Below are 52,319 nucleotides of genomic sequence, written 5' to 3'. Positions count from 1 at the left end.
AATATTTGCCAAAATGGAATTACCGTGCTGTTCCGACAATTGAGTAAATAGTGAAGTTATTAAATTTTCATTCCTAAAAACAGTTCAATTTGAAACGGTGACAGTGAATTCAACGGGAGAAATCACCAAGCGCAGCCAAAGTCAAGCACAGGTTTTTACAGAAACTATCGCCAATGGCATTACTTTAGAGATGATGGCAATTCCTGGGGGCAGTTTCGTCATGGGTTCCCTCAATACCCAAGCAGGACGAAGTAACGACGAAGAGCCGCAGCATACTGTTAATGTCACCAGTTTTTTTATGGGAAAATATGAAGTCACTCAAGAACAATGGGAAGCAGTGATGGGAAATAACCCTTCTTACTTCAAAGGTGCGAAACTTCCTGTAGAACAAGTAAGCTGGAATGACGCTGTGCAATTCTGTCAGAAACTTTCTCAAAAAACAGGGAAGAATTATCGCTTACCTTCCGAAGCAGAATGGGAATATGCTTGTCGCGCCGGAACTACAACACCGTTCTATTTTGGTGAAACCATTACCCCAGATTTAGTTAATTATAACGGCAATTATCCCTACGGTGCTGCATCCAAGGGACTTGACCGCGCCAAAACAACGGATGTAGGGAGTTTTCCGCCGAATGCCTTTGGTTTATACGATATGCACGGAAATGTTTGGGAATGGTGCAGCGATCGCTATCATTCTAACTACAATGGCGCACCAACAGACGGAACTTCTTGGGAAACAGGTACAGATGATAGCCGAGTGCAGCGTGATGGTTCCTGGAACTACTTTGCAGTCGATTGCCGTAGTGCCGTTCGTTTCTACGGCTCGGCGGACTCCAGGTGGAGGCTCGGGGGTTTTCGCGTGGCGGTAGCGTCGGTTTCTTCCTCGTCCTAGTTTTCCCGGCGAGGACTCTTCTTTGCTCTTTTGCTCTTTTTCCCTTTACTCTTCTTCTTTTTCCCTCTCGCGCGTAGCGCTAAAAATATTTTTTTTCAGATTCACCGCACAACAGATTATAATTAGAAATATTGATTTTTCTCACGAATAGTCGCATAGGAAATTTACAAAATGAATAACCTATTAGCAGAAACTTTTGCCACCGTCTCTCAACTACCCGAAGCAGAACAAAATGCCATAGCATCCTTAATTTTAGACAAGATATCAGCACCAAGAGTCGCGCCTTTCCTCATTTCCCAATCAGACATCGAAACCCTAGAAAAATCCTACATTTTCCGAGACAAGACAGAAGTCATTGACTTTATTAACAAAAATCCATTTTTACTTCCCGTTGTGCTAGAAGCACCCGTTCAAATTAGCAATTATTTCCCCGAACAAAAACTATTACTTCAAGTCATCAATGACCCGGAAATTCCTAACTATGTTCATCTGGTTCTCTCAATCATCTTGACAGACCTCGATCCCGATGAAGCAATGGATAGAGAAGATGAATTGCGTAAAAATTGGTCTCGGGGATTATTCCATGAAATTCGGGAGCATTTTTATACGATTTTGGAATATACTGATGAGTTTTGATTGGTCGCAATACCTAAATTTAGCAAAAGAACTTGCTGGTCAAGCAACTATTCCTGCTGAACAGGAGGCGCGATTGAGGGATGCTATCAGTCGTTCCTATTATGCTGCTTTTATCTTAGCGCGGAACTATTTGCGAGATAAACAAGGTCATTCCCTGCCAAAAACTAGCGATATTCACCGCTATGTTTGGCAAGAATTTGATATTAATCCTGACTCAAGATATCAATTAATCGCCGATAATTTAGCAGTGTTGCGCCGATATCGAAATCAAGCAGACTATGACGATAATTTTCCCTTATTATCTGCGATTGCTACTATTGCGATAAAGCGTTCTCAAGAAATAATTTATAACCTAAATAATCTCTAAATATCAATTTAATCTGATAATGCCTTTGCTAAAACAGCAGTAGTTGTAGGGTGTGTCGCCTGCGATAAATTCCTAACTAAATACCAACAATCTCATAGCGACGCACCTGATGGATATATTACAAACCTTTGGAATGTTCGGACATTTTTCGCATTCCCAAAGCCAATACACTCAAAAACAACAGCCCGATCGCCCCAGCTAGCGGATTGCCGTTAACTCCTGTAACCCAGTTGGGTACAGAACCCGAATATCGCACTAACTGCCCGATGTTAATGATGTAATATCCCCAGATTAAACCTGCATGAAGCCCGATCGACAAACCGAGGCGATTTTGGCGCGATCTTTTTCCCCAAACCAATATCAAACCCAGCAGCAACAACCCCGGAAACTGCGGCCAACTCCGCAGCATTGCGGCAACAGGTTTGAGAAAATGAGATAGGGCAAACACCAGGCTATTCGCCCACAGAGATATTTTATAATTGTAATCGCGCTGCAACTCGTCCAGCAACCAACCACGGAATACCAACTCCTCGGCAAAACCGACTCCAAGGGCGCTTAACAGCCCTTCTGCGATGATTCTCGGCAAATTATCTGAATTTTGCCACGCGACTAAGCCGAACAGCCCTTGCACCGCAAATAAGCTGAAAGTGAGCAAAAGCCCGATCGCCAATCCGATTAAAAGCTCAAAACCGTTTTTTCGCGTATTGATTAAACCGTAACTTTTGAGTAATTGGGTTTGTCCGTAAACCTGTTTTCCCCAGCGCGGCACTAGGAACAGAAACTCACTAAACAACAATCCCATTGTCAGAATAGTTGCTAGGTTACTATCTTTAACTAAGAGATAAATTGGTGCTGCTAGCGGTAGCCAAATTGCTAGCAAGATTAATAGGAAAATTATTACACGTAAAGGAAATGGATAACTGGCTATTATTTGGAGGCGGTTAATCATTGTTGTAAATTAAACAGGTTTTACATGATATCTGTAGGGACACAGCAATGCTGTGTCCTTACCAGGATTAGGACACAGCATTGCTGTGTCCCTACCCGGATTCTAAACACACCATTGCCGTACCCCTAATGTACAAAGCAGACGGAAAAAGCTAGAATGGCATGGTATCGGTTGAAACTTTAAGTGAAGCAAAGCTATAACATCAGGTAACAATGACTGAAGCCTCGGATTTTTCAAATGTCGATCGAGAATTAGATGACACAATTTTAAGCTTCGCAGACATTCAGGCAGAACTCAACCTGCGCCACGCTAAAGATGCTCTGCGAGATATAGTAGAAAATCTCGACTTGACAGTTCAAGAGCGAACTGGACTGGAACCGGAAATTGGCGGGTTGGAGAAAATGCTCGACAAGCTAGAGCGCGCTTGCGTGCAAATAGCTGTGTTTGGGATGGTGGGAAGGGGAAAATCTTCGGTTTTGAACGCGCTTTTGGGTCAAAATGTGTTTGAAACAGGCCCGACTCACGGGGTGACTCGCACGACGACTATTGGCCAGTGGGATGTCGGAGAGGGAATTGATGAGAATTTGCCCGATGGCTTACGCCCCGCTACGCTACGACTTTCGCCAGTTATTTACCGTTTGTCGCAAGTTGAATTAGTCGATACTCCGGGAATAGATGAAGTTGACGGCGAAACTCGCGAACTTTTAGCCCGCCGCGTTGCTCAACAAGCAGATTTGATTTTGTTTGTGGTGGCTGGCGACATTACGAAGGTGGAATACGCAGCACTTTCGCAGTTGCGGGAAGCCGGAAAACCGATGTTATTAGTGTTTAATAAAATTGACCAGTATCCTGATGCAGACAGGCTAGCAATTTATCATAAAATTCGAGACGACCGGGTGAGAGAATTGTTGTCTCCCGATGAAATTGTGATGGCGGCGGCTTCGCCTTTGACGGCGAGGGCGGTGCGCCGTCCCGACGGAAGTATGGGCGTGCAAATGACTCGGAGTTTGCCACAAGTGCAAGATTTAAAATTAAAGATTTTGGAAATTTTAGACCGAGAAGGCAAATCTTTGGTCGCGCTGAATACGATGCTCTGTGCGGGGGATATTAACGAGCAGTTGGTGCAGCGAAAAATGGAGATTCGAGATAACGCGGCTAATCGAATTATCTGGAATGCGGTAATGACTAAAGCTGTGGCGATCGCACTTAATCCAATTACTGTAGTTGATATTCTTAGCGGTGCGGTAATTGATGTGGTGATGATATTAACTTTATCTAAAGTTTACGGCATTGCGATGACGGAAGCGGGGGCGGTGGAATTGCTGCAAAAGATTGCGATTAGTATGGGGGGAATTACTGCGGGTGAATTGTTGGCTAATTTTGGTTTGAGCTCGTTGAAAGGATTGTTGGGTTTGGCGACGCCGGCGACGGGGGGTTTGGCTTTAGGGCCTTATTTGTCTGTGGCGGTGACGCAAGCTGCGATCGCGGGGGTTTCTTCCTACGGTATCGGTCAAGTTACTAAGGCTTATTTGGCTAATGGTGCTTCTTGGGGAGATGATGGGCCAAAGGCTGTGGTGAGCAAGATTTTGTCTTCTTTGGATGAGGATTCTATTTTAAATCGGATTAAGGAGGAGTTGCGGGCTAAGTTGGATTTGGGAAGTGTGGAAAAACAGAAATTTCAGTGAAAAGAAGGAAGGCACCACACGGATTTTGACACGGATATACGGATTAATTATCGACCGTGAGTAGTTATTTGTTATGTGTAAGTAACTACCAATGCCCGATGCCCGATGCCCGATGCCCGATGCCCAATTCCTAATATTATGTTATTAACCATATCTACAACTCGCGTCCCTGCTACAGATTTAGGTTATTTGCTGCACAAACATCCCGATCGCCATCAATCCTTTCCTATGACTTTCGGGCAAGCCAGCGTGTTTTATCCAGAGGCAAATGCAGAAAGGTGCACGGCAGCTTTACTGTTAGATGTCGATCCGGTTGCTTTGGTGCGGGGCAAGTCGAAATCGGGCGATCGCCCCCTCGAACAATACGTGAACGATCGCCCCTACGTTGCCTCTTCTTTTCTGTCTGTCGCCCTCGCCAAAGTCTTTGGTACAGCTCTATCCGGTCGCTGCAAATACCGCCCAGAACTAGCAGAAACAGCTATTCCTTTGACAGTTAATCTGTCGGTTTTGCCCTGTCGCGGTGGCGAGAAGTTCCTGCGGCAAATGTTTGAGCCGCTTGGCTATCAAGTCGCAGCAAAACCCCTGATTCTTGACGAGCAATTTCCCGAGTGGGGCGCGAGTCCTTACTTTTCTGTGGAACTGCAAAATACACTTCGTTTGGCGGATTTGTTAAGCCATCTTTACGTGCTAATTCCGGTGTTGGATGACGACAAACATTATTGGGTGGGCGATGATGAAATCGAGAAGTTATTGCATCACGGCGAAGGTTGGTTGAACGCGCATCCCGCCCGCGAACAAATTGCCAACCGCTATCTGAAACGCCAGCGCCGTCTGACGCGAATTGCTGTGGCACAGTTAGCAGAAGAAGATCATATCGACCCTGAGGAGCTCGAAGTTTCTCATCAGCAAGAAGAGGAAGTTTTAGAACAGCGAATTAGCTTGAATCAAGAGCGTTTGGAAGCTGTGACGGAGGTTTTAAAGCAAAGCGGTGCTAAGCGAGTGGTAGATTTGGGCTGCGGTGAGGGAAAACTGCTGAAATTGCTTTTGAAAGAAACCTCGATCGAACAAATTACAGGCGTCGATGTGTCCTATCGGGCTTTGGAAATTGCCAGGGAACGATTGCAAATCGCTCGATTGTCTCCCGCAAAACAATCTCGCATTCAACTAATTCAAAGTTCGCTGATTTATCGGGACAGTCGCTTGACTGGTTTTGATGCGGCGGCGGTAATTGAAGTGATCGAACATTTGGATTTAGAACGCTTAGCTGCTTTTGAGCGGGTTTTGTTTGAATTTATCCGACCCAAAAGTGCGATCGTCACAACTCCAAATATTGAATATAATGTTCGGTTTGAAAACTTGCCGGCGGGTAAATTTCGCCACCGGGATCACCGCTTTGAATGGACAAGGGCAGAATTTCAAACTTGGGCGAATGGGGTTGCGGAACGGTTTGGCTGTGGGGTAGAGTTTCGTTGTGTGGGAACTGAAGATTTAGAAGTAGGTTCGCCTACGCAAATGGCAATATTCGCCAATTGAAAATAATATCGGCAGTCTGTTGCTGCTTACAATGTTGTTAAACTGGGAAAAATGCAGGCTTCAGCTATGAGTAAATCTACTCAAACCCAGATCGTTAAAATTGACAATTCTCAGGGCATTCGCATTCCCAAATCTTTGTTAGAGCAAATTGGTATTAGCGAAGCAGTAGAAATAGAAGTTCAGGGCGATCGGATTGTCATTCGTGCAGCCCTAAAACCGCGTCTCGGCTGGGAGGAAGCGTTCGCAAAAATGGCAGAGCAACATGATGATGTCCTTCTTGATGATGTCACCACTACGGAGTGGGAGGAGCTTGAGTGGCAATAAAATCAGCGCTGACGAACAAAAAGCAGTTTTAGATAGTTTGGTACAGATGTTTGCTGAATAATATTATTAAATGAAAATTACTTTTCCAGAACTATCCCTAGTCGTTCTCATCGGTGCATCCGGTTCCGGCAAATCCACCTTGGCGCGGCAGCATTTCCTACCTACAGAAATCATTTCATCGGATTACTGCCGCGGTCTGGTTTCCGACGACGAAAACAATCAAGCGGCCACCGCTGATGCTTTTGAAGTATTGCATTTAATCGCTGCTAAACGTCTGGCTGCAGGTAAGCTAACTGTGATTGATGCCACCAACGTTCAGCCGGAAAGTCGCAAATCATTGTTGGAATTAGCCCGAAAATATCATTGCTTTTTGGTTGCTATTGTGCTAGATTTACCAGAAAAATTGTGTGCAGATCGCAACCAACAGCGTCCCGATCGCAATTTCGGAAATCATGTAATTCGCCGCCACATTCAGAATTTAAAGCGATCGCTCAAATCTCTAGATAGGGAAGGATTTCGGTACGTTTACGTCCTCCGTTCCCCAGAGGAAATCGACGCGGTGGAAGTCGAGAGACAACCTTTGTGGAACAATCGCAAAGGCGACAGCGGCCCTTTTGACATCATCGGCGACGTTCACGGCTGCTGCGACGAATTGGAACAATTGCTGCAACAGTTGGGCTATCAAATTATCGAAAAATCCAGCGAATCCGATTTGGGGAATTTTCCCACCTACGCGCACCCGGAAGGCCGTAAAGCCGTGTTTTTGGGCGATTTGGTCGATCGGGGCCCGCGCATTCTCGACACCCTCAAACTCGTGCGAAACATGGTACTCGCAGAAACAGCTTTGTGCGTACCTGGAAACCACGACATCAAACTGCTGCGAAAACTCAACGGCAAAAATGTCAAAATCAACCACGGACTCGAACAAACCTTAGCAGAAATTGCCGCTTTACCGGATGAATTGCGCGAATCAGCAGTACGAGAAATTCGCCAATTTTTAGATAGTTTGATCGGGCATTACGTCCTCGATGGCGGAAAATTAGTCGTCGCCCACGCCGGGATGAAAGCTGAATTTCTGGGACGCGCATCGCGCCGCATTCGAGATTTCGCCTTGTACGGAGAAACAACTGGCGAAATCGATGAATTCGGCTTGCCAGTCCGCTACAATTGGGCCGCCGAATATCGAGGTCAGGCAGCGGTTGTTTACGGACACACCCCCGTTCCAGAAACAGAATGGTTGAACAATACTGTTGATATTGACACGGGCTGCGTTTTCGGAGGCAAACTAACAGCTTTGCGGTATCCCGAAAGAGAATTTGTCAGCGTTCCTGCTGCTAGAATTTACTGCGAACCTGCTAAACCGATAGCCTTTCAAGACAGCCCAACTCCACTTAACAGTAGAGACATGAATTCACCCGTTATCAATAGCGGTTTGGCGGCAGTGAATATAACCGCCCAACAGCAGTTTGATGACGTACTGGACATTAGCGACGTACTCGGAAAACGCATTATTTCAACTCGCCTGCAAAATAACATTACGATTAAAGAAGAAAATGCGATCGCAGCCCTAGAAGTAATGAGTCGATTTGCCGCCAATCCCAAATGGCTGATTTATTTACCGCCCACAATGTCTCCCGCTGCTACCTCCAACGAACCAGGACTTTTAGAACATCCAGCCGAAGCATTTAGCTACTACCAACAGCAGGGCATATCGACAGTTGTGTGCGAAGAAAAGCACATGGGTTCCCGTGCAGTTGCGATTGTTTGCCGCGACGCACCGGCAGCTTTACGCCGCTTTGGCATTCTCAGCGAGAGTATGGGCATTTGCTACACCCGCACGGGACGGCATTTTTTCGATAATTCTACCTTAGAAACAGAATTTTTAGCGCGGGTAAATGTCGCTCTCACTGCGAGCAATTTTTGGGAGAACTTTCAAACCGATTGGGTGTGTTTGGACTGCGAATTAATGCCTTGGTCAGCCAAAGCTCAAGGTTTATTGAAAGAGCAATACGCCGCCGTGGGAACAGCATCTCGTCACGGGTTTGCGGAGGCGATTAAGAACTTAGAACAGGCAAACCAGCGGGGAGTTGAAATTAATTCTTTGCTAACCAGCTATCAAGAGCGAGCCGAACTAGCCGATCGCTATGTTAAGGCCTATCAGCGCTACTGCTGGCCAGTGAAATCGCTCTTGGATCTCAAATTAGCACCTTTCCACATCTTGGCAACCGAGGGAACTGTTCACACTGACAAAAATCACTGTTGGCACATGGAACAGATTTCACAAATTTGTAAAGCTGACCCTGAATTGCTGTTAGCTACTGAATACAAAATAGTTGAAATTGCCGATTTTGACAGCAAATTGGCAGGTATTCAATGGTGGGAAAAACTGACGGCGGCGGGAGGCGAAGGAATGGTTGTTAAACCAATGGATTTTATTGTGAAAAATAGCAAAGGACTCGTACAGCCTGCGGTGAAATGTCGCGGTAAAGAGTATTTGCGGATTATTTACGGTCTGGAATATTCTTTGCCGGAACATTTAGAAAAATTGCGATCGCGCGGACTTTCGGGCAAGCGTTCTTTGGCGTTGCGAGAGTTTGCTCTCGGTATAGAAGCATTGGAGCGATTTGTTGCGGGTGCTCCATTGAGACAAGTTCACGAGTGCGTTTTCGGAGTGTTAGCGATGGAGAGCGAACCTGTCGATCCGAGGCTGTAAATTTATTCCATAGGACTTACGCTCCCTATCACACTTCTTCGGGGATGAGATGCCTGACGGTAATGAAATTAAGCATAAAAAAAAGGCGTTTGTACTTGACAAACGCCTTTTTATAGAGTTACAAACGCGGCGTTTTATCTTGTTTAAACGACGCTAACCATTCGCGAATTTGGTCGGCCGCAATCTCGCGCCCGCCCAAACCAAAAGCTAGAGCAATGCCAACTGCGATCGCCCCGAGCAGCAGCCCGAAAGCCAAATTCACAATATCACTGCCAATGCCCATCTGTTGCAGCGCCAAGGCCGCAACAAAAGCAATAATCGCGATCCGAGCCGTTTGGCCCAAAAGCCGCGCTTGGCGAGTTCCAGAACTGGCAATCAAACTAAACGCCAGATTCGCCAAATACAAGCCGATCGCAAATACCACCAAACCGGCTAGCACCCGGCCTGCAACCAGCACAATACCGCTAACAATCGCCGTCAGCGCTGGAATTTGTAGTACGTCGGTAGCAGCCACCACAGCAAAAAGCATGATGCCCACCTGCACCACAATGCCGACAAATTCCGAAGGCGTGCGGGCCGGAAGTTCCGGTTCCTGAAGAATCGTTGCCTCCGGATCGATCGAATTTGGCGGTAGCCGCAGCCGCTGTTTCGGCGGCGGCTGCACTCCCAACCAAGAAAAGACATTGTTAAAGCCAATTCCGGTCAGGATATTAGTAACCAAATCGCCTACCCAGCGCCCCAAAATGTAAGCAACCGCCAGAATCAGCGCTGCGGTGAAGATTTTAGGAACCGCGCCCAAAATGTCGTTGAGCATCGCGACTGCAGGCTGCGAAATCGCCTGAATGTCCAAAGCGTTGAGAGCTGCGATCGCCGTTGGAATCAAAATCAAAACATAGACTATCGTCCCGACAATCCACGACAGCGATTGTCCGCCCGCAGTCCGCGAAATTCCAAACCGAGCGCCCAAACCGTCCGTCCCAGCAGCAGCCAACAGATTCGTGACAATCCGCCGCACCACCACAGCCAGCAGCCAGCCCACAAACCCAATCAGCACAGCTTCCAGAATTTTCGGAATTGCCGCCAGAATTTGGTTGAGCAAATTATTAACCGGCAGCAGAGCCTGCTGCAATTGCAGCGCTTCCAGAATCAGCGGCAAAAATAGCAGAAAAATGAACCAGTACAGCGCATTCGCCACAGTATCGCTCAGCAGCAAAGGGCGCTCCCTGGGCGCAGTGCCCACCTCCTGATTCAAGCGCTCGTCCACGCTAAAAGTCCGCATCACCCGCGATACTGCCAATTTGGCGACTGTCGCCAACACCCAAGCAATCCCCAACCAAATTAGCGCGCCGGCTAACTTCGGCAAGAAATTAGCTATTTGATTGAGAAAAGTATTGAGGGGTTGCGAGACAGCCGTTAGATTTAGGCGGTTGAAAAACGCAACTAGGAAAAAGACAAAAATGATCCAGAACACCGCTGCAGAAATCCATTTTTCCACTTGCGGAGATCCTGCTCCTTCCGGGCGACCGGTAATCCAAGCAGCCAGTCGGTTGTCGATCGTAGTCTTCTTGAGCAATCCTCCGACTACAGATGAGACGAGGGCTGATACTATCAAGCCAACTAGCAGGATACCGACGGCCCAGATCAGATTTTCAATGTTTGAGCCCTGAATGAAATTGTTAATTCCGCGTTCGGCATCTGTCAGCGGATTCGGGGGGGGCGGGGCCTGGGCCAAAATGCGATCGGACAAAGCCGCTATTGGCCCCGATATCGGTTGAGTTATTTCTTGCCAAGTTTCATTCATTTTTTTCTCAGGTTAACGTCATATTTGACATGGAAAAGACGAAACTTTAATAATAGTTACACAAAATCTAGACATCGCCTAAATTTAATGTTTGTACGCTTTTAATCGTACTGGGTTAACTACAAAACCCTCTATCGAATTAGGGATAAACCCATCTCCGACTGCTTTTCTGCCAATATTCAAAGAACCGTTGACATCGGCATTTATGAAGCGTCCAGTTTGGGTTCTGAACAATCCTCTTTTTACCCTACTGCCCATGTAGTCGGAATGTTTTTGAATTGGTTCCCAATCCAATGCTGAACATTTGGATGTGTAATTCTCCTCTACTAACACAACTTTTATTCCCGCAAGTTTTCCTTTGTACTGCAACATTTGCACGAACCTGGCATGGGGAATGCAGGCAAAATTTTGATTGTTAACCTTGCCAGTATGAATCCCATCTTTAAAATCATGGTTCCAGCCTATAACCAGCAAGCCAATTTGACGATTGACGAGTTCTTTAATAATTGCGGAACTCGCCGTGTGGAGGTAGTAATCCACTTTACAGTTACGCTTGTGCCACAATTTGGCAAGTTTTTTACTGTTTTTTTGCCCTGCGGGTAGCAATGATTTCAATGCTTCGGAAACTTGATTGCAGTATTGGTTGGTTGACTTAACAGCCCGTCCGTCGTAGATTGTCGGTACTAACCCAGGAACATTGTAGGTTAATGTTGCCAGATTGTTTAATCCTAAATCTATGGCAGCTACTCTCTGATTAACTTGTAAAGGCTGTTCTAACTTTTCATATACCACCTCGACAACATAACAACCTACCTTGGGAACAATCCGGATTTCCAAAATCGAGGTAACTTTTGAGGGCAACCAAATATTAGTCCCAGAGGGACGAGCATATCCTTGTTTTAAGGCTCTTTTGCTGACAGCTTGACAATTAAATACAACTACATAGCGCCCGTCCTCTCTTTTTCGCTCTCTTGAACCTTTATAATGAGGTATTTTAGGTGCGACTTTAAATTTAGTTGGGTCTTCCTGATAGTTTCGCACCGCCAGATAATAGCTAGTCCATGCTTTGAGGACTAAGCCGAGCGTGCTTTGTGCTACTTTTGCGGGCAGTGCTTTGTAGTCAGGACTTGTTTTGAGCGCGTGATAAACAGCCAGAGCGTTTGTTTGTTGGCTGGCGAAAAAGTTTTGACGGTAGATGTAGTTAGCGCTGTTGTAAAGATTTTTGCACAGCCAAGAAAGTCGATCGGCTTCTCGATAAAACCTATGATTTGGTTTAATGACGTGCCTTTCGACTAACTGCATAATCGGTATATATACTTTAATTCAAGATGATACACTGTATTTATGAGTGTGTCAATCTTTTAATTTCTGGAAAAATTGACGTTACAAGTAAATAAAGGACTATTAAAGTAACCAAAGTTTTGTAATACCCTCCTTGTTGCAGGTTCTCATGTCAATTCGTCAAGTTTTCGAGCAATCCATTGAAATTAGCGCTGCTGCTACTGTGGTGGAGCAGTGTATAGTCGATCGCACTTTAATGCACAAGTGGCTTAATCCCCTGCTGCGCTGCGATCCCGAGGGCGAATGGGATACTGCTGTAGGAAGTCGCAGCTTATTTACCATAAAAATTCCCGTTTTGCAACCCACTTTAGAGAGTGTGGTGTTGGAGCGACAACCCGGTTTAATTGTGTGGGGGTTTGACGGATTTTTCAAAGGATGCGATCGCTGGGAATGCCAACCCCAAATCCAAGGAACTCTGTTGATTAACCGCTTTGAATTTCAAATTCCCAATCCTTTAATTAGATTTGGTTTCAATCGCTTTGCAGCCCCTTGGACGCAGAAAGATATGAAAGACCAACTCCGCCGACTCAAACGGGTAGCTGAGCAATTATCTCAAAAAATGGGTAATTGGTAATTGGGAATTGGGAATTGGTAATTGGTAATAGCTGAAAACGAGAGCTAATAGGGAAAAAAAGCAGCAGTTCCCAATTACCAATTACCTGCAACTTCAGTTATTTACTTTGTACTTCCCGAGGGACTGGGCTGACAAATCATTTGTCTGGCGGAATTCACCGCTTGGCCGGCGGTATTTTGCAAAGCCGGGGAATTCTGATACAAAGCTTGCAAATCTTGCACGTCTTTAATCACTCGCTCGTAGATAGCCATAGCTTGATTGCCGTCAACTTCTAAGGCCGCAGGGCTGTAACTTTGCATCACTTCCAGCAGCGATATTTTGCCATCTTTGGAAGCTGCGACTAAAGCATCGCGCAGTGCCGGCGCGCTTTGAAGACGAGTGGCAGGCGTATAAGCAACCTCGCCCAATTGTTTAAAAACAATGTCTCCAAAATAAGTATTTGCCAGCCGCGCTACTAATTGGGAATCTAAAGGCACTTCTCGCGTTAATATTTCGCGCATCGACTCTGGAGTTTGTTTCGCAAGACTCAGAACGCTTTGCAGTTGAGATGATGCTTTCCCAGTTTGTGCCAAGCTTTGCAAGTCGCTTATCGGTAATGTTACGTCAACAGCACCGTATTTTACGGTAACATTGTCTAATGCAAAGGCTTTGTCGCTGCTCAGGAATACTGCACTTGTTCCCAGCAAAAGCGCCAAACCTAATGATAAAGACTTTGACATTCTTTTGGTTAAATGGGCTGACAGCGCTTGCATTCCGTTGAGATAACCTTGTTGAAACTGAAAGTTCATGGGTTTGTGCCTCTTTACGTCAAAATACTTTTTCGATCGATCGTCTGTGCGGGTATCAGTCGGGAAAGTGGACTCGGGAACTCCGTAAATGACCTATGATTTTACAGTCATGTCAAGCAAATTTAACCTATCAAAAGATAGGTGTCAATCGATCGCTTATATGTTAGAGGCATACTGGCGATAATTTTATCTAGCTTTGCAAAACTTATAAAAGCGACATTTTGCCGTCGAGCAGCAGTTTATTGAGTGTCGCTTTCACATCTTATAGTGTGCGACATATAGCGAATTTAAGTTAACATATCCCGGTCGAGCCGATCGAGCAATTGGCGAATTCTAGCAGCATCCTCAGCATTCGGAGCATTTCTCAGGTAGAGTTGCAAATCGTGGCGCGCCTCAGCCAAGCGGCCAACTTGATAGTACAGAATTCCGCGATCGCGCCGTTCCCCCGCCGCATCGGGAAACAGCAGCAAAATCCGTTCGATCGCCAAGAGTACCCTCACAGCATCTCGCTGCTGCAAGTAAATCGCCTTCAAATTTCCCAGCATTCGCCCCAACAAATGCCGGCGACCGATCGGGGCTAGAAAAGCCGGCTGCAACTCCATCGGTTGACCGTAAATTTGAGAAAGTCTGGCTTGACAATCTTCAGGAAATAATATTTCCCCGCCGTTAAACGCATCAACAAAAATACCAGCATCTTCAAAATCCGGTCTAATTAAAAAATGTCCCGGCATCCCAATTCCGACCATCGGAAAATCAATGCGTTTAGCAACTTCCAAATAAACCAAAGATAAAGAGATCGGAATGCCAGTACGCCGATCGATCACTTCATTCAAAAAGCTATTGCGGGGGTCGTAATAATCAGCATCATTGCCCGCAAACTGCAACTCCCCGTATAAATAGGCGTTAATAGTTTGAATTATCCGCAGCGGATAATTCTGTGCCGGCAGGCGATCGCGAACTTCATCTGCGATCGTGTCGAGAGCGTTTAGATACTCTTCGGGTTCCAAATTGGGGTATTCTTCCAAAGCTATGTAAAGGGCAGCTTTCGCCAGGTCAATCGAGCCATCAGGCTGATTTATTTCTCGATAAAATAGTTGTCGGGCGATCGGAAAATCCATATTTATTATTGATTTATTTTTAATTTACTTTTGGGACTAATATCATGAACAGGCAAGATGCCTGTTCCACAACAAAGATTATTCGGGTAAACGGCATTTTTTGTAGTATAATAATTAACCTTTTGTATGGTAAAACAGGTACTTGTTCTTGTGGAACAGGCATCTTGCCTGTTGCAGCTTTTTGTAGTATGATTAAATTTTTTATGGTAATACAGGAATTTCTTCTTGTGGAACAGGCCAGAAAGCCTGTTGCCCAAAAGATATTAAAAACAGTAAATTATTTAAATTTTAATATATTCTAAGTTTTTGTATCTAAATCAGCCACTATTTTTAATAAAGCTTCACGATTTTTTTCAATCGAGCCAGACTGAAGAGAACGCCATCCGATGTCAAAATAACTTTTAAATCCCGTGACTTTTGCCAATCACCCAACTGCGGCGAAAAATCCGAGCCAAAGTCGATTCTTCCAAAGCAAAATAGATAGGGCGGCCGTGAGGACAAGTGCGCGGATTGCGAGTTTGCTGCCATTCATCCAACAAATTCTGCATTTGCAAAAGATTTAAAGGAGTACCGTTTTTCATAGCACTGCGGCAAGCAGTCGCAACTTGAGCCGCTTGCAAATCTGCTACTTTACTGAGTTCAAAAAGCGCATCCGCACAGTCATCTCGCTCGGCTAACAATTCAGGAACTTCGCGGGCGGCCCATAGCTGTTCGCCAAAAGTTTCTACTTCCAAACCCAAGCGGGATAAATTCTCAATTTGCAGCGCCGATAACTGACTGAGAATCACTGGTTTTTCTAGACATTTTAGCTGCCAAGCCGCGCACAATTGCTCGTACAAAACGCGCTCGTGAGCGATGTGCTGTTCTATCAACCACATTCCGCTGGAATGTTCCGCAACAATGTAAGTATTGTGAATTTGAGCGATCGCCCTCAACTCCATCAATCCTATTTTATTAGCTTTTTCCTCTGCGCCGCCGTCATCATTCTGCTTAGCCGAAATCCCGACACTGTAAGCACTTTTTTGTTCCGATGCCTTCAGCAATTTTCCCACTCGTTCGGGAATTGGGGCAGCAGGCAAAACCTCATCATTCAGGTGCAAAGCGCGAGCAATTGCCTCGCTAATTTGTTCTTGCCAAAAACTCGGATCGTGCAGATAAATTTCCACCTTAGCCGGATGGCGGTTCCAGTCGATTTCCGAGGGGGAGATTTGCAGGTGAACAAAACAGACTGGATAGCGATCGCGCGGACAAGTGCGGGCAAAGGCGCTGAGAATAGTTTGCTCTAATTCGGGCGATCGCACCACTCGCCGATTTACCCCAACTTTTACCCAATCCGGTCGCCTGCGGTGACAGCGATCGGGCAAACCAATTACTAACTCCAAACGCTGGGAATTGGGCATTGGGAATTGGGAACTGGCAACGGGTAATTGGTAATTGGGCTTAACTGTAGCTGCAACAAGTTGAGTTTCTACCAATAAATTTGCTGCTTTATTATTTGCAGGACTGGCAGGCAAATCTAACTTTAAATACTGCAAATCGCTCGCTCGCACACCGCGCACGAATTGAGGTAAAAGTTGTTCCGCTGTGCTACCAGGAGTTACGTGCAAACAAGGGATATTTCCTTGACGCAACTGCCAATTAACCTGCGGGTGACAAATAGCAATTTGCTGAATGATTGATTGGATCGATCGCATTTGCTGTGTAGGCGACAAAAAACTGCGGCGCACAGGCCAATTGCCAAACAAATTATCAACAGTCACCACCGTACCCGGAGCGATCGCCGCTGTTGCCACCTCCACAGCAACGCCCGCGTTGTTGTAAACTACCCGCCAGCCCGATCGAGCATTTTCAATTCCCCCCTTGTTAAAGGATGATTTGGCGGGGGTTTGTGCCGACTCTCGATTTTCCGAAAAATCCCCCAATCCCAAATCATTCGATCGGCTCAAAACCTCCAAACAGCCCAACTGAGCCAAACTGTGCAAAGCTTCCCCGCGAAATCCCAAAGTAGCAATTTTGTAAAGGTCTGCTTCAGTGGTAATTTTGCTCGTACTGTGAGGCGAAGCAGCCTGCTGTAAATTTTCCAAATCCATTCCCGTACCATTATCTGCAACTTGCACCCGCCACTGTTCCGGCCAGACAGAAACAACGATGCGAGTTGCGCCAGCATCCAGAGAATTTTCAACTAATTCTCGTACCGCTGCGGCGATCGAATCAATCACTTCGCCTGCGGCAATTAAATCGATAACTTCTGTGGGTAAGGTTTGAATAGTAACTGGCATCAGATTTTTAGCATTTCGTTAATTCCATTCTACTTGATTCTGCAAATCGCTACACAGTATTAGGACTTACGCTCTCAAAGCTGGTTTCTTAGAAAAATATTGTTCTATCGCAAGATATCTACTCATCAACCAAGTCTCTGAGGCTGAGTGAGAATGTCCTAAGTATATATTTGCCTACCTACTTAAACTCGATCTGCTAAAGCCATGATTTTCGGCAAGCGGATGTAAAAAGTTGTTCCTTTTTCCTCCCCAGACTCATAAGTAATTTCCCCTTTGTGAGCATCAACGATTGACTTAACAATCGCCGTTCCCAACCCAGTACCCGTCCGCTTGCCATAAGTCACAAAAGGTTCAAATAAATTTTCCTTAATTGCCTCCGGAATGCCCGGCCCGTTATCGTAAATGCTAATTTCTGCCCACTCCTCACTTTGTGTCACAATAATCTCTACTCGCCCCCCGCGCCCCCCAAAAGCTTCAGCAGCATTCCCAACTAAATTTTGCAAAACACGCAAAATTTTATTTTCGTCTGCTTCCACTATCACTTCTGTCACCCGTAAGACCAAATCTACTTTTGCCGCTTCAAAATAAACTCTGTTCAACCTTTCAAACTGCTGCAACGTCTGGATTAGATTAACTGGTTTTTTATGTAATACAGCATTGCCGCGCGAAAATTCTAATACTTCTTCAGCCATTCCCAACATTCGCTGAACCTGCAATTGAATAAGTTCGCACCACTCCTGAGTTTCCTCATCCGGGTGCATTTCTTTGAGCATTTCGCTGGAAAGTTTAATTCCCGTAAAAGGATTTTTGAAATCGTGAATAATAGTGCTCACCATTTCTCCTACCAATACCATTTTTTGTCGGTGTACGAACTGGCTAACATATTGATCCGTGGTATCACGCAAATTTTTTGTAATGAAACTAAACATTTTCAGTACCGCACTGCCTTTAGCAAACTGGAGAGTTGCTATCAGTTCTTCCCGACCTATTTTTGCCAAAGTCGATCCGCTAACTGCCACAGCTCTAGCACTGCGAGGCTCACCGTCTAAAACTCCGAGTTCGCCAAAATAATCGTCGGGCTTAGCGATAGCAACAGTTTGATATTTTTTGTTTTCAATCCGCTTGCTAAACTCGACTTCACCTTCTAAAACTAGATATAAAAAATCTGCTGTTTCTCCTTCTTCAAAAACCAGTGTTTCCTCAGCAAAACTCTCCACAACAGCTATTTGGCAAAGGTGAGCAGCTTCCTCTGGTTCAAAATAAGACATAAATCGATGAGATGCCAGATCCATGTGAAAATACCTAAGGCTTAATTTAAACAGTTTCTTTCTTCTATTTTCGCAGATCGGGATCGGTGCGTTAATAAAATACAATGCTGCTTTAATCTGCCTCTATTTTCTGACATCCCAGGCTTGGACGCAAGGATCTGGGTCGGGATGCAGAGCCAGACTAGCATAGCAGCACCAGCAATCTCACCAAAATTATCAGTTTATTGACTAAAATACATAAATATTGTACAATTTTTCAGATTTAAATTGGATGTGCGGGCGGGTTCTCCGGACAGCCTCAGAAGATTTTAACTGTAGAGAGATCGTGTAATTTAAATGCCGATCGACCGAGTTTGCAAAAATTAACACTCGCGAGATAAAACGATCGCAGCATTCTGCCCGCCAAAGCCAAAACTCAAACAAACCGCATTTCTGACAATAGCCGATCGCGCACAGCGAACAAAATCTAATTCAAACCCCGGTTTTTTCATTCCAACGCAAGGCGGCAACATCTGATATTTAATACTCATCAAACAAAAAGCTACGCCCAAAGCTCCCGAAGCTCCCAAAGTATGACCCGTAGCCCCCTTAGTCGAACTAACAGCAACTCCTCGGTGAAACAACTTCTCAATTAACAGCGCTTCGTGTCGGTCATTTAACTCAGTTGCAGTACCGTGAGCATGAATAAAATCTATATCAACCGCCGCTAAATTGCTATGTTTCAAACATTGATTTACCGCCGCGATCGCACTTTTCCCACCCAGAGCCGGCGCGGTAGCATTGCAAGCATCATTTGTCAAGCCAAAACCGGAAATTCGACCGTAGATTTTAGCGCCACGACGGCTTGCCAACTCGGCCGATTCTAATACAAATAAAGCCCCGCCTTCACCGAGCACAAACCCTTCCCGATTTTCATCAAAGGGATAGCACCCAGCGTTTGCCAAAGCACCCATCCGGCTAAATCCAGCCACAGTCAGCGGTGTAATTGGCGCTTCCACAGCACCTGCGATCGCCCGCTGACACTCACCAGTGCGGATTAAATCAACAGCGCGGGCGATCGACCAAATACCCGTCGCACAAGCAGCCATCGGCGCCAGTACCGGCCCCGTCGAGCCTATTGCCCTCGCCGCCGCGATCGCCCCCATGTGAGGCAAAAAATTCACGAATTGAGAATCGGTAATCGGTAATTGGTAATCGGTAATCGGTAATTCCCTTCCCTCTTCCTTCTTCCTTCTTCCTTCTTCCTTCTTCCCTCTTCCTTCCCTCGCCAACAGTTCCAAATTCGCCTGGAAACCTCGGCTAGAACCGATCGCAATCCCGCAATCAGGCAAAGGCAAAGTTAAATTAGCATCTTGCAAAGCATCTGCTAAAACCTGCCGAATTAAAGTTATTAAATCGGCAGGTTTTTTGCCCATTAAAGCCAAAGGTCGCCGTTCAAGTTCTAAAAAAGGTTGATGCCGAGCGATTCCAGATTCTCCAGACAGCAGTCTTTTCCAGCCCGTTTCCAGAGTCCCTAAACCCGAAACAAGACCAATTCCAGTAACAACAACATCCATTCACTAATGACTGCTGACTAATGACTAATGACTAATTTCAGCTAACAGCCTTAAAATTTTCCAAGCCCTGAGTAACAGTAGCCTTCTCAATGCGATCGCCCGCTTCAATCTTATCAACAACATCCATCCCTTGCTTCACGTACCCAAAAACCGCATAACTCCCGTCCAAAAACGGCACATCGGTCAAAGTAAAGTAAAACTGAGAAGAAGCCGAATCAGGACTCTGCGATCGAGCCATAGCCACAGCCCCGCGACTGTGCACCAACACCGGTTTCTCCTTAACCCCAGCTTCTTGTAGCGTCGCGCTGTAAGTCGGATTTGCAGCACCTTTAGCTTTAATTTCCAGAGGAATCCTGCGTTCTGCAGAAGTTTTCGGGTCAATAAAACCGCCAGTTCCCAGCCGCGCCGCAGGGAATTTAGGGTCTTTACCCTGGGGGTCGCCGCCCTGAACTACAAAAGGCTGAGGTTCCCGCACGACTCGGTGAAATACCAGCCCGTCGTAGACTCCCTTCTGAACCAAATCGACAAAATTGCCCGCAGTAATTGGAGCATTTTTGCCGTCGAGTTCGATCGTAATTGGAGCACCTTTAACCGTCATTACCACTGTTGCTGTTCCTTCCAATCGCGGCAAATTGCTAAATTGCGAGCTCGCCGCTACCACAGCAGGAGACGGAGACGGAGACAAAGAAATGCTTTCACCCGCAGGAGTCCCTGTCGGAGTTGAGTTCACAGCCGGGGAATTACCGCATCCCCCAACAAACAACGCACCAATTATTAAAAGTGAGAACAACCACCGCTGAATTTTGATTTGCATTTGCATTTGTATTTTCACTTTCACTTTGACTTTCACTTTCACTCAATGATGTAAGGTGCGCATTGCGCACCCTAGATTTCTCGATTTACCAGGGATAATTTGCACCGCTTCGTGCTCACCCAATATTTATCGATTTGGTGCGCAATGCGCACCCTACGAGACATTACCAATCGAAAATGAAAAATCCCTAAAGTCCTTCTAGGGGAACTTGCAAAAATCGAGCCAATTCGGCAGCTTGATTTTCCACTTCAGACAAAGCAATCGGCTGTCCGACTCTAGTCAGGGGAAACTGACGGCGGTCTTTGAGCTTAAGATAAATACTGCGGCGGGGACTGAGACCTTCTTTAATGTCAACCCGCACAGATTGCACGTCCGATGTCTTGCAAGTAAAATCAAGTTTGCGGTTTTTGCCGGGAAATCCCCAGCGAAAAATCCGAATGTTACCAGTTTTTCGATCGAACTCGTTGTAACCGCCGCCGACATCCCAGAGAACAGTCAGCCACAGGTAAAGCGCCAACAGCACGCCGCAGACACCGTAGAAACCCATCGCGATGCCTTGGGGGATGAAAACAAGCTGAGTCGGGTTAGCAAAAGGCAGCAGGTTCACGTGCCAGTAGCTGGAAAGGCCCGACAGCAGGAAACCAGTCCCTCCAATGGTGACAATCGTCCCCCACCAGTAATTGCTGAAGCGGCGGGAACCCACAACTTGGTAGCGCAGGATCGAATCGATCGAGGTCGTTGTTTTTGCAGTCATAAAACTAAACAGCCTTAAAGCCAAATTTTAATTCAATTAGCCCACCTCAGTCACGTTTCACTGACGAGATCGCGACCGAGCGATGGCATTGTGTATCAACTTCTGCTAATTATGTTGAAAGATTATGAACTTCTAATATATAGTTATGTTAACTTTAATTAGAAACCTTAGTCTTTTAACAAGCAAAAGGATTTTACCGCAATGACAATCGCAGTCGGACGCGCCCAGACCGAAAGAGGCATCTTTGATGTACTCGACGACTGGCTCAAACGCGATCGCTTCGTCTTCGTAGGCTGGTCTGGCATCCTGCTATTCCCCTGCGCCTACCTAGCCATCGGTGGCTGGTTAACAGGCACCACCTTCGTTACCTCCTGGTACACGCACGGTTTGGCAAGCTCCTACCTCGAAGGAGCCAACTTCCTCACCGTAGCAGTTTCCACCCCAGCCAACAGCCTCGGACACTCGCTGCTGTTCCTGTGGGGCCCGGAAGCACAGTGGGACTTCACCCGCTGGTTCCAACTCGGCGGGCTGTGGACCTTCATTGCCCTCCACGGCGCTTTCGCACTGATAGGCTTTTGCCTGCGTCAGATCGAAATCTCCCGTTTGGTAGGCATCCGTCCCTACAACGCCCTAGCATTCACCGGTCCGATAGCCGTGTTTGTTTCCGTGTTCCTGCTTTACCCCTTGGGTCAATCAGGCTGGTTCTTCGCCCCCAGTTTCGGCGTCGCAGCAATTTTCCGCTTCCTGCTATTCCTGCAAGGCTTCCACAACTGGACGCTCAACCCCTTCCACATGATGGGCGTTGCAGGCATCTTGGGCGGCGCGCTGCTGTGCGCCATCCACGGTGCCACCGTAGAAAACACCTTGTTTGAAGACGGCGAAGGCTCAAACACCTTCCGCGCCTTCAACCCAACTCAGTCAGAAGAAACCTACTCGATGGTGACAGCCAACCGTTTTTGGTCGCAAATCTTCGGAATTGCCTTCTCCAACAAGCGCTGGTTGCACTTCTTCATGCTGTTCGTACCTGTCACAGGCTTGTGGATGAGCTCCATTGGCATCGTCGGTTTAGCATTAAACCTGCGCGCTTATGACTTCGTATCCCAAGAATTGCGCGCTGCTGAAGATCCTGAGTTTGAAACGTTCTACACTAAGAACATTCTGCTTAACGAAGGCATTCGTGCTTGGATGGCTCCTACCGACCAACCCCACGAAAACTTCATCTTCCCTGAAGAAGTTCTGCCTCGCGGTAACGCACTTTAAAAAAATCTGGATTTGGATTTCAGATTAATTTAATTTTTTTAAACTGAAATTGAAATCCAAATCCCTATTCCCCGGGGCAGGCGCGGTGATACCGTGACCTACTAGGGAACAAAAAAACCCAAAATCCAAAATCTAAAATCGTTGGAGGTTCTACCGGGTGGTAACGCTCTCTAATTCCTACGCAAGCGGTCGCGACCAAGAATCCTCCGGGTTCGCTTGGTGGTCTGGCAACGCTCGTTTAATCAATCTATCTGGCAAACTGCTGGGCGCCCACGTCGCTCACTCTGGTTTGATCGTTTTCTGGGCCGGTGCAATGACTTTGTTTGAAGTCGCTCACTTTATCCCAGAAAAGCCCATGTACGAACAGGGCTTAATTTTGATGCCCCACATCGCTACTTTGGGTTGGGGCGTCGGCCCCGGCGGTGAAGTTACGGATATCTTCCCGTTTTTCGTAGTCGGCGTTCTTCACTTGATTTCATCTGCTGTTCTCGGTTTGGGCGGTATTTATCACGCCGTTCGCGGCCCGGAAGTTCTCGAAGAATACTCTTCGTTCTTCGGCTACGACTGGAAAGATAAGAACCAGATGACCAATATCATCGGCTACCACCTGATTCTGTTGGGATGCGGCGCTCTGCTGCTAGTAGCTAAGGCCATGTTCTTCGGCGGTGTCTATGACACTTGGGCTCCGGGCGGCGGCGACGTGCGTATTATCACGAACCCCACTCTGAACCCGGCTGTGATTTTTGGCTACTTGGTTCGCTCTCCTTTTGGTGGCGAAGGCTGGATTGTCAGCGTCAACAACATGGAAGATATCATCGGCGGTCACATCTGGCTTGGCCTGATTTGTATCGCTGGTGGTGTTTGGCACATTTTGACCAAGCCTTTCGGCTGGGCTCGCCGCGCCTTAATCTGGTCTGGCGAAGCTTACCTGTCTTACAGCTTGGGCGCTTTGTCCCTGATGGGATTCATCGCTTGCTGCTTTGTCTGGTTCAACAACACTGCTTACCCTAGCGAATTCTACGGCCCGACGGGCCCGGAAGCTTCTCAAGCGCAAGCTTTGACCTTCCTGATCCGCGACCAACGCTTGGGTGCTAACGTCGGTTCTGCACAAGGCCCCACCGGTCTGGGTAAATACCTGATGCGCTCTCCTACTGGCGAAATCATTTTCGGCGGTGAAACGATGCGTTTCTGGGATTTCCAAGGCCCTTGGTTGGAACCCTTGCGCGGTACTAACGGTTTGGACTTGAACAAAATCAAGAACGACATTCAGCCTTGGCAAGCTCGCCGCGCTGCTGAGTACATGACTCACGCTCCTTTGGGTTCTCTGAACTCTGTGGGCGGCTTGGCAACTGAAGTTAACGCGTTTAACTTTACGTCACCTCGTTCTTGGCTGGCCTGTTTCCACTTTGTGATGGGTTTCTTCTTCTTGGTCGGCCACTTGTGGCACGCTGGTCGCGCTCGCGCGGCTGTCGCTGGCTTTGAAAGAGGTATCGATCGCGAAAATGAAGCGGTACTTTCTATGCCAGACTTAGACTAATCTATCGAATTTATTTCTGATTTGATTGTCTAATCGCAAAAGGCTCCTGCTTAACGGCAGGAGCTTTTTTACTGCTGATTAGCTCAGATTATAACTATTAAAAATACCAGCTATACTATAATCACTTGGAAACAGTAAATTAAGTTGATGAAGGTAACTTACTATGGAAGTAGCACTGCCTAATGTTTCTCAAAGCTTTCTAAAAACGAAAGGATTTTGGACGGAACAAGTCGGAAAAGCCGTTAATTCTGTTTCAGAAACAACAGCAGAAGCTAAATCTTCTCTCTCCGAATCTGCGGGCAAGGCAAAAGAAGCTCTCACTCAAACTACGAATTCTGCCGTTAATGTTGTTAATCAAGCTACAAACAATGCTTTAGGTACTGTAGCGGAGAAAACAGAAAAAGCCATGATTTCTATATCGGAATTCGCAAATCAAGCGGTTAGTCGCGTTAGTGAAACTACCAACAAAGCTGTTGATGCTGTTTCTCACTCGGCGACAACTGCCAAAGAAACTATTAATCAAACTACTAACTCTGCGGTCAATACTCTGAATCAAAGCACTAGCCAAGCTGTAGAGAGCGTAAATCAAGCTACAGAAAAGGCTAAGGCTTCATTAGAAGATAGCATTAACAATGCTGGAAGTATGAGCGATGTCGCTTCAAATGCCATTCAAAGTGCTATCAATGGTACTGTTAAAGATTGGATTGATTCTCACCCTCTCGTCTTCTGGTTGGTGAGTCACCCGCTGATATCTTTAGCAATTTTGCTGCTATTTATATTGAGTATCTTAGGTTTATTACAGGCTTTAGGTAGCTTGTTTGCACAAGGATGGTTATTTATTCTGCAAAGCCCTGGAAAATTTATGCAAGGGGTTTTGAGTGTCGGCCCTAAAGCTGTAAGTAATGTCGGTGGAGTGGATGTAAACTCATTGGTTTCAAAGAATCCCGAAGACAAAAATAATTCAGCTTTACAATTGAGGGGAGTTGAATCAAACAGTTTTGAGTCTCAGGAACGAATTGCTAATATTTTGACAAGGTTGGAGGCAATTCGACAAGAGCAGAATCAGCTTTTACAAGAAGCGTCGGCTATTTTAGGCAACAAATTTAAGGCGGAGTGAGAAGGTGTGGCCCGATCGCAACTCGTGGTAAATTTAATACATCCAGGCTTTCCATCAAAGCCAGATCAATAAAGGCTTGTAGTCGATCGCTCAATACGCCATGCCCGATTCCGAATTTTCCGACGCTCTCAAATGGACGCCAGAAGCCAAGGCGAAGCTGAAAAATATTCCCTATTTTGTCCGGGGACAAGCTCGCATCCGCATCGAGAACTTGGCCCGCGAAGCCGAAACCGAAGTTGTCACCGTTGACTTAGTGGAGCAAGCTCGCATCGAGTTTGGGCAATAAGGGATCGAAAGGTACGCTAAAGCTTTAGACTATTAATTGCGTTGTAAGGACAAGGACTTAAAGAAATAGTGCGCAACATAGTTATAGCTGGCAACTGGAAAATGTACAAAACTAGGGCAGAATCCCTAGAGTTTCTTCAAGGATTCATGTCCTGCCTGACGGAAACCCCAGAGGAACGGGAAGTCGTGCTTTGCGTTCCCTTCACTTCCTTGGCTGTCCTCTCGAAAAATTTGCACGGCAGCCGGATCAGACTCGGTGCTCAGAACGTTCACTGGCAAGAGTCGGGAGCTTTTACTGGGGAAATTTCCGGGCCAATGCTTAGTGAACTTGGTGTGCGCTATGTCATCGTAGGGCACAGCGAGCGGCGCCAATATTTTGGGGAAACTGACGAAACGGTGAATTTGCGGCTGAAAGCTGCTCAGAAATACGATTTAATTCCGATTCTGTGCGTTGGGGAAACCAAGCAGCAGCGAGATGCAGGGGAAACTGAATCTCACATTTTTTCTCAGTTGGAAAAAGATTTGGTTGGTGTTGACCAGCAGAAATTGGTAATTGCTTACGAGCCTATTTGGGCGATCGGCACTGGCGATACTTGCGAAACTAAGGAAGCTAACCGAGTTATTGGTTTGATTCGCAGTAAATTGACTAATCCTGGCGTGCCAATTCAGTACGGTGGCTCTGTTAAACCGGAGAATATTGATGAAGTTATGGTCATGCCTGAGATTGACGGGGTTCTGGTAGGCGGTGCGAGTTTGGAAGCTGCCAGTTTTGCTCGAATTGTCAATTACAAGTTGTGAAAATTGAAGTAGGGGCTGGTGATAACGCCAAAAATTTGTCCGCAGTTGCTTAAATTTGTGTTCTTACCCGCCCTGACTGGGATAGTTGGGCGATCGACTTTGTACGAAATCTTCGCCTCTGAAACCCCTGGGAAGGGCGGGTTTTGTACAAAAATTATTCAGGGAGAGGCAGAGACTTTTTGCTAAACCAGCCCTTAAAAGTTATCTGTTATATTTTCAAGTAGAGCGATTTAGAATAACTCATGACCGATCGCAAATTAACCATTAGAAATAAAGCTTTCGAGTGGGGAAAACGCACTTATTTAATGGGCGTTTTGAATGTTACCCCTGACAGTTTTAGCGACGGCGGAGATTTCAATACTATAGAATCTGCTTTATTGCAAGCGGAAAATATGGTAAAATCGGGGGTAGATATTATTGATATTGGCGGTCAATCTACTCGACCCGGTGCAGCGGAAATATCTTTAGCAGAGGAGATCGATCGCGTTATACCTCTCGTAGAAATACTGCGGCAAAAAACCTATATTTTTGGCTCAGTTCCTATTTCTGTCGATACTACCAGAGCGCGGGTTGCGAAAGCTGCGGTTGAGGCTGGAGCGGATATAATTAACGATATTTCAGGAGCAACTTTTGACTCGGAAATGCTGTCAACAGTTGCTAAGTTAAAAGTTCCAATAATTTTGATGCACATTCGGGGAACTCCCCAGACGATGCAAAAACTTACTGATTATAGCGATTTAATTGGGGAAATTAGGGATTTTTTAGAGAGTAGAATTGCGGCGGCAGTTGCTGCGGGGATTGACAAATCTCAAATAATTATCGACCCCGGTATTGGCTTTGCTAAGAATTACAGTCAAAACTTGGCAATTCTGCGGGAGTTGCGACAATTCCGTGTTTTAAACTGTCCAATTTTAGTCGGAGTATCGCGCAAAAGCTTCATCGGTCACATTTTGAATCAGCCAGAAGCGAAACAAAGAATTTGGGGGACAGCGGCGGCTTGTACAGGTGCGATCGCAAATTCAGCAGATATATTGCGCGTTCACGATGTCAGAGAAATGCGCGATGTCTCTCAGGTAGCCGACGCCATCTTCCGATATCAGTCTTGAGTAGTTTGAGTATCGATAACTTTCATTTCCCCGCCGCCATCTCCCGGAGGGACATCAGGGATAGACTCCATCAAATTGTTGAGGGCCTCTGACATATTTCTCGGGTCCATAAACAGAATTTTGGCATTGTCGCTTTCACCCAATTTTTGTTGAGCGTCTAAGTATTTTTCGGTTACTAAGTAATTCAAAACTTGCTTACTATTCGGATGGGAATCTAAAGCTTCAACTAAGAGCCTCATGTACTCCTTAGTGCCGATCGCCTTATTGACCATTGCTTGCCACTCGCTCTTAGTAGCGCGCTCCAATTCCATAGCTTCTTGCACCCTTTTCGGAGGTGTAATGCTTTGAATTTCCACCCGAATTACTTTGACACCCCAAGTTTCGGTAGCTTCGTCCAACTTCTTGAGTAACTTTTTATTCATGTCATCTCGGGAACCCAAGATGTCTTGCATTGGCAATCGACCAATTTCAGCGCGAAACGTCGTTAAAACTAAGTTGGCGATCGCATTTTCAATTTGATCGATTCCATAATAAGCTTTCTGTAAATTCACAACCCGCCAATACACAACGGCATCGACTTCTAGAGCCACATTATCTCCCGTGATTGCTGACTGAGGTTTAATGTCTAAAACTCTTTCACGGCTTGTGTCCACGCAGACGACTTTTTCGACCAGGGGACTGATAAAGTGGAATCCTGGCTTGAGGGTGCGCTTGTATTGACCCAAACGTTCCACTAAAGCTTCGTCGCCACCGCTGACTATTTTGACGCTGGAGTTAACAGCGTAGCCGACGATGAGCGCAAAGAGCATGGTAAGAATAGACTGCCCCATTTCTACTTTCCTGCTAAGGTTGATTGAGAATCGATCGAAATTCTACTCTAATTTAACTCAAAATCTGCCTCACAGTGCTAAGATATCACGACTGTTAATAAGTCCTAACAGTTACTCGTATTCCCTCGGACTCTTGCGTTGGAGTCTTGACTCGGACTTAATGTGCCCGATTTGACGGCAGGATATCAACAACACATTTCCACAAAAATGAAAAACGATCGAGAGTTTCGCTTGTTCAAACCTTTGAGGTGGATTGCCCCAAGCATTTTGGTTGGTGCAGGAATCTGCAATGCCGCAGCGGCCCAACCGGCACAAGCTGAGACAATCGCCCTGCAAATCTCGCAAAACTTGCAGTCGCAGAACTTGCAGCCACCGCGCCGAGGCCCTGCTGTTCGGGAAGTTCTATCCTACGAGATGAAGGGAGACGAACTCAGGATTTGCAAGCAGCAAGGCAACTCCGACAAAAAGTGCGAAGTTGTAGGTAAAGGCTACACAGTGGGTTTGAGAACTGCCAACGACCTTTACGGTCAAGGAAATGTGGTCAATGCCGAAGCTTTGTACCGGCAACTAATCGCTCGCTATCCCAAACAAGCGGATGCTTATTACAAGTTGGGAAGTATGCTGTCGGGGCAAGGTAAAATGAGCGATGCGATCGTTCTATTCCAAAAAGCAATTGAAGTCAACCCGGAACACGCCAAAGCTCACAACGATTTAGGCGTGGCGATGGCAAGTCAGGGGCAGTTGCCCGAGGCAATTGTTCAGTGGAGACAAGCAGTTAAAATTAACGATCAATATCCCGATGCTTTAAACAATTTAGGAGTCGGTTTGTACCAGCAAGGAGACAAGGAAAACCAAGCGGAGGCAGTAGCCAGCCTCAAAAAAGCTAAGGAGTTATTTATCAAGCAAGGTAGAACTCAAGCTGCTAACAGAGTAGATAAAATTTTGGAGGAAATGAATTCGGCGTCGAGCGGCTCCTAAACTCAACCGCCGATCGGACATTGAAACAAAAAACACCATAGGCGATCGGCGTTAATCAGCTTTCAACGGCGGTTAAACACCCCCAAAAACGAGAATTTAAAGCATTTCCTTCAAAACTTGTATAATCAAATCCCCATCCACCCGATCGCTCACAGCAGCCTCACCCAAGCGCACCGGCAGCACAAACCGCACCTTGCCATCCTGCACCTTCTTATCCAGTTGCAAAGTATGCAAAATTTCCTCAACATCTAAACCAGCGGGCAATTTGGCAGGTAAACCCGCTTTTTCAATCAAAGCAGACTGGCGGCGATCGCACTCAGCATCCCACATTCCCAACTCCACAGCCAATCGACTTGAGGCAGCCATGCCGATTGCCACTCCTTCCCCGTGATTGATCACCTTGTAATTAGTCAAACTTTCCACAGCATGACCGATGGTGTGCCCGTAATTCAAAATCGCCCGCAAACCCGATTCCTTCTCGTCTTTGCTGACCACCTCAGCCTTAGCTTGGCAAGACCTACTCAAAATTTCTGCCAACAAATCCGCCTTCACATAGCGCATTTGATCCAAACGCTTGCACTTCTCCAACTTCCCGAAAAGTTCGGCATCCCAAATCACCCCGTACTTGATGACTTCCGCCATCGCCGAACGAAACTCTCTCGCCGGCAGAGTTTTGAGTACATCCGGGTCAATTAACACCAAACGCGGCTGGTGAAAAGCCCCGATTAAATTCTTCCCTAAAGGATGATTTACCCCCGTTTTGCCGCCAATAGAAGCATCAACCATCGCCAGCAGCGAAGTCGGAACTTGCACGACATTAATTCCCCGCAGCCAAGTCGCCGCAGCAAAACCCGTCATATCGCCCACCACCCCGCCGCCCAAAGCCACCATTGTCGAGGAACGTTCTAAACGGTTTTCCAAAGCCGCACCGTAAATCTTCTGTACCGAATTTAAAGTTTTGTACTGTTCTCCCGGTGGTAAAATGCAGCTACCGACTTCCAGACCTGCTGATTCGAGGGCTGCTGTTGCTCTTTCGCCGTACTGCCGAAAAATCGACTGATTCGACACCAGCAGCACTTTTTTGCCCAAACTTAGATCCCCCATCAGACTGCCGAGTTCGTCTAAACCGCCCGATCGCACGCAAACATTGTAAGATTGTGGCCCCAAGTCAACTTTAATTATCGATTGCATATTTATCTAATTTAGATATTAGATTTTAGATTATAGTTCTTATAGGTCTTTTTATTGATTGTTTTGGAGAAATTGCAATGACTCTTAGCGGAGCAATAACTTATTTTGGGATTTTTGGCGGCGCGATCGGCTTGGCGACAGTGCTGATGTTTGGTCTGCGGGCTGTCAAACTCATCTAATTTGCTAATTTAGATGTCTGAACCAGAGTATTTAATCTCTGGCAAAAGTATCAGTTCGACAAAGTATTTGCGCCAAAAATCTCTGATTAAATCTCTGGATTGACGGCGCAAATATTTTTTTGTTTCATAGAACTTGATGCTAGAATTTCCTAATTTAATATTAGAGGAAAAGTAATTTGGTTAATTCTTCAATCTAAAATATAAAATCTAAAATGGCTCGATTTTCCAATTATATAGAAGACGAGGATGAAGATTAATTACGCGGAAATTTATCCTTTTTAAGGCTCAATTGATGTCAGCAGAAGGCTGGTAAAATAGAATGTTGGCTCACACTTGGGCAACAACTGATATTCTCTGCGAGTATTACGATTCCTTTGAAGAACCTCTACCTCAACCAGGGAATCTTCCCTACGAGTTTTACCGGATTGAATAGTTCGACGATCCGCAATTCCCCGATAGGGATACTCACTACCGAGTCGGAGATTGGGAAGTTGTCAGGGTTGAACAATACCCAACTGCGGCACTAGGAAGCAACTACGATTTGATTGCTGTCTGTTATTGTCAGGACGCACCTAAACCTAGTCCTAGAAATGCCAGTTCCGAGTGCTCGTATTTCGATCGACTCGTTTGGAGGAGATGAGGCAGCTTATCAGCAATATCTTGAGAATAACGCTAAATCTGAGGTTTATTCGCCTTGAGAATGAAGGAGCGATCGCAGATTATTCTTTACTAAAATTTATAACTCTCTGAAGTCATATCATTTCAGGTTGTATCGGAATAATATATTTAGATGATGTCAGTACGAGCGTCCACAGCAAACTAACCAAATCGCTCTTGGGGACGTTCCCACTACTACATAATTCCAAGACCACCGGATTTGATATCAGTTATACAAATCCATTGAGCCTGATGCGATCGCCCTCATTGTCCCCACGCTCTCGATCGAAATCGCCCAATAGTATCTATAAACACTTTTTTGATATTTCAAGTCGTGTACTGTATACAACCATCGTCGGCAATCTAGCATTTCACCAAACCAAATCTCACAGGCCAGAGTTATTTCAGACTACTTGGTCAAGCTCCCTTGGCAAAGCAGTAGTTTACAGATTGTATCTTTCATGCCCGTTTTAGAAGCTTCTTTGGGTCTATATAGTTAACTATTCAGCTTAACGAGAAATCACCCAAGCTCTTATTGACAAACCAGCAGAGGTTAGTTGGTAAACTCTCGTGAGGCACAGTTCCAACTAGGTTAAAGCATTCAGATATCTTCTTCACTCTCATTCATCAAGTTTCATAACACCCATTTCTTTTCATGCAGGAGCAACCATGCAAATTGACACCGGAAGAAAAACCGTTGGAGTAAATAGAATTATCCCATCTTCTGCCACCGATATCCAACAAGCTTTGGCGCAAGCCGCCGCAGGGGTATCTCTACGCTCTGTCACCAAAAAGTACGGTTCTGTGACAGCCGTTGAAAACATCACCCTCGATATTCCCGCAGGCAAATACTGCTGTCTTCTCGGCCCCAGCGGTTGCGGTAAAACAACCGTTCTGAGAATGATTGCCGGACACGAAGACATCAGCAGCGGAGATGTTCTGATCGGCGACAAGCGCGTCAACGATTTGCCAGCAGCCAAACGCAACACCTCCATGATGTTCCAAAGCTACGCCCTGTTTCCTCACAAAACCATTTGGGAAAACATTGAATTTGGTCTGAAAATGCAGAACGTGCCGGATGCAGAACGTCGTGTCCGGGTAGGAGAGATCCTGGAAATGATTGGTCTGACCCACACCGCCGATCGCAAACCGACCCAACTCAGCGGCGGACAGCAACAGCGGATTGCCCTGGCACGAGCGCTCGTCACCCGCCCCCAAGTGCTAATGCTGGATGAACCCCTCAGCGCACTCGATGAAAACCTGCGGGTGCGGATGCGAACCGAACTCCGCAAAATTCAAAAGCAATTCGGCTTGACCTTTATTCAGGTGACACACCACGTTGAAGAAGCCTTTTCCCTGTCTGACATGGTGGTCGTGATGACCCACGGGCGGCTGGATCAAATTGCCACTCCAGACGAATTGTACGATCGTCCCGGCTCTCAGTTTGTTGCCAAGTTCATGGGCGACAACAATATCTTCAGCGGCAAAGTGAAAAATGCGATCGGTGACGGTGAGTTGGATGTAGTGCAGTTAGAAGTAGAGGGTTTCGGCGTCCTTTACTGCCGAGGATACTCCAGCCCAGTTGGTACAGAAGCCGCTTGTTCGGTTCGTCCTGACTTGCTCCATGTGGAAGCTTACAACCCGGATGTTCCAGTCACATCAACCCTGTCAGGAAACCAGATTGTCGCCCGAATCACCGCCGTAGAAATGACCGGATATGTGACGCGAGTTTCGTTAATGGCGGAAGCAACCGGACAAGAACTGCTCTATAAAGTTCGCACGAATGACTGGAACCGTAATTCCCTGAGCGAAGGGCAGTTAGTTGTCCTCAGTTGGTCAAAAGATGATTGCGTTTTTCTGCCCTATTAGAAGCGCATTCAATAGATGTCTTCTCACACCCGATGAATAATCCTGTAGGACTTACGCACGAGTGTTTAGAAACCGGGTTTGATGGACGAAAAGACGCATTGCAGAACGCAGATTAGGTGAAAAACCCGGTTTCTTGACCCATGCGTCCAGGAAAGTCCTGTTTGCTGCTTCGCAGACTTTTTTTAGTTAGATTTATCGTGTTTTGTGAGGATCAATAGCTATGTCAAAGATCGGTCGCCGTCAAGTTATTAGAACCGGACTAGCTGCAGGAGCAATGGTTGCCGCAGCAAGTTGTAGTCCCAAGAAAGAAGCCACGACCGGGACTGCACCGGGGGTAATTACCAATTCAATTAAAGATGTCACCCTGCGGTTGATTGGTACTGGAGCCGCTCAAAGTAAAGAAATTAAAGCTCAAGCCGAAAAGGATTTAGGCTTCAAAATCCAACTGCGGGCGCTCGGCACAGAAGAAAACAATCAAATTGCGATTACTCAGCCCAAGCAATACGACATTTTTGATGGGGAATATTTCAGTTTGCCATTGGTGTTTCCATCCGGGAATCTGCAAGCACTTGAGGTGAAGAAAATCAAAAATTGGGACAAAATTGTTTCCTATTTCACCACTGGTAAGTTTGCCGAAGGTGCGAAGGTGAACAATTCCCAGGGTACAGCTCCCTTCAAAGTAATGTATGTCAAAAGTAAGGACTCGAAAGAGTTTTCACCCACGCCTACGGATTGGGCAACGTTGATTCCGTTTCAATACAATGCTGATAGTTTGGGCTACCGACCTGACCTGACTGGCAAGAAAATTGAATCCTGGGCGGAACTGCTCGATCCGAAATACAAAGGCAAAACAGCACTGCTGGATATTCCGTCGATCGGGATTATGGATGCGGCAATGGTATTAGAAGCAGCAGGCATCATGAAGTTCGGCGACAAGGGCAACATGACCAAAGAAGAACTCGATCAAGTCACAGCCAAGCTGATCGAACTCAAGAAGGATGGGCAGTTCCGGGCTTTTTGGAAAAATTTTGATGAGTCCGTCAACCTGATGTCATCTGGGGAAGTGGCGCTGCAATCGATGTGGTCGCCTGCGGTGACTGCTGTGAAAGCACGGGGAATTAACTGTGTCTATGCCCCACTCAAGGAAGGGTATCGCGGCTGGGGCGGTGGCATTGGACTCTCTAAAAACCTACAGGGTATTGCTCTGGATGCCGCCTACGAGTATCTCAACTGGATGTTGGATGGTTGGATGGGAGCCTTTTTAGCTCGCCAGGGGTATTACAGTGCCGCACCAGAAACCGCCCGCAAGTTTATGAAGCCGGAGGAGTGGGATTTCTGGTACGAAGGCAAGCCCGCGACAGCAGACATCATCGATCCCTTTGGGAAAAAGATTGAATCGAAGGGCGCAGTGCGAGATGGTGGTTCCTTTCAGGAACGCTTTGCCAATATCGTTTGCTGGAACTCAGTGATGCAAGAGCAAACCTACTTGGTTCAGAAGTGGAACGAGTTTGTCGCATCTTAAACCGCTCGATCGGGATTGGGTGTCAGGTTTCGGGTGCTGGGCTTTGAGGCGATCGCACGGCCGACGATCGGTGGCAGAGTCTTTCACAACGCTCACCTAGAACCTAAAACCCGAGCCTTCGCAGTTAGCTTTGCGCGACTATTTCGTTGAAATGTGTTTCATAGTGGTGAGGAGTTGAAGATGTTGGTGTTATTCAAAAGCGTCCTGGGACGCGGTTCGATTGTCTTTGGATTGCTGCTGCTGTTTGCTCAAGCGGCGAGGGCGACTGAATCGCTGCCAGAATCGCCATCGCTCCATAACGTGGAGTCGATCGCCCCCGACCACCTCCCCCAGTCTGCCGAGTCGCCGATTGTCCCAGAACAAAGCCTGCTGCCTCAAAACAGCGAGGCCCAAACTGCTGAGGTTTCTGCACCCGCGCCATCAGCAGATAACGATACGGCTGCTTCCCCAAAGGTCGCGAGGGCTACTGAATCTTTGCCTGAATCGCCATCGCTCGATAACGTGGAGTCGATCGCCCCCGATCATCTCCCCCAGTCTGCTGAGTCGCCGATCGTCCCAGAACAAAGCCTGCTGCCTCAAAACAGCGAGGCCCAAACTGCTGAGGTTTCTGCACCCGCGCCATCACCGGGTAACGATACGGCTGCTTCCCCACAGGCGGCGAGGGCGACTGAATCGCTGCCTGAAGCGTCATTATTGCGCGATCGTCCCCTTTCGGTAGCAGACAACAACCCCCTGTCTGCCGAGCCGCCGATCGTCCCCCAGCAGGGGCTGCTGGCTCAAAACAGCGAAGCCCAAACCGCTGAGGTTCCTTCACCCGCGCCATCAGCGGGTAACGGTACGGCTGATTCCCAGCAACAGATTCAGGACGATGCGCTGGAAAACAGCCTTAAAGGTCAAGTAACATCGGTTTCCCAGCTTTCAGATGTCAAGCCGACAGATTGGGCCTTTCAGGCATTGCAATCCCTGGTCGAGCGCTACGGTTGCATCGCTGGTTATCCCGATGGAACCTATCGAGGCAACCGCGCCCTGACGCGCTTCGAGTTCGCCGCTGGCTTAAACGCCTGTCTCGACCGGGTGACTGAACTCATTACCACTGGCCCCGCCAACTTGGCGAACAAAGAAGACCTAGCAATTCTGCAAAAACTGCAAGAAGAATTTGCCGCTGAACTAGCAACCCTGCGGGGGCGAGTCGATGCGTTGGAAGCCCGCACTGCAAATCTAGAAAGCAATCAGTTCTCGACTACAACCAAACTGAATGGGTATGTTTTGTTCAACTTGGTAAATGCCTTTGGCGCGGACAAAAAGGCTGATGGTTCGGGGCGAGATGTGGACGATGGCACAACTTTCTCCGATCGGGTGCGTCTGATTCTGACCAGCAGCTTCACCGGCAAAGATAAGCTGATTATCCGACTGCAAGCCGGCAATACGCCGAGTTTTGCCGATGCGACTGGCACAAGAATGGCGAATCTGGCGTTTCAGGATGGCGGCGGTAATTCGCTGAGAGTTAACCAGCTCGAGTATCGCTTTCCGTTGGGCGAGCGGGGCACCTTTTTCTTAGAAGCCATAGGCTTTCTGGATTTATTTGTCCCGACATTGCACCCGCTAGACGGCGATTACGATACGGTGCTGACTGGATTTGCCCTGCGCAGTCCCATTTACTTTCCCAGCGGGCTTTCTGGGGCGGGCTTTAACTACAACCTCACCGACAAAATCAACATTGGCGGCGGTTATTTGGCAGGAACCCCCACAGCCAACAATCCCAGTCAGGGACAAGGATTGTTCAACGGCCCCTACGGTGCGTTGGCTCAGATCACATTTCGACCCACGTCTCAGGCAGCCATTGCCTTCACTTACCTGAACGCCTACGACGATGGCAACATCAATGCACCTGCAGGAGGGTACTTTGGCAGCAAAAATGCCACTCAACCCTTTGGAACAGATAACGCCCTGACGCATGGCTACGGAATAGAAGCACAGTATGCCTTCAGTCCTAAATTTATCCTGAGTGGCTGGTACTATCTGGCCAACACGACTTCTAAGTCGGGGGTGACGAAAGGTGCCGATGCCACCGTTCAATCCTGGGCGGTCGCGCTGGCTTTTCCCGATGTATTTAAAGAAGGCAACTTAGGCGGCATTACGTTGGGTATGCCTTCTAAAGTCACCAGCAACGATGTTGGTTTGTTTGAGGATAGAAGCACCTCCTTCATGGTGGATGCGTTCTATAGGTATCAAATCAATGACTATATTGCGGTTACACCCGGTCTGGTAATGATTACAAATCCCGACCACAATAGTCGAAACGATACGGTGTTCATCGGTGTAATTAGAACCAGCTTCAGTTTCTAGCACTTTCAATTTCTAGCTCTCTCAGAAGCTTTCTCACCAACCCTATACCTAACCTGGAGTTAGCCATGAAAGCAACTCAAAATCTCCCAACATCTTCACCGCCAGTCCGTCCCAGTCGAGCCAAGCCGTTCAACTGGAAAGCACTTCAACCCTACCTGTTGGTATCACCGCAAACGCTGGTGCTGCTGCTATTTTTGGTATTGCCGATCGCAGCAATTATTACGGTTAGCTTTTGGAACTTCAACGGATATTCTATGGTTCCCGGCTTTACGCTGGCGAATTACATCACGGTCTTTACCTCCAAAGTCACAGTCGCAACTTATCTCAATACGTTTAAGTTTGCGGCAATTGTGTGGTTGATTTGTTTGCTGATTAGTTATCCGGTTGCCTACTTTCTATCGTTTCACATTCAGAATTCAAAATGGCAAACGATTCTGTTTTTGATCTGCACTGTTCCATTTCTGACATCGAATATTATTCGGATGATTTCTTGGATTCCATTTTTAGGACGGGAAGGGCTGCTCAACCAGGCATTGATGGGATTGCACCTCACCGATAAGCCTATTGAAATGTTTCTGTTCTCCGACTTTTCGGTGATATTAGCGATGGTGCATCTCTATGCCCTGTTTATGGTGGCACCGATTTTCAACAGCATGATGCGAATCGATCGAGCGCTGGTTTCTGCGGCTGAAGATGCAGGCGCTTCGCCCTTTCAAATTCAGCAAGAAATTATTTTGCCGCTGTCGGCATCGGGAATTGCGATCGGCACTATTTTTATCGTCACGTTGGTGATGGGAGAGTTCGCCACGGTACGCCTGATGGGCGGCGGACAGGTTGCCTCGGTAGGAAACTTGATTAAAAACCAGATCGGCAGTTTGCAATATCCCCTCGCGGCCGCGAATGCAGTGATTCTGCTGATTGTTACCTTGATTTTGGTGTCTGCTATTTTGCGCGTTGTCGATATTCGTAAAGAACTGTAGAGGAATTATGGAAGGGAAAAAACGCCCGCTATCCTATTACTTTCTGGCTGCCTTCTTTGGACTGTTTGTTTTGTTTCTGTACGGCCCGATGTCAGCCGTTTTTATCCTGTCACTGCAAGGCCCTGAAGGCAATTTAACTTTTCCCATGAAAGGGTTTAGCTTGATGTGGATGCAATCGGTATTTGAAGAACAACGGGTAGGCAACTTTACCGATGCCTTCTGGCGATCGCTCTGGTTGGGATTGATTGTGATGGTGTTGACCGTCATCACCAGCGTCATGTCAGGGATGGCGTTTCGCAGCCGCTTTAAAGGAGCTAATTGGATTTTTTACCTCACCATTTCTAGCCTGATTGTTCCCAGTATTTTGATTTCGTTAGGGATTGCGGTTGTGTTCAACTTAGCGGGTTTAGGAAATGCCTGGTATACCTCAGCGTTAGGAGCGCATCTTACCTGGACTATACCGTTTGCGTTCTTAATTATGCTGGGGATTTTCGGGCGGTTTAATCCAGCTTATGAAGAAGCTTCCCGCGACTTGGGTGCAAACGATACCACCACATTTTGGCAAATTGTTTTTCCTCTGATTGCTTCTAGTGTGATTGGGGTGGCGTTCCTGAGTTTTACCTTGTCCTACGATGAATTCACGCGCACTTCTCTGGCGTCGGGAGACACTAATACCCTGCCCCTAGAAATCTTTGGAATGACTACCAACGTCACGTCTCCTGCCCTATACGCTTTGGGTACTCTGACAACTATTTTCTCCTTTGCATTGATTGGATTTGCTTTATTTGCGATCGCTTATCTGTCAAATCGTCAGAGCAAGCCCAAGCGCGAGTAGACATCCCATCCAATAATTCTCATACCCTTGGGACGATCGCAAATCCGCGATCGTTTTACTTTGTTTCTAAAATTAAAAAATCTCCGGTTCGACAGCGATCGCCGGATACTCAATCTTCGCTAGCAGATTATGTGAGAAACTTAGGTCGTGAACCTGCGATCGCCGGATTTGAAGCAAAACCTGTAGCGGTATTGGTGGCGATCGCAGATATTGAGAGTGTTTTTTGAAGCCACAATCAAAAATTTCATAAAATCATTGAAACTTCGCGACAGGAATAAAAATCTGGCAGTACGAGTTCGAGTGCAGAAGTGCGAAAAAAACTGGGTTTGAGATACAGCAGATTCCACATTTATGAAGTACACCCGCGTATCGTGAGCTTCCCCTCCCAGGACACGGCACTGCCGTGTCCCTACATTTCACAAACCTGGAATACGCTGTTTTAAGTCAGGAAAGTGCGACCGCCAAAATTACGATTAAAAGCTCAAAAATCCTAGATTAGGATCGCCAATTAAATAACTTACAATTTTAATTGTTATTGTGGGATGGGCGTCCCGCCCCTCCTTTTTGGACGGGCGGGACGCCCATCCCACAAACTTGTGGAAGTTATTTAATTCTCATTCCTTAATGCCGGATTTATCGCCGCCGTTTCTTCACTTGTTCGTAGGGTAGCAATGAATAATTTCAGAACGTATATAACTACCTTTTGAGTCAGATTCCATCAATTCCAAGCAGACAGTCTTGGGGATTTCAAAGTATCGATATGTCTTGCCGCTATTCAAAAGAATTTCCAAGGTGGAAGTTGTTTCGTCATAACCCACAGCTTGGATAGTCCTAAATTCGACTGGTTCTAGTTTCATGGTAATTTTGCAATCCATTTCTATAAATATTTATAGCCGATCGCCAGAGAAGTTAAGTCAGCCCGCCTAAATACCCAGATCCCCGACTTCTTTAAGAAGTCGGGGATCTAATAGCGATCGCGTCTTAATTTCCCTTAAAATAACTTCTACTCCTCTCAATCTAAAATCCAAAATCCAAAATCCAAAATCGAAATGACTCATTCCACCGATATCGTCACCCTCGGCCGCTGGATGGCCGCCGACTTCAGCAACCAAGCCCAAGCCTTTGAAAACCCGCCCTTCTTCGCCCACATCCGCGTCTGCATGAGACCTTTGCCCGTCGAAGTTCTGGATGGACTCAGCTTGTACCTAGAACAAGCCTACGATATTGAACTGAATGTACCGTACCGAGTCCGAGTTTTAAAATTAGTCCCGGTGGGCGATCGAATCGACATCGAAAATTATGCCATAGAAAACGAAGAACAATTCTACGGCGCTTCCCGCGACCCGCAACGGCTGCAAGAAATCAAAAAAGCACAACTGACACTGCTTCCCGGCTGCACCTTTATTACGCAGTGGACGGGCAACAGCTTCAAAGGGTTTGTCGAACCCGGAAAAGGCTGTGCCGTGGTCAGAAAGGGCAAAAAAACTTATCTAGACAGCGAATTCGAGATTGACCAAGACAAATTTATTAGCCACGATCGCGGACGCGACCCAGAAACCGACGCCCACGTCTGGGGAGCCCAGGCCGGCCCCTTTGAATTCACCCGCCGCGCCAGTTTCGCCGACGAAATTCCGGTTTAATCCAAAAAAACTAAGTCCCTCCTGGGCGAACACGCTTGATTAAAGGTTCAGAATGTACCATTACCTGGTACATTAACCCAGTATTGGCAAGCAAGATTCACCGTTGATTTATGAAAGTCCTGGTTATTGGTGGCGATGGCTATTGCGGTTGGGCAACCGCACTCTACCTTTCTAACAAGGGTTACGAAGTTGGCATCCTCGACAGCTTCGTGCGGCGGCACTGGGATCTGGAACTGTGCAGCGACACCCTCACTCCCATCGCACCGATTCAGCAACGACTCCAGCGATGGCAAGATTTAACGGGCAAGTCGATCGACTTGTTCGTCGGTGACATCACCAACTACGATTTTCTCAGCAAAAGCATGAGAAAATTTGCACCAGAGGCGATCGTCCATTTTGGCGAACAGCGTTCAGCCCCCTTCTCAATGATCGATCGCGAACACGCAGTCCTCACCCAAGTCAATAACGTTGTCGGGACACTCAACCTGCTGTACGCCATCCGCGAAGATTTCCCCGACTGTCACCTAGTGAAATTGGGGACAATGGGCGAATACGGCACGCCGAATATTGATATTGAAGAAGGCTACATCACGATCGAACACAACGGCCGCAAGGATACACTGCCCTATCCCAAACAACCAGGCAGTTTCTACCACCTGTCAAAAGTCCACGACTCCCACAACATCCATTTTGCTTGCAAAATCTGGGGTTTAAGAGCCACCGACCTAAATCAGGGCGTAGTCTACGGCGTGCTCACAGATGAAACCGGCATGGACGAACTGTTGATCAACCGTTTGGACTACGACGGAGTATTCGGTACAGCATTGAACAGATTTTGCATCCAAGCTGCGATCGGTCATCCTCTGACTGTTTACGGAACTGGCGGACAAACCCGCAGTTTCTTAGACATTCGGGATACCGTGCGGTGCGTGGAATTGGCGATCGCCAACCCCGCCGAAGCCGGACAATTCCGAGTCTTCAACCAATTCACCGAACTATTCAGCGTCGGCGACTTAGCCTCATTGGTGCAAAAAGCAGGCACGGCAATGGGATTAAAAGTAGAAATCAACAACATCGAAAATCCCAGAGTCGAGAAAGAAGAACATTATTTCAATGCCAAAAACACCAACTTGCTAGACCTCGGCTTGCAACCGCACTACCTCTCAGATTCCCTGCTCGATTCTCTGCTGAATTTTGCCACAAAATATCAGCACCGCGTCGATAAAAATCAGATTTTGCCGAAGGTTTCTTGGAAGTAAGTTCTGGTATATACCTGCGGGGTAAGAGATTTTTTAACGAACCGCGAAGGCGCGAAGGGCGCGAAGTAAGATAAAAAAAGGGAAGAGAGGAGAAATGTTTGCAAGTTCTGAATCAATTTCGGTGTAGATTATTTTTTTCATATCTATCTTTTTTATCTTTTGCTCTGTGTTCTCTGCGTCCTCTGCGCTTAATTGAAAAATGGTATAAGGTTTTTACTGCTGGCTTTTTGGGAATAAAGCCGTGAAAAGTCGAATTCTTATTCGGTTGCTTTTGATTGTTCTGCCCGGATTTTTAGCTAGTGCAGTTTGTGCTTATTATTTAATACCGGAATGGGCTGCACTAACGGCGAGTAATCAAAATTACCGCGCCCGTTAGCTAAGGGCCTTCTGCTGGGGAAAAGGAAATCTTAATTGCTAAAACTGCACAGTAAATTCACAGAATTAATTGCTTTGCCGAAGGTGTGGGATTACTTTTAGGTGAAATAATTGTATCTATCGGAATTCACGGAGTTTGTACCTTACCGTTAGAAAAATATCGCTCGTAATTAGTGGCAATGAGTCTGCGAACCGAACCATACTTAAACCAGGCAAATAAATGGCCGAAAACAGGTCGTCACATTCTGGCACAATTTGACGAAAATACTGTTGTAGTGTACCAAGCTTACCGTCCGGCGATCGGTACTTTTGCAGCGGAACAAGGTTATTTCGGTGGGGAATTTAGTCTGAATCGCATGAGTTGGATTAAGCCCAATTTTCTGTGGATGATGTATCGCTCGGAATGGGGAACAAAACCCGGACAAGAAGTAATTCTGGCTATTTGGCTGAAGCGATCGGCTTTTGACGAAATTTTAGCATCGGCTGTCCATTCTAATTTCGTTCCAGCAGTGTATGGAAGCGAAAAATCATGGCAACAAGCTGTTAAAAATTCGGCTGTACGGCTGCAATGGGACCCGGACCATCACCCAAATGGATCGAAAATGGATCGGCGGGCAATTCAACTCGGTTTGCGCGGCAGTGTTTTAGCTAGTTACGCGCAAGAATGGATTGTTAAAATTGAGGATATTTCCCAATTCGTACAGCAACAGCGTCAATATAACGGAGGCGATAGCACGCAATTACTGACTCCTTGTGAGACAGTGTATCCTGTCATCGACCCCGACATCTCCCAGAGGCTAGGATTATCGGCTCTCTAAGTAACTTACTTTTATGAAAATTGCTCTTTTTACTGAAACTTTTCTGCCGAAAATAGACGGCATTGTCACCAGACTGATTCACACTGTAGATCACTTGCAGCGCGCGGGCGAACAAGTTCTGATATTTTCTCCAGATTACGGGATTAAAGAATACAAAGGCGCCCGAGTTTACGGTGTGGAGGGTTTGCCTTTGCCGATGTACCCGGAACTGAAAATGGCACTTCCTTCTCCGGCTGTCGGTCGCCAATTACAGCAGTTTAAACCGGATATTATTCACGTTGTTAATCCCGCTATTTTGGGATTGGGCGGTATATATTACGGCAAAAAGTTGAACATTCCGATTTTGGCTTCTTACCACACCCATTTGCCGAAATATTTGCACCATTACGGTTTTGGAGTCCTCGAACCTTTATTGTGGGAATTGCTCAAAGGTGCCCACAATCAAGCAGAATTGAATCTCTGCACTTCAACAGCAATGGTAGAGGAATTGAGAACCCACGGCATCGATCGGGTAGATTTGTGGCAGCGGGGCGTAGATACTGAAATGTTTGTCCCCGAATTGGCCAGTCGAGAAATGCGATCGCGCCTTTCGGAAAATAACCCCGACAGTCCCCTGCTGCTGTACGTCGGCCGCCTCGGTGCAGAAAAAGAAATCGAACGCATCAAACCAGTCCTCGCAGCGATTCCCGACGCCCGCCTCGCCCTAGTCGGAGACGGCCCGCACCGCCAAACCCTCGAACAATATTTTGCCGGCACCCCTACTAATTTTGTCGGCTACCTCAAGGGGCAAGAACTCGCAACAGCTTACGCATCGGCCGACGCCTTCATTTTTCCCTCCCGCACCGAAACCTTGGGGTTAGTGCTCCTAGAAGCAATGGCTGCGGGGACGCCCGTAGTGGCGGCGCGCAGCGGCGGAATTCCCGATATCGTCACCGACGGTGTTAACGGATATTTATTTGACCCCGCCGATGAAGAAGGATCTCTGGCCGCCACCCAGCGTCTGTTTGCGAATCCCGAAGAACGGGAAACCCTGCGCCAAAACGCTCGCCGAGAAGCCGAACGCTGGGGTTGGGCAGCCGCCACCGCACAATTGCAGCGCTACTATCAATCAGTGGTATTTGCCGAGTCTATGCCCAGAGCGGCCTAAATGTCAGCATCTGTAGCACCTTTAAACCTCACCGACTGTTTAGCTTCGCTGTTCGATCGTCAGTGGGTAGCGAGGACGGATCTCCTCAAAGAGCGATATAACTTTTTTGCTGCATAAATTACCGTAGTTATCGTGGTGTTGCGTTTACCATTAAACTATGAGTAGCTCTGTAGGAATGCCTTGCGCGCTGATTTCATAGCGCCCTTCACCTAACCGGATACGGTCGCCGAGTGCGCTAAAACAGTCACACCGCGCAGCAGCCGAGCACAGAGGGTCAAATCCACATTGCACTCTCGATCGAACGAAAGCTTGGGAGCTAATTTTCAGGCTAGCAGTGTTCCGAACTCATGTTCAGCTTTAATTGACGAACCCTCATCATTATCGAGGTTGTAAAAAAGATTGATCGAGCATATGTAACAAAAACAGAAGTTGCCTGCGCCACTGTTGAGCTCACGATTCATCAAAGCGACAAGCGACTGTCGGCGCGTTTCCAAACAACTTAAATCGTTTGTACCGCAGCAGAATCAAGCGCCGATCGACCTGCGGGTCAGTCTACCCCTCTGAGAAAGCAGTTAATCATGACATTCTCCAATGCTGGTAGCGTTCTGGCTACACTGACTCAAGTCAATTTTATGGGGGCATTGACCTCCCGTGTTAAGAGCCTGCCAGTTCCTGAATTAGTGTGCCTGCTGGACTTTATCACGGCTGAATTTCAGCAATTTATCCGGGCGATGGACCTGATTAACAATGAAGCACTCGAAACTCTCTTAGAGCAACTGTTAGATGCCTTCACTGTCAAAATTGGTCAAATTCTGCAAGCAGACCGGACAACAATTTTTTTGGTTGACTCCAACAAAAATCAACTGTGGCACAAAACAGTCGATGCACTTGGCGAAGATTTAGAAGTTCGTTTGCCGATGGATGCAGGCATTTTAGGCTACGTAGCAACAACCGGAAAATCGATAAATGTCGCGTCAGCTCGATCGCACGAGCATTTTAATTCCGAAGTAGACGAACCACCGGGCTACCAGATCGAGACCATTCTCTGTATGCCGATTTTTAGCAGCAAGAGCCAACACGAACCCGTAGCGGTGGTCAGACTGTTAAATAAAGCTGGCAATGTCCCCTTTAGCGAGGAAGACGAAGAGCAGTTCCAGGCTTTTGCAGATTCGATCGGGATTATTCTCGAAAGCTGTCAGTCTTTCTACGTCGTGGCCCGCAACCAGCGAGGGGTTGCCGCACTGTTGAGAGCGACGACTACTTTGGGTCAAAGTCTTGACTTGGAAACAACTTTGCGCGCTGTCATGGATCAAGCTCGCGACTTGATGCAGGCCGATCGCAGCACGCTATTTTTGTTAAATCGGGAAACCAACGAACTCTGGACAAAAGTCGCCAAGGCCGACGGCAAAACGATGGTGGAAATCCGCATTCCTGCTAATAAAGGAATTGCTGGTTACGTGGCTTCGACTGGTCAACCTCTAAATATTACAGATGCTTACGACGATCCCCGCTTCGATCCCTCTACAGACCAGCAAACCGGATACCGCACTCGGACTGTCTTGTGTATGCCGGTGCATAACGCTAAAGGTGAGCTGATCGGGGTGACTCAGCTAATTAATAAGAACCAAGGTACTTTCACCACTTCCGACGAAGAGTTTTTGCGAGCTTTTAATTCCCAAGCCGGAATGGCGCTGCAAAATTCTCAACTGTTTCAGAACGTGATGGTGGAAAAGCAGTATCAAAAAGATATGCTGCAAAGTCTTTCCGATGCAGTAATTTCCACGGATTTACAGGGGCGAGTTGTAACGATTAACGAAGCGGCGCTGGAATTATTGGGCTGTCCGGTAAATCAAGCTAAAAGCAAACACAATCCCCAGATTTGGGAAGAAAAACTGATCGACCGCTATGTTTGGGAAGTTGTGCCGATCGATAATTTGCAATTTCGACTCGAAGACAGTCTCCACAATGCTGCCAGACATTACGTTCCCGAACAAAGTTTAACAGTGGGACTGTTGGTGGAAAAAACCTGTTGTTCCGCAGAAACAGCAGCAGCAAAAACAGAAGAAGAAATAGGAGAAGAAACTTACATTTTGGCTGTGCCCGATCGCACTGACCCGAATTTATATTACGCTTGGGGCGAAAACAGCGCCTGGACTGAAGAAGTAGCGCTGGCAGAATTAGCTAATTCCCAATCTCTATTTTCGCTGCCCAATGCAGCCCGCTATCACCCTTATTGTCCGCTGCCCCTCCCGGCCTCTCGAATTAAAGTAATTGAACGCAGTTTGAATTTGACTGTCAACCCGCTGATCAATCCAGAAGGCGGGGTGCGCGGCGGTTTAGTGGTACTCGAAGATATCAGCCGCGAAAAGCGGATGAAAAATACGATGTACCGCTACCTGACTCCTGGAGTCGTAGATAAAGTGATGGCTTTGGGCGAAGGTGCGCTGATGGTAGGCGAACGCAAAGAAGTTACTATTTTATTTTCCGACATTCGCGGCTACACCACACTCACCGAAAATCTGGGAGCGTCGGAGGTGGTATCGCTGCTGAACGAGTATTTTGAAACGATGGTGGAGGCCGTTTTCCATCACGAAGGAACTTTAGACAAGTTTATCGGCGATGCTTTAATGGCCGTGTTCGGCGCGCCCCTGCCGCTGAACCCTCCCGAAAGTCACGGTTGGATGGCGGTGCAGTCGGCTTTAGATATGCGCAGGCGTTTGAAAGAGTTTAATGATTCTCGCCCCGGCGAAGATCCGTTTCGTTTCGGAATTGGGATTAGTTCTGGAGAAGTGGTTTCGGGAAACATTGGTTCCCAAAAGCGGATGGATTACACGGTAATCGGGGATGCGGTGAATTTGAGCTCGCGATTGGAACAGCTTACAAAAGAGTACGGCTGCGATATCATTTTGAGCGAATTTACATACAGTTTATGCCGCGAAGGGATTTGGGTGCGAGAGTTGGACAAGGTGCGGGTTAAGGGCCAAAATCAGCCGGTGGGTATTTACGAGTTGCTGCAAAATACTTCTGAACCCATTGATGGGGAAACCGTTCGGTTTTTGGAACTTTACAGCAACGGTAGGGATGCTTATATTGCTAGAAATTTTCATAAAGCTATTAGTTGTTTTGAAGCGGCTTTAGCGATACGACCTAGCGATCGACCTGTGGAAGTTCACATCGAGCGCTCCCTCAGGTATTTGGAAATACCTCCGCCCGAGGATTGGGACGGGGTTCATACTATGACAATAAAGTACGATATGATATCACACCCGAGTGACAAAATGTAAAAAGATTACATATTTTTTTTATATCTTCCTTATGACAGAGTTAACAAGTGGAAAAATGTGAAAACATAAATCGGATGCAAGATTAAAGTTAGTATTTATTTCCAGGCTAACAATTAAATGACTTATTTATCTGTTCCGAATGCCCCACAAGCCGATCGGATTCTGGTAGTAGATGACGCACCAGATAATGTTTTGTTGGTGCAGACAATCCTGGAAGAAGAAGGTTACGAAATTAGCACGGCAGAAAACGGCTTTTCTGCCTTGAGCCAAATTGACAAGTCAGCCCCGGATTTGGTACTGCTAGACGTGATGATGCCGGGGATGGACGGTTACGAAGTCACCAAGCGAATCAGACAAAATAAGGAATTGCCCTTTATCCCGATTTTGCTGATCACGGCTCACGACAGTGCGAGCGTAGTCCAGGGATTGGACATGGGAGCTGACGATTTCATCCGCAAACCAGTCGAAATGGACGAACTGCTGGCGAGGGTACGATCGCTCCTGCGGCTAAAACACAGCGTAGACGAGCGCAATTCGATCGCCCTCCAGCGCGAAGATTTTGTCTCCAGGCTCGCTCACGACTTGCGAACACCCCTCGTAGCAGCCGATCGAATGCTAAGTTTAATGCAGCAGGGAGCTTTGGGAGAAATTTCCCTTCCCATGCGCGACGCTTTCGGGACGATGGTTCGCAGCAACCAAAACCTGATCGCGATGGTAAATATGTTGCTGGAAGTCTACCGCTACGAAGCAGGCCGCAAATCCCTAAGTTTCGCTCCCGTGGACTTGCGCCAGCTTATTACGGAGGTAGCTGAAGAACTAGCTCCCTTAGCCGATGCTAAAGGTTTATCCGTAAATTTAGACTTGACCGAAAGTGCAGAAAGTGCACCGATTGCGAAGTATCCGGGCGATCGTCTGGAACTGCACCGCTTGATGACAAATTTAATCGGAAATGCGATTAAATTCACCGACTGCGGCTCAATAGATGTCAGCTTAAAAGCTGCTAATTCACCTGCTTATACTAGCTTCAAAAACCAACCGCTGGCATGGGTAATCATAGAAATCCAAGACACCGGCGCCGGCATTTCTCCCACAGAAAAAGCAAAGTTATTTGAAAGGTTTGGCCCGGGAACTCACAAGAAATCCGGTACAGGTTTGGGACTACACCTCTGCCGCCAAATAGTCGAAGCTCACCGCGGTACGATCGAGGTAAAATCAGAGTTGGGCAAAGGCAGTTTGTTTACTATTCGCTTGCCTTGTTAGAGCAGTATAAGTAACTCTAACTTGGCGCGAAATGCGCACATTACCGCTTATAATTAACTCAAATTGTAGGGTGCAACCTAAGCATATACTCGAATTATCGTTAATTTACCGGATGTCAGATAATTACTTGGCAACCGAATTTATGGCAATATGTCTAACTGTCCAGTGTGCGGTACTGAATACATAGAAACACCAGAGTTTTGCTCCACTTGCGGCTGGGATTTGACTCCCTACCCGCAACGTGCTAAGCCTTCCAAAACTTATTTAAAAAAAGAAGAAGTTAGATTGCAGTGGGCAAAAAAAATGTGGGAATTGGCCCGCAATCAACAAAATTGGTTAGCTAAATTTGATGAGTTGCAGGGGGAATTGCAGCAAGGTGCGATCGCCCGCACATACCTTCAATCTCAGTTAGAATGGGTTCTTTACCGCCTCGAACAACTAAACCCCGAATTGATTGTCAGCACTCTACTGCGACTGGAAGACAAAATCGGCGCCATACCTGACTCAACTCCGGCAATTTCCGAAGTGGGAATGGACTACCGACAACTGACAAAGCTATTAGAAACCGGAAAATGGCGCAAAGCTGACGAACATACTTGGGAAATCTTGCTGCAAATAGCTGTCAGGGAAGATGAAGGCTGGCTGAGTGCAGCCGATATTGACAGTTTTCCTCCTACAGACCTTCGCACGATCGACCGACTTTGGCAACAATACAGCAGCGGGCGGTTCGGGTTGAGCGTGCAGCAGCAGATTTGGGAAAGTACCGAGGCAAATTATACTGAATTTTGCGATCGAGTCGGCTGGAGAGTCAAGGAAAATTGGAAATATTACAGCGAGCTCTCCTTCAACGAAGATGCTCCCCCCGGACATCTCCCCGTCACCGCATGGAGGCAGCGCGCCTGTTACGGTGCTGGTAAACTCACCGCAGCAGAAAACTTTGCCCGCATCGCTGCGAAACTGGCAACTGCCGATCGGTAATCGTCCAAAATAAAAAATTCAAAATCGACATTAACTGCTATAATCAAAACGGTTTAGCAACTGGGGCTGTGGCTCAGATGGATAGAGCAAGCGCCTCCTGAAGAATCGGGCACCCTGCGAGGAAACTCTGGGAGTGAATGTGGTCAAATTTGGTGAAACCTAAAGAGTTCGTGGGTTCCTATGACTCTAAGGCAATACCAAGCCAAGCCTGAGTTCAGGGCGATTAAACAATCGCCTATATTGAAATCAGGAAGGTTTAGAGACTAGACGGTCACCACCTAAAAGCTGCGAGCATATGGTGAAGGTATAGTCCAGAGAGTGGGGAAACTCACACAAATCTGAAGCGCTAGGCCGCCGGTTCGAACCCGGCCAGTCCCGTTAAAAATCAAGAAAAATTAAAAGCAGGAGGGGGAAGCTTAGTTTTGCCCCTCTTTTTTGCATATCCGCTAACAAATTCGCCCAAGGACGAATACTTGCTTGAAGACGAGGACTTACGCAGAACCTCTCTCTATAGAATCCATCTGAAATCTAAAATCTGAAATCGAAAATCTCAAATCACCTTTTTAAGCCCCACCACAAGCGTAGAGTCAATCTAAAATCTAAAATCTAAAATCTAAAATCTCTGATCCCCCGACCCTTTTTTAAATTTTAATTTTTAATTCCTGTTAGTGGGCTCTACGTGCGGTATTTTTTGTTATGGTTCCTTTGTGAGTTACATAAAATTTTTATAGGTTTAGATGTGGTTAAAAATCAATTCAAACACGCAGCGTTACAAGCGTTTGAACACTTCACGCAGTTTTTGGTTCCTAGTAGGGCTTTTGATCGCCTGCTGGTTTGGCTATCAGCAGGTTAAGAGCGAATTTCAGAGACCCCAAGCTTTGTTAGTTCTAGGTGGGGCTACGGAGCGAGAGGTGTTTGCCGCCAAATTTGCTCAGAAGTATCCTGAATTGCCGATTTGGGTGTCGTCTGGGAGCAATCCGGAGTTCGCGGAATGGGTGTTTTCGGAAGCGGGAATCGAGTCCGATCGCCTGCACTTAGACTACAGAGCGGTGGATACGGTAACAAATTTTACCACCCTGGTAGATGAATTGAAAGCTAGAGGGATAGAGAGCGTGTATCTGATCACTTCTGACGATCATATGCGGCGAGCTCAGATTATCGGCGAAATCGTGCTCGGCAGTCGAGGCATTAGCTTTAAGCCTGTGGCAGTTCCGTCTGGGCGAACCCCCGAACCGGTGGAAAAAGCTGTTCGCGACGGTGCTAGAGCTATTCTTTGGCTGACAACCGGTTATACGGGTGCTAACTTCAGCCAAGCCAGAATTCAATAAACAAAGGAAAGCATTGAGCAAGTTTTAAATTTTTTCCCATTCCCTCTGGTTTTAAAACTTGTCTTCTATAGCGATTTAAGACACCGGGAAGACGCTGATGACCAATGCCTAACAGAAGAGAATAGAACCAGTAGTTTAAAATGAGTAGATGAACTTCAATAGCTAAAGTTAATGACCGACCAAATTCTGCCGCAAGTTCTGGAGCAAATTTTGAGTGACAGCAAGAGTGCGGATGCTGTTTTTTCGGCTTTGGTACCGGCTTTAGGCGAGGTGTTAAATTGCGATCGGGTCTTTCTCTACCTCCGCAATCCTGAAACCCAAACTGGCAGAGTACCTTACTGCTGGCGTCGCAACTCGAACATTCCAGAGGTTTGGGACGCAGAATGGAAAAAAGAACCGGAATCTTTAGGGGAAGAAGACCCTTTGTTTGCAGCAGCTTTGCGAACTGAACCTTCGATTTTTGTTGAGGATGTTGAAACAGCGAATCCTGAAGTTGTCAACAAAGATTTTGAGGCAAAAAATTTCGGACATCGAGCTTTGATTCACGCTCACCTTTGTTCTGATGGCTTATTGTGGGGGGTTTTGCAGCCTTGTATGTTCGATCGCCCCAGAGTTTGGACTGACTTTGAAGGCCAAGTTATCGCAGCAGTTACAGAAAAAATTTCGCCTTTAGCTGTCGCTTATGTGACGGCCTCAGGATCAAAAGATGAGCCATAAAAATCAATAATTTACTTGTAGGGATCGGGTGGGCAATCAATGAATGTCAACTTAAGACTAAAACCACGTCTCGCTCGGGGTTTTAGCCGAATCTCAATCCCCTTTCCGGCAGACGAAATACCGTTTCCGATCCCCCCTTTTTAAGTTAGGGGGGATCGATGCGCTAATTTTCAAACAAAAGTCGGGTACTAAATTTGAGCTAATTGTTATCACCAATGGTGAGGTGTGCATTGCCCTAGGGATAGACTTGGTGCACAATTCTTGTTTAAAAAACGCCCCAATTTTGAATGCCCCGAGTGCTGAAAATCCCTTGAGCCCGACTAATATCATCCTCAGCGCCATCTACTACCACCAAATAATCGCCGGCGCGCAGGCGATCGGTGTAAATTCTAGCTGTTTCTTCGGGAATTCCCAAGTCCGTCAATGCCTTCACCACTCCACCGAAAGTCGCAGCCGCGACGCCAGTGCTTGCTACGGTAGCCACCAGTGAGGCGCCGAAAGTCCCCGCTGCAATCATCGGCCCGATTCCGGGAATAGCTAAACTTCCGAGACCCACTAGGGCGTCGGTTCAGTATTAGGAGTTGACAAAAAAAGGAATTTATGAAATTAGCCAGTGCATGAGTTCGAGTCT

The 52,319-nt window shown here is 46.9% G+C and carries 45 protein-coding genes; 31 read left to right on the top strand and 14 right to left on the bottom strand.

From position 1 onward, the window contains the following. The first annotated feature begins 97 nt into the window (after positions 1 to 97). The 3 genes from QUA54_RS26165 (at position 98) to QUA54_RS26155 (ending at position 1,895) form a co-directional block, all read left to right on the top strand. Positions 98 to 892, top strand: a complete 795-nt coding sequence (locus tag QUA54_RS26165) for a formylglycine-generating enzyme family protein (RefSeq protein ID WP_333417032.1) — start codon at positions 98 to 100, stop codon at positions 890 to 892. Positions 893 to 1,063: 171 nt separating this feature from the next. Then, positions 1,064 to 1,528: a hypothetical protein gene (locus QUA54_RS26160; protein WP_333417030.1), complete on the top strand. Its 465-nt coding sequence runs from the start codon at positions 1,064 to 1,066 to the stop codon at positions 1,526 to 1,528. Beyond that, positions 1,518 to 1,895 carry a HEPN domain-containing protein gene (locus tag QUA54_RS26155; protein WP_190659296.1) on the top strand — a complete coding sequence of 126 codons (378 nt, stop codon included), beginning with the start codon at positions 1,518 to 1,520 and terminating at the stop codon, positions 1,893 to 1,895. Before QUA54_RS26160 ends, QUA54_RS26155 begins: the two co-directional genes overlap by 11 nt. 118 nt (positions 1,896 to 2,013) lie before the next feature. Here the strand turns inward: QUA54_RS26155 and QUA54_RS26150 are convergent, their stop codons facing one another. Continuing rightward, positions 2,014 to 2,844 carry a CPBP family intramembrane glutamic endopeptidase gene (locus QUA54_RS26150; RefSeq protein ID WP_333417027.1) on the bottom strand — a complete coding sequence of 277 codons (831 nt, stop codon included), beginning with the start codon at positions 2,842 to 2,844 and terminating at the stop codon, positions 2,014 to 2,016. A 212-nt stretch (positions 2,845 to 3,056) separates the two neighbouring features. On the opposite strand from QUA54_RS26150, the gene QUA54_RS26145 reads away from it, so the two are divergent. The 4 genes from QUA54_RS26145 (at position 3,057) to QUA54_RS26130 (ending at position 9,099) form a co-directional block, all read left to right on the top strand. Further along, positions 3,057 to 4,529 carry a GTP-binding protein gene (locus tag QUA54_RS26145; RefSeq protein WP_333417025.1) on the top strand — a complete coding sequence of 491 codons (1,473 nt, stop codon included), beginning with the start codon at positions 3,057 to 3,059 and terminating at the stop codon, positions 4,527 to 4,529. A 138-nt stretch (positions 4,530 to 4,667) separates the two neighbouring features. Beyond that, positions 4,668 to 6,062, top strand: a complete 1,395-nt coding sequence (locus QUA54_RS26140; RefSeq protein WP_333417024.1) for a 3' terminal RNA ribose 2'-O-methyltransferase Hen1 — start codon at positions 4,668 to 4,670, stop codon at positions 6,060 to 6,062. Between the two features lie 66 nt (positions 6,063 to 6,128). Then, entirely contained in the window at positions 6,129 to 6,386 is a 258-nt protein-coding gene (locus tag QUA54_RS26135; protein ID WP_333417022.1) for an AbrB/MazE/SpoVT family DNA-binding domain-containing protein, read from the top strand. Between the two features lie 70 nt (positions 6,387 to 6,456). Beyond that, positions 6,457 to 9,099, top strand: a complete 2,643-nt coding sequence (locus tag QUA54_RS26130) for a polynucleotide kinase-phosphatase (RefSeq protein WP_333417020.1) — start codon at positions 6,457 to 6,459, stop codon at positions 9,097 to 9,099. A gap of 118 nt (positions 9,100 to 9,217) precedes the next feature. Here the strand turns inward: QUA54_RS26130 and QUA54_RS26125 are convergent, their stop codons facing one another. Next, entirely contained in the window at positions 9,218 to 10,900 is a 1,683-nt protein-coding gene (locus QUA54_RS26125; protein ID WP_333417018.1) for a mechanosensitive ion channel, read from the bottom strand. 84 nt (positions 10,901 to 10,984) lie between these two features. Further along, entirely contained in the window at positions 10,985 to 12,202 is a 1,218-nt protein-coding gene (locus tag QUA54_RS26120; RefSeq protein ID WP_333417016.1) for a transposase, read from the bottom strand. A gap of 148 nt (positions 12,203 to 12,350) precedes the next feature. On the opposite strand from QUA54_RS26120, the gene QUA54_RS26115 reads away from it, so the two are divergent. Next, positions 12,351 to 12,815, top strand: coding sequence for an SRPBCC family protein (locus QUA54_RS26115; RefSeq protein ID WP_172192329.1), 465 nt, complete (start codon positions 12,351 to 12,353; stop codon positions 12,813 to 12,815). Between the two features lie 101 nt (positions 12,816 to 12,916). Here QUA54_RS26115 and QUA54_RS26110 read toward each other — a convergent pair whose 3' ends face one another. Next, the gene (locus QUA54_RS26110; protein ID WP_333417014.1) at positions 12,917 to 13,603 is read right to left on the bottom strand and encodes an alpha/beta hydrolase; all 687 of its coding nucleotides are present in this window, start codon (positions 13,601 to 13,603) and stop codon (positions 12,917 to 12,919) included. 287 nt (positions 13,604 to 13,890) lie between these two features. Further along, positions 13,891 to 14,721, bottom strand: coding sequence for a transglutaminase family protein (locus QUA54_RS26105; RefSeq protein WP_333417012.1), 831 nt, complete (start codon positions 14,719 to 14,721; stop codon positions 13,891 to 13,893). 44 nt (positions 14,722 to 14,765) lie between these two features. Here QUA54_RS26105 and QUA54_RS26100 point away from each other — a divergent pair, with 44 nt between their 5' ends. Next, positions 14,766 to 15,023: a hypothetical protein gene (locus tag QUA54_RS26100; RefSeq protein ID WP_333417011.1), complete on the top strand. Its 258-nt coding sequence runs from the start codon at positions 14,766 to 14,768 to the stop codon at positions 15,021 to 15,023. Between the two features lie 99 nt (positions 15,024 to 15,122). Here QUA54_RS26100 and mutL read toward each other — a convergent pair whose 3' ends face one another. From mutL to QUA54_RS26075, 5 genes are all read right to left on the bottom strand, one after another. Beyond that, positions 15,123 to 17,000: a DNA mismatch repair endonuclease MutL gene (gene mutL, locus QUA54_RS26095; protein WP_333417009.1), complete on the bottom strand. Its 1,878-nt coding sequence runs from the start codon at positions 16,998 to 17,000 to the stop codon at positions 15,123 to 15,125. A gap of 182 nt (positions 17,001 to 17,182) precedes the next feature. Then, a complete protein-coding gene (locus tag QUA54_RS26090; RefSeq protein ID WP_333417007.1) occupies positions 17,183 to 18,292 on the bottom strand; it encodes an ATP-binding protein in 1,110 nt (369 codons plus the stop codon). A gap of 338 nt (positions 18,293 to 18,630) precedes the next feature. Then, on the bottom strand, positions 18,631 to 19,824 hold the full coding sequence (locus tag QUA54_RS26085) for a beta-ketoacyl-ACP synthase (RefSeq protein ID WP_333417005.1): 1,194 nt from the start codon (positions 19,822 to 19,824) through the stop codon (positions 18,631 to 18,633). Positions 19,825 to 19,861: 37 nt separating this feature from the next. Further along, positions 19,862 to 20,644, bottom strand: a complete 783-nt coding sequence (locus QUA54_RS26080; RefSeq protein WP_445301591.1) for a peptidylprolyl isomerase — start codon at positions 20,642 to 20,644, stop codon at positions 19,862 to 19,864. 181 nt (positions 20,645 to 20,825) lie between these two features. Next, on the bottom strand, positions 20,826 to 21,392 hold the full coding sequence (locus QUA54_RS26075; RefSeq protein ID WP_333194159.1) for a photosystem I assembly protein Ycf4: 567 nt from the start codon (positions 21,390 to 21,392) through the stop codon (positions 20,826 to 20,828). 201 nt (positions 21,393 to 21,593) lie between these two features. Here QUA54_RS26075 and psbD point away from each other — a divergent pair, with 201 nt between their 5' ends. The 6 genes from psbD (at position 21,594) to folP (ending at position 27,495) form a co-directional block, all read left to right on the top strand. Continuing rightward, entirely contained in the window at positions 21,594 to 22,652 is a 1,059-nt protein-coding gene (gene psbD / locus QUA54_RS26070; protein ID WP_333200031.1) for a photosystem II D2 protein (photosystem q(a) protein), read from the top strand. Between the two features lie 157 nt (positions 22,653 to 22,809). Continuing rightward, the gene (psbC, locus tag QUA54_RS26065; protein WP_172192768.1) at positions 22,810 to 24,189 is read left to right on the top strand and encodes a photosystem II reaction center protein CP43; all 1,380 of its coding nucleotides are present in this window, start codon (positions 22,810 to 22,812) and stop codon (positions 24,187 to 24,189) included. Positions 24,190 to 24,352: 163 nt separating this feature from the next. Then, positions 24,353 to 25,306 (top strand): hypothetical protein, encoded by a 954-nt coding sequence (locus QUA54_RS26060; RefSeq protein WP_333417001.1) that lies wholly within the window; start codon positions 24,353 to 24,355, stop codon positions 25,304 to 25,306. 100 nt (positions 25,307 to 25,406) lie between these two features. After that, a complete protein-coding gene (locus QUA54_RS26055) occupies positions 25,407 to 25,592 on the top strand; it encodes a PCP reductase family protein (RefSeq protein ID WP_333416999.1) in 186 nt (61 codons plus the stop codon). 68 nt (positions 25,593 to 25,660) lie between these two features. After that, positions 25,661 to 26,389 (top strand): triose-phosphate isomerase, encoded by a 729-nt coding sequence (gene tpiA, locus QUA54_RS26050; RefSeq protein WP_172192762.1) that lies wholly within the window; start codon positions 25,661 to 25,663, stop codon positions 26,387 to 26,389. A gap of 242 nt (positions 26,390 to 26,631) precedes the next feature. Continuing rightward, positions 26,632 to 27,495, top strand: coding sequence for a dihydropteroate synthase (gene folP / locus QUA54_RS26045; protein WP_333416997.1), 864 nt, complete (start codon positions 26,632 to 26,634; stop codon positions 27,493 to 27,495). On the opposite strand, the gene QUA54_RS26040 is transcribed toward folP, so the two are convergent. Then, complete coding sequence (locus QUA54_RS26040; protein WP_172192758.1) at positions 27,486 to 28,325, bottom strand: SPFH domain-containing protein; 840 nt, start codon at positions 28,323 to 28,325, stop codon at positions 27,486 to 27,488. The two genes, folP and QUA54_RS26040, sit on opposite strands and share 10 nt — an antisense overlap. Positions 28,326 to 28,532: 207 nt before the next feature. Between QUA54_RS26040 and QUA54_RS26035 the strand changes: the two genes are divergently transcribed. Next, a complete protein-coding gene (locus QUA54_RS26035) occupies positions 28,533 to 29,303 on the top strand; it encodes a tetratricopeptide repeat protein (protein WP_333416995.1) in 771 nt (256 codons plus the stop codon). Between the two features lie 96 nt (positions 29,304 to 29,399). Here QUA54_RS26035 and aroB read toward each other — a convergent pair whose 3' ends face one another. Further along, the gene (gene aroB, locus QUA54_RS26030; protein ID WP_333416993.1) at positions 29,400 to 30,494 is read right to left on the bottom strand and encodes a 3-dehydroquinate synthase; all 1,095 of its coding nucleotides are present in this window, start codon (positions 30,492 to 30,494) and stop codon (positions 29,400 to 29,402) included. Positions 30,495 to 30,571: 77 nt separating this feature from the next. On the opposite strand from aroB, the gene petL reads away from it, so the two are divergent. The 6 genes from petL to QUA54_RS26000 all read left to right on the top strand — a co-directional run bounded on the left by petL (position 30,572) and on the right by QUA54_RS26000 (position 38,882). Next, a complete protein-coding gene (gene petL / locus QUA54_RS26025) occupies positions 30,572 to 30,673 on the top strand; it encodes a cytochrome b6-f complex subunit PetL (protein ID WP_015175161.1) in 102 nt (33 codons plus the stop codon). 1,326 nt (positions 30,674 to 31,999) lie between these two features. Next, the gene (locus tag QUA54_RS26020) at positions 32,000 to 33,199 is read left to right on the top strand and encodes an ABC transporter ATP-binding protein (protein ID WP_333200016.1); all 1,200 of its coding nucleotides are present in this window, start codon (positions 32,000 to 32,002) and stop codon (positions 33,197 to 33,199) included. A gap of 220 nt (positions 33,200 to 33,419) precedes the next feature. Further along, positions 33,420 to 34,721 carry an extracellular solute-binding protein gene (locus tag QUA54_RS26015; RefSeq protein WP_333200014.1) on the top strand — a complete coding sequence of 434 codons (1,302 nt, stop codon included), beginning with the start codon at positions 33,420 to 33,422 and terminating at the stop codon, positions 34,719 to 34,721. Between the two features lie 180 nt (positions 34,722 to 34,901). Further along, the gene (locus QUA54_RS26010; RefSeq protein WP_333416992.1) at positions 34,902 to 37,067 is read left to right on the top strand and encodes an iron uptake porin; all 2,166 of its coding nucleotides are present in this window, start codon (positions 34,902 to 34,904) and stop codon (positions 37,065 to 37,067) included. 65 nt (positions 37,068 to 37,132) lie between these two features. Continuing rightward, entirely contained in the window at positions 37,133 to 38,047 is a 915-nt protein-coding gene (locus QUA54_RS26005; RefSeq protein ID WP_333200011.1) for an ABC transporter permease, read from the top strand. Positions 38,048 to 38,054: 7 nt separating this feature from the next. Further along, positions 38,055 to 38,882 (top strand): ABC transporter permease, encoded by an 828-nt coding sequence (locus QUA54_RS26000; protein WP_190735759.1) that lies wholly within the window; start codon positions 38,055 to 38,057, stop codon positions 38,880 to 38,882. A 650-nt stretch (positions 38,883 to 39,532) separates the two neighbouring features. Here the strand turns inward: QUA54_RS26000 and QUA54_RS25995 are convergent. Next, positions 39,533 to 39,739: a KTSC domain-containing protein gene (locus QUA54_RS25995; RefSeq protein ID WP_333416991.1), complete on the bottom strand. Its 207-nt coding sequence runs from the start codon at positions 39,737 to 39,739 to the stop codon at positions 39,533 to 39,535. A 192-nt stretch (positions 39,740 to 39,931) separates the two neighbouring features. Here QUA54_RS25995 and QUA54_RS25990 point away from each other — a divergent pair, with 192 nt between their 5' ends. The 9 genes from QUA54_RS25990 to QUA54_RS25950 all read left to right on the top strand — a co-directional run bounded on the left by QUA54_RS25990 (position 39,932) and on the right by QUA54_RS25950 (position 51,688). Continuing rightward, positions 39,932 to 40,522 (top strand): chromophore lyase CpcT/CpeT, encoded by a 591-nt coding sequence (locus QUA54_RS25990; protein WP_333416989.1) that lies wholly within the window; start codon positions 39,932 to 39,934, stop codon positions 40,520 to 40,522. 110 nt (positions 40,523 to 40,632) lie between these two features. After that, on the top strand, positions 40,633 to 41,781 hold the full coding sequence (locus QUA54_RS25985; RefSeq protein ID WP_333192592.1) for an NAD-dependent epimerase/dehydratase family protein: 1,149 nt from the start codon (positions 40,633 to 40,635) through the stop codon (positions 41,779 to 41,781). A 554-nt stretch (positions 41,782 to 42,335) separates the two neighbouring features. Next, positions 42,336 to 42,974 (top strand): DUF4291 domain-containing protein, encoded by a 639-nt coding sequence (locus QUA54_RS25980; protein ID WP_333416987.1) that lies wholly within the window; start codon positions 42,336 to 42,338, stop codon positions 42,972 to 42,974. A gap of 13 nt (positions 42,975 to 42,987) precedes the next feature. Continuing rightward, positions 42,988 to 44,121 carry a glycosyltransferase gene (locus tag QUA54_RS25975; RefSeq protein WP_333416985.1) on the top strand — a complete coding sequence of 378 codons (1,134 nt, stop codon included), beginning with the start codon at positions 42,988 to 42,990 and terminating at the stop codon, positions 44,119 to 44,121. Positions 44,122 to 44,699: 578 nt separating this feature from the next. Continuing rightward, on the top strand, positions 44,700 to 47,405 hold the full coding sequence (locus QUA54_RS25970) for a GAF domain-containing protein (protein WP_333192585.1): 2,706 nt from the start codon (positions 44,700 to 44,702) through the stop codon (positions 47,403 to 47,405). A gap of 117 nt (positions 47,406 to 47,522) precedes the next feature. Then, entirely contained in the window at positions 47,523 to 48,665 is a 1,143-nt protein-coding gene (locus tag QUA54_RS25965) for a hybrid sensor histidine kinase/response regulator (RefSeq protein ID WP_333416983.1), read from the top strand. Positions 48,666 to 48,815: 150 nt separating this feature from the next. Further along, positions 48,816 to 49,643, top strand: coding sequence for a GUN4 domain-containing protein (locus QUA54_RS25960; RefSeq protein WP_333416981.1), 828 nt, complete (start codon positions 48,816 to 48,818; stop codon positions 49,641 to 49,643). A 737-nt stretch (positions 49,644 to 50,380) separates the two neighbouring features. Continuing rightward, positions 50,381 to 50,971 (top strand): YdcF family protein, encoded by a 591-nt coding sequence (locus QUA54_RS25955; RefSeq protein ID WP_333192578.1) that lies wholly within the window; start codon positions 50,381 to 50,383, stop codon positions 50,969 to 50,971. A gap of 171 nt (positions 50,972 to 51,142) precedes the next feature. Then, positions 51,143 to 51,688, top strand: a complete 546-nt coding sequence (locus tag QUA54_RS25950) for a GAF domain-containing protein (protein ID WP_333416979.1) — start codon at positions 51,143 to 51,145, stop codon at positions 51,686 to 51,688. 265 nt (positions 51,689 to 51,953) lie between these two features. Here the strand turns inward: QUA54_RS25950 and QUA54_RS25945 are convergent, their stop codons facing one another. Further along, positions 51,954 to 52,244, bottom strand: a complete 291-nt coding sequence (locus QUA54_RS25945) for a hypothetical protein (RefSeq protein WP_333416977.1) — start codon at positions 52,242 to 52,244, stop codon at positions 51,954 to 51,956. Positions 52,245 to 52,319: the final 75 nt, after the last annotated feature.

Origin of the sequence: Microcoleus sp. MOSTC5, from assembly GCF_036701825.1 — a bacterium.
GTDB classification, from domain to species: domain Bacteria; phylum Cyanobacteriota; class Cyanobacteriia; order Cyanobacteriales; family Microcoleaceae; genus Microcoleus; species Microcoleus asticus.
Note: the sequence above shows the minus strand (reverse complement) of the source record. Positions and strands in the feature narration are given on the sequence as shown.

Excerpts from the sequence above, each read along its gene's own strand:
- folP (WP_333416997.1), top strand. The coding sequence starts at position 26,632 with ATGACCGATCGCAAATTAACCATTAGAAATAAAGCTTTCGAGTGGGGA.
- QUA54_RS25995 (WP_333416991.1), bottom strand. The coding sequence starts at position 39,739 with ATGAAACTAGAACCAGTCGAATTTAGGACTATCCAAGCTGTGGGTTAT.
- QUA54_RS26090 (WP_333417007.1), bottom strand. The coding sequence starts at position 18,292 with ATGGATCTGGCATCTCATCGATTTATGTCTTATTTTGAACCAGAGGAA.
- QUA54_RS26015 (WP_333200014.1), top strand. The coding sequence starts at position 33,420 with ATGTCAAAGATCGGTCGCCGTCAAGTTATTAGAACCGGACTAGCTGCA.
- QUA54_RS25985 (WP_333192592.1), top strand. The coding sequence starts at position 40,633 with ATGAAAGTCCTGGTTATTGGTGGCGATGGCTATTGCGGTTGGGCAACC.
- psbD (WP_333200031.1), top strand. The coding sequence starts at position 21,594 with ATGACAATCGCAGTCGGACGCGCCCAGACCGAAAGAGGCATCTTTGAT.
- QUA54_RS26155 (WP_190659296.1), top strand. The coding sequence starts at position 1,518 with ATGAGTTTTGATTGGTCGCAATACCTAAATTTAGCAAAAGAACTTGCT.
- QUA54_RS25950 (WP_333416979.1), top strand. The coding sequence starts at position 51,143 with ATGACCGACCAAATTCTGCCGCAAGTTCTGGAGCAAATTTTGAGTGAC.
- QUA54_RS26075 (WP_333194159.1), bottom strand. The coding sequence starts at position 21,392 with ATGACTGCAAAAACAACGACCTCGATCGATTCGATCCTGCGCTACCAA.
- QUA54_RS26055 (WP_333416999.1), top strand. The coding sequence starts at position 25,407 with ATGCCCGATTCCGAATTTTCCGACGCTCTCAAATGGACGCCAGAAGCC.
- QUA54_RS25960 (WP_333416981.1), top strand. The coding sequence starts at position 48,816 with ATGTCTAACTGTCCAGTGTGCGGTACTGAATACATAGAAACACCAGAG.
- QUA54_RS26130 (WP_333417020.1), top strand. The coding sequence starts at position 6,457 with ATGAAAATTACTTTTCCAGAACTATCCCTAGTCGTTCTCATCGGTGCA.
- aroB (WP_333416993.1), bottom strand. The coding sequence starts at position 30,494 with ATGCAATCGATAATTAAAGTTGACTTGGGGCCACAATCTTACAATGTT.
- QUA54_RS26010 (WP_333416992.1), top strand. The coding sequence starts at position 34,902 with ATGTTGGTGTTATTCAAAAGCGTCCTGGGACGCGGTTCGATTGTCTTT.
- QUA54_RS26035 (WP_333416995.1), top strand. The coding sequence starts at position 28,533 with ATGAAAAACGATCGAGAGTTTCGCTTGTTCAAACCTTTGAGGTGGATT.
- QUA54_RS25990 (WP_333416989.1), top strand. The coding sequence starts at position 39,932 with ATGACTCATTCCACCGATATCGTCACCCTCGGCCGCTGGATGGCCGCC.
- QUA54_RS26125 (WP_333417018.1), bottom strand. The coding sequence starts at position 10,900 with ATGAATGAAACTTGGCAAGAAATAACTCAACCGATATCGGGGCCAATA.
- QUA54_RS26135 (WP_333417022.1), top strand. The coding sequence starts at position 6,129 with ATGAGTAAATCTACTCAAACCCAGATCGTTAAAATTGACAATTCTCAG.
- QUA54_RS25975 (WP_333416985.1), top strand. The coding sequence starts at position 42,988 with ATGAAAATTGCTCTTTTTACTGAAACTTTTCTGCCGAAAATAGACGGC.
- QUA54_RS26160 (WP_333417030.1), top strand. The coding sequence starts at position 1,064 with ATGAATAACCTATTAGCAGAAACTTTTGCCACCGTCTCTCAACTACCC.
- mutL (WP_333417009.1), bottom strand. The coding sequence starts at position 17,000 with ATGCCAGTTACTATTCAAACCTTACCCACAGAAGTTATCGATTTAATT.
- QUA54_RS26115 (WP_172192329.1), top strand. The coding sequence starts at position 12,351 with ATGTCAATTCGTCAAGTTTTCGAGCAATCCATTGAAATTAGCGCTGCT.
- QUA54_RS26000 (WP_190735759.1), top strand. The coding sequence starts at position 38,055 with ATGGAAGGGAAAAAACGCCCGCTATCCTATTACTTTCTGGCTGCCTTC.
- QUA54_RS26105 (WP_333417012.1), bottom strand. The coding sequence starts at position 14,721 with ATGGATTTTCCGATCGCCCGACAACTATTTTATCGAGAAATAAATCAG.
- QUA54_RS25970 (WP_333192585.1), top strand. The coding sequence starts at position 44,700 with ATGACATTCTCCAATGCTGGTAGCGTTCTGGCTACACTGACTCAAGTC.
- QUA54_RS25980 (WP_333416987.1), top strand. The coding sequence starts at position 42,336 with ATGAGTCTGCGAACCGAACCATACTTAAACCAGGCAAATAAATGGCCG.
- QUA54_RS26100 (WP_333417011.1), top strand. The coding sequence starts at position 14,766 with ATGAACAGGCAAGATGCCTGTTCCACAACAAAGATTATTCGGGTAAAC.
- QUA54_RS26085 (WP_333417005.1), bottom strand. The coding sequence starts at position 19,824 with ATGGATGTTGTTGTTACTGGAATTGGTCTTGTTTCGGGTTTAGGGACT.
- QUA54_RS25965 (WP_333416983.1), top strand. The coding sequence starts at position 47,523 with ATGACTTATTTATCTGTTCCGAATGCCCCACAAGCCGATCGGATTCTG.
- QUA54_RS26020 (WP_333200016.1), top strand. The coding sequence starts at position 32,000 with ATGCAAATTGACACCGGAAGAAAAACCGTTGGAGTAAATAGAATTATC.
- QUA54_RS26110 (WP_333417014.1), bottom strand. The coding sequence starts at position 13,603 with ATGAACTTTCAGTTTCAACAAGGTTATCTCAACGGAATGCAAGCGCTG.
- QUA54_RS26150 (WP_333417027.1), bottom strand. The coding sequence starts at position 2,844 with ATGATTAACCGCCTCCAAATAATAGCCAGTTATCCATTTCCTTTACGT.
- QUA54_RS26060 (WP_333417001.1), top strand. The coding sequence starts at position 24,353 with ATGGAAGTAGCACTGCCTAATGTTTCTCAAAGCTTTCTAAAAACGAAA.
- QUA54_RS26120 (WP_333417016.1), bottom strand. The coding sequence starts at position 12,202 with ATGCAGTTAGTCGAAAGGCACGTCATTAAACCAAATCATAGGTTTTAT.
- QUA54_RS26005 (WP_333200011.1), top strand. The coding sequence starts at position 37,133 with ATGAAAGCAACTCAAAATCTCCCAACATCTTCACCGCCAGTCCGTCCC.
- QUA54_RS26040 (WP_172192758.1), bottom strand. The coding sequence starts at position 28,325 with ATGGGGCAGTCTATTCTTACCATGCTCTTTGCGCTCATCGTCGGCTAC.
- QUA54_RS25955 (WP_333192578.1), top strand. The coding sequence starts at position 50,381 with ATGTGGTTAAAAATCAATTCAAACACGCAGCGTTACAAGCGTTTGAAC.
- QUA54_RS26145 (WP_333417025.1), top strand. The coding sequence starts at position 3,057 with ATGACTGAAGCCTCGGATTTTTCAAATGTCGATCGAGAATTAGATGAC.
- QUA54_RS26140 (WP_333417024.1), top strand. The coding sequence starts at position 4,668 with ATGTTATTAACCATATCTACAACTCGCGTCCCTGCTACAGATTTAGGT.
- petL (WP_015175161.1), top strand. The coding sequence starts at position 30,572 with ATGACTCTTAGCGGAGCAATAACTTATTTTGGGATTTTTGGCGGCGCG.
- QUA54_RS26080 (WP_445301591.1), bottom strand. The coding sequence starts at position 20,644 with ATGCAAATGCAAATCAAAATTCAGCGGTGGTTGTTCTCACTTTTAATA.